Below are 40,590 nucleotides of genomic sequence, written 5' to 3' on the forward strand. Positions count from 1 at the left end.
GATCGGCTGCATGCGCGTCTTCATGACGCCTTCCTGCAGCTCGGCGGTGACGTTGGAGAGGCGCTGCAACGGCACCTTGAACTCGGTGTCCTCGTTGCGGCGGGAGATCTCCAAGAGCTGGTTGCGGGTCAGGACCAGCTCGGAGACCATGGTCATCAGGTGCTCCAGCGTATCCACGTTGACGCGGATCGACTGGTTGGCGATGCGCTCGCCCTCGCCCGCGCTCTCGTCGGCCATCGACTTCTTCGGCGCGGCCTTCTCCTTGGCGGGCTTTGCGGTTTCCTTCGCAGTTTCCTTGGCAACGGGGGCTTCAGCCGCCGGCGCGGCCTTGACCTCGGCCTTGACCTCGGCCTTGACCTCGGCCTTGGCAACGGACGCGGGCACCGGGGCTTCGATCGCGGTCTCGCGGAAGGCGCGCTCGAGCTCGTCGAGCGAGACCTCGCCTGGACGCAAGGGGCGCTCCAGGGTCTGCTCGACCAGCGTGCCCATGGTCATCGCCTTGGCGGGCGCAGCGGCCGGGGCTTCCGGTGCCAGCGGCGGCGCATCGGTCACGGGAACTGAGCTACCAGCGGCCGGCATCGGCTGCGCCGAGCCTGACATCGCCGCCATGCCCTGCTCGACCATCGCCTCCAGCTTGTCGATGAGATCGCGGTCGTTCCCCTCCGGCTCGGCTTCAGTTGCCTCCAGCCCAGCCAAAATCTCCTTGATGCGGTCGATCGAGGACAGGATCACCGTCACCGCCTCGGCGGTGACCGGCATGCCGTCGCGGAACTTGCCCATCAGGGTCTCGCCGGCATGCGCCAGCGCTTCCAGCCGCGGCAGGCCGAGGAAGCCGCAGGTGCCCTTGATGGTGTGGACCAGGCGGAAGATGTTATCCAGGATCTTGGCGTTGTTCGGCTCCTGCTCGAACTTCACCAGCTGATTGTTCACGGTGTCCAGGCTCTCGCTGGTCTCCGTCAGAAACTCCCGCAACAGATCATCCATGAGCTACGCCTTACTGACCTGGACCTAAACTCGACGCCTGAACCACTCTTGGCACGGGACGGACGCTCCTATCCTGGATTGTAGATATCCCCTTTCACAGTCCCGTTAATTTCATCCTCCGTGCTACTACGGATATTGAAGAGAAGTTTGCGGTTCTGCTGCATGCTGCGCCGCTTTTCGGCAAAACCGCCTCCGCGCCGCAACGGAGCAAGCCGCGCGGTAAACGCGCCGCTAATGGCGCAACGAGGCGTGTGAGAAAGTCCTGCTCGCGAAGACCGATAGAGCCGGCCGGCTGGCGGTTGGGACGAGCCGCCCGCAGCCGGCGGCGCTCTCGTTGCGCGTTCGCGCGCGGTGCCGCGATCCACGCTCGAGGTAAACGAAGCGTTACCCCGCGGCCGAAGCGGCTCGTGCCGCGCTAACCGAGCTGCACGGCCGTGGCAATGTCGGAGCGGGGGCGATGCTCTGCCAGGCAATCGTTGATGGCGGCGAGCAGTGCGTGCGGCGTGACGGCTTGCGGAGACAGCGCGCGGCGCCGAGCTCGAGCGCCATCCGCAGGAAAATCGGGCGAGATCTGCGAACGCATAGCCGGACATCGCGATCAGCGGAATGACTGGCGCCTGCTGGTGGAAAATCCGGATCGATTCGAACCCGCGCATGTGCGGCATGAAGATGTCGACGATCATCAAATCGAATTGCTTGTGCTCGAGCGCGCGCAGTCCGGCTTCACCGCCCTCGGCGATCGTCACCCTGCCCTCCAACGAGTATATAGACGACGCCACAACCTTCGGATTAGTATTTTCGCGCCGTGCAAATGAGTAACGAAGCTGCCGCGCCGAGCGTCCATCGAACCCGCCGGATTGACCTGCATGACCGTGAGCGGCCACCCGCCCAACCAGCTGCTGCAACTGCTTGATACGGCGGATTTCAATCTGCTGAGCCCGCACCTTGCGACGGTTGAAATGGTCAGCAAATCTGTCGTGGGCGAGGTCGGCACTGCGCCGAGACATGTCTACTTCCCGCATAGTGGATCCGTTTCGATCAGGGTGAGCCTGTTTGAAGGACAGACGATCGAAATTGCGATGCTGGGCCGCGACAGCGTCGTGAGGGCCGGTGCGGCCCTTGCCGACGTTATCTCGCCGATGGACGCGGTTGTGCTGTTCCCAGGCGTGGCTTCCGCGCTCGAAATCGGGGTTTTCCGCGCAGTTGCGACGGCAAGCGCACGCTTTCGCAAGCTGATGGTCCGCCACGAGCAGGTCATGCTCGCGCATGTGCAGCAATCGCTGCTCTGCAATACGTTGCATCCGGTCGAGGCGCGGCTCGCGCGCTGGCTGCTTCGCGCCAACGACCTGTCCGACGGACAAATCCTGCCGCTGACCCAGGAGGCGCTGGCGCAGATGATCGGCGTCCGCCGCAACGCAATCTCGCTGGTCGCGCATGCGCTGCAGCGGGCCGGCATCATTCGCTACAGCCGCGGCCAGATCGAGATCGTCGATCCCAAGGCGCTGCTGGCGACGTCCTGCGGCTGCTATTCGTCGGTGAAGGCCCATCACCTGCGCCTGATGGGAGCCGCGGCGTGACGGGAGCACGATGCGATCCCTGTATGCCGACGTGCACGCAGCGTCGACGCATCGCCAGGGCCGGACAACTTGTCTCAATTGCCAACATATCCCGTCGCGAAGATGATGGAACTTACCCGCGCACGACGTGAATACGGCCGTTGCGATTCGCAGGTGCAAGGGTACGGAGGAGGCAGCTTTGGAAAACAATGCGCGTCCGTCCAACGGTTTCTTGTCCGCATTGTCGGCAGATGATTTTGAATTGATCCGCCCGCACCTGCGAACCATGGATCTGCCCCCCGGGGCGGTGCTGGTCGAGACCGGCGAGACGCTCAGGCGCGCCTATTTTCCTCACCGCGGCGTCATCTCGCTGGTGGTTGAACTGGCCAAAGGCGAGCATGTGCAAGTCGCCATGATCGGCCGCGACAGCCTGCTCGGAACGCTTGCCATCATGGGCGATGCGCGTGCGTTGAACACCGCCATCGTGCTGGTTCCCGGCGTCGCCTCCGTAGTGGATCTGGACCGCCTGCGCATGGCCGCCGACGAGAGCAGCGCCATGCGCACGCAGCTCACGCGTCACGGGCTGGCGGTCTACGCCCAGGTGCAGCAGACCGCGGGCTGCAACGCCGCCCATCCGGTGGAGGCGCGGTTGTCGCGCTGCCTGCTGCACACTCATGACCTGTCGGGCGAGTCGCGTCTGCTGCTGACCCAGGAGACCATGGCCCAGATGATCGGGGCCCGGCGCAACAGCGTATCGCTGGTCGCCAACTCCCTGCAGCAGGCCAATTTCATCCACTACAGCCGCGGACACATCCAGATCACCAACCTCGACGGGCTGCGCCAGACGGCGTGCGAATGCTACGCCGCCGTGAAGGCCCAGTACGACCGGCTGCTCGGCCCGCCCTGAACGCCGCGGTCGCTTGGTAAACCGCGGGCTAATGCCGGCCTGCAAACACCGGCCATCCTGCTACCGGAACTGAAATTCGAAGGAGGTAGACACGCGACATGCCTCGCGCCGCGACGTGCCGCGCGACAACGAACCGGATCAAGGCAGGCAGGGCCATGTTTGACGTCAACCTCCCGCTCGCGGAGGCGCTCGATGCCGAACCCGCGCGCGAGCCGCGCGCGTACGAAGCGCTGGTGGCCGAGATCGGCGAGGACGGTGCCGGCGAAGTGCGCGGCGTGTTCTGGAGCGAGACCCGCGCGCGCCTGCAATCGTTCCGCACGCTCTCGCCTGCGCAGCACCACGCCAGGATCGCGCGCGAAGCCCATTCGTTGAAGAGCGCGGCCGGTACGTTCGGCTATCTCAGGCTCGCAGCGCTGGCCCTGCGGCTGGAGAAAACCGTGCAGAACCTCGGCGAGGCCGAATTCCGCGCGCTCCTGGACCTGATGGACGCGGCCTACGCCGCCGCGCACGCGCAGGAGCCGCAAGGCTAGCTCGCTGGTGACGCGCCCTCGTCGCGCGACTTCGCGTGAAAACGCTCCGAACTACCCGCGCGTGCATTCCCGCCGTACTTCTACGGTTTGCGATTTTCACAGATGGCTAATCATAGCTGGCGATAGTCCCGGAAAACCAGGAGGGTTTTCCATGTTCACCTACGAGACCGCAGACCAGAAGGAGGTTCGTCGCTTCCGGATCGCACAGTTCAACGGCCGGATGGCCACGGTGAAGGCCGGCGAGTCCACCGTGACCGGTTTCGTGCGCTCGGTGCTGGAGCAGGAATCGAGCATGCCTCCCCGCTGGACCATCACGATCATTCCGAGCGCGCCGAAGGAAGAGATCAAGCCGCTGCGTCCCGTCTCGCGCGCACGTCCGTTCGCCGAAGATTATTTCTGAGCGCCACGGATTTCTAAATTTTCGGGATCGGCGTCTCGCCCGACGGCGGGCAACCGCCCCGGCTCAGTCGATCGAATGCAGCAGCGCCGCACGGACGAGGTCCGCGGTGTTGCGCGCACCGAGCTTGCGCATCGCCTCGGCGCGATGGCTCTCGAAGGTGCGCGGACTGATTTGCATGCGAAGCGCACCCTGCTTGTTCGAGTAGCCTTCGCTGATCAGCCTCAGCACCTCGCGCTCGCGCTTGGTCAGCCGCTTCTGGCCCGATGGGCCGAGCAGAGCGGCGCTCGGCGGCCGCGGCGGCTGCAGCACGCGGGCGGCCTTCGATTCTGCCTCTTCGGACGGGCTCGGCAAGCCGCCCTTGGGCGGGCCGGCGAGCTGCTTGACCAGGCCGCAAACGCGCTCGGTCTGGGCCAGCGCGTTCTCCACCACCCGCTGCAAATAGGCGCGATCGCCGGTCGCGGGGACGAGCTGATCGCTGTGATGCTTGATCTCGCCCATGTAGAGCAACAGCGCAGTCAGGGGACCGTTGAGCTCGCGGGCAATGGCAGCCGCCATTTCGTCGGCCGCCTTGGCACGCAAGGCGCTCAGGCGGGCGAAATCGGGCTCTTCGGCTAAAGCAGCGCTGCTTTCGTGCCATGCCGACGGCCGCGAGTCGGTGGCCGTATCATTCTGTGACCCCATGTCACTCGTTTAGCGGAACCGGGGCGGGTCTGTGGTTAACTTTTTGCTCCGTAAGACTACGGTGATTTAGGCCCTTTTACGCTAAAATGATGACTTCGGCACAATTTGTGCTTGCGGGGTACCGCACGCGACCATGCAACGGTTGAGTTTTTTGCCGAAATCCTGGCTGGGAACGGGAAAAGCTCCTCGGCGAGCGCCTTGCTCCGACATCCGCCCCCCGGATTTTACGGATTAATTAACGGCGACTTGCTTCTCTAGGGAGGTTGAGAGCGCGCAAATGCCTCCACGCATTGGGCCCGCAAGCCCGCGGGACACGCTGCGAAAGATTGCGTGCCATGGACGAGATCGACCGGCTGTCGGAATTTCTGCAGAGGCTGACGCCGCTGTCGCGCAGCTGTCTGCTCAGCGAGCTCGAACGGCTCGAGCTGTGCGGCATCGACATGCCGGGTTCGGCCGACATCCAGGCCCGCTTGCGCGCCGAATTCCGCAAGGACGGATCGACCCAGGCGCGCGCCACCAGCCCGTCGCGCTATTTCTTCGCGCCGCTCGAGCTGCTGCTGATCGATGGCGCGCCCGAGCATGCCAATATGGGGCGGATCTCGCGCAATACTCTCACGCCCATCTGGGAATGGATCTGCCGCGACCTGCTGCCGACGATGGCGCGCGACTACATCAAGGCAATCAGCGACCAGGTCGCGGCCAACAACCCGAGGGAAGTCCAGAAGATCGCCTCGACCTTCCAGATCAAGGTCGTCAAGGTCCTCGAGAGCACCCTCGCCTCGCCCGAGAGCGCCGAATCCGCACGCGCCAAGCTCGGGCAATATACGGCCTCGCGCACTGCCTTCGATGACGTCGTGAAGATGCTGCACGTGTTGCGCGCCGGCGATGCGCTACCGAAGTTCAGCGAGAAGCTGCCCGAGAAGATCGCGAAGTTCGACGACGGCCAGGTCGCCCAGATCACCGTGCAGCTCGACGCCTTCAAGAAGGCCCATCCCCAGGCGCTGCCCTTCGCGCTGACGCTGGTGGCGCGACGCCTGAAGACGCCCTGGCAATTGGTGCGGCTTGCCACCAGGGTCGCTGAGAGCAAGGCCGCCGCAGACGTCGCCGCCACCCCCTATGCCTTGGTCGTTCCCATGGTCCTCGACCGGCTCGACGACAAGCGCCTCGCGCTTCGTGTCGCACTCCGGCACAACCGGGTCCTGATCGCCCGCGACCTGCTCGCCGAAATCTATGACACCGAATATGCGCTCAAGGTCCGCATCGACGGCATCGAGCAATGCGAATGGGGCGCTCGCCTCCAGCAATTGATGGACGCGATCGCGGCGCTTGTCTCCGCCGAGGTGAGCCGCTTCCCTGCCAATGTCGGCCACATTCTCGGCTCGCGGCGGCTGCGCAGCCACGATACGCTCGGCGGCAAGCTGACCTATCTGGCCTGGAAGGGACGCGACGCGATGCAGGACGGTGCAGCGGCGTTCCGCAAATTGATCGGGCAAACCTAGATCCGGTTCGGCCGCGAAAAGCCCCGATGCGCCGCGCGGCTAACGCGGCAGACACAGGAAGCGATCCATGAATCGCCCTGACAGCACCAACCTGAACCACCAATAGATCATTCGCCGCATCGACATAGCTGTAGCCCTCGACAGCCCTCCACCGGCTCGGGGGGACGTTTAGCGCGAGTGCGGCAACGCGCGTGTGATGTGCTTCACATTTGTGGCCGCTAACCCGGACCCGTTGTCGCAGAACCGTCACGCGCGAAAGGCCGCGATGCGCGCATCGCGGGAAGGCGCGAGATGAAAGCCGCCGCCGATTAACGCTGCGCCGGCTTCATCGCCGCCTCGGAGCAACCGCGCGCGTGCATCCTTCGACGCCGTCGAGCGGCAAGTCGCGCGCCAAGTACGCGCGGAGGCATTTCACCTGCAACAACCGGCGCTGCGCATGTGGTGCTCGGGTATGCGAATTCTTTTCGAAGATTCTGTCGACAAATTAGCTCGAATTGCAGGGCTTAACGTTACTCAGATAATTCAAGAACGATGTGAAGGTCTCCTTATTTGAACCCACGCTCCGCGTTTATGAAACCGTCACGGAACGGGAGTGGTGTAGATGAACGATGGGATGATTGAACTCGTCGGACGAAGGCCTGTGACCTTCGGACGGCGGAAGGTGACGCCGCGCGCCTGCGTGGCCGACAGCAAACGTCACTTGCGCGCGTTCCTCAGCGAGATCCTCGAGGATCTCGGCTTCGTCACCTGCGAATGTGCCAGCGCCGACGAGCTGAAGACGGTGCTCGCGAGCGAATTGCCGGACCTCATCCTGCTCGGCGTCGCCGCCGACGGTATCGAGCCGGGGCGGTTCCTCGAAATCCTGGTGCGCGAGGCATTCGCCGGCCGGGTTCTCGCCGTCGGCGCCCGCGATTCGATCATCGTCAAAGCCGTGCGGCAGGTCGGTGAGGAATATGGCCTTGCGATGCTGCCGCCGCTGACCACGCCGTTTGCCGCGGAGACGCTGCGCGAGCGCGTTGCGATGCTGCTGCCGGAGGAGCCGGCGCCGAGCCCGGCCGTGCATGTCGGCGAGGCCTTGCATGCCGGCTGGCTCGAGCTCTGGTACCAGCCCAAGATCGACGCGCGCACGCTGGTGCGCAGCGGCGCCGAGGCCTTGGTGCGGATGCGGCATCCGACCTGGGGCGTGGTGCCGCCGGCCTATTTCATCCCGGACCCACACGATCCGCATTTTCGCGAGCTGTCGGAGTTCGTGATCGATCGCGCCATCCAGGACTGGCACTATCTTCTCGAGCAACAAAGTCCGGTCGATCTGTCGATCAATCTTCCCGCCTCCTATCTGAGGGAACCGCAGGCGGTGCGCGATCTCTGCCGCCGCGTGCCGACGCACCCGGCCTTCGGAGGACTGACGGTCGAGATCGACAGCGAGGAGGCGATCCGCGAGCTCGATCTCCTGGCCGAGGTCGCGCGCGAGGTCGGCCTACACAATATCGGCCTGTCGATCGACAATCTCGGCGCCAACTGGCCCTCGCTGATGGACCTGGAGAAGATCCCCTTCGTCAAGCTGAAGGCCGACCGGCAGTTCGTCACCGGCAGTGGCGGTGACCGGCTGAAGCGCACGGTGTGCCGTCACATCGTGGAGCTGGCGCAAGGCCTTGGCGCGCGCGCCGAGGCCCAGGGAGTCGAAAGCCGCGCCGACCTCGTCGCGGCGAACGAGCTCGGCTTCGACTTCGTGCAGGGCTTTCTGTTCGGCAAGGCGATGCCGCTGAAGAAATTCGCACGGAGCGCGCTGACGCGGACGGTGATGGGGCAGGCGTGAGACGAAGCGTCAGGCAAACCGCCGCGCGAAGAAGACGCAGGCGACCACGATTCCCGTCGCGACGATCATGCTTGCTGCGACCGGCTCGTGCAGCAAGAGGCCGGCGAGCGCCAAACCGAAGAACGGCTGCAACTGCTGCAGCTGGCCGATTCGGGCAATGCCGCCGAGCGCGAGCCCGCGGTACCAGAAGATGAAGCCGACGAACATGCTGAAGACGGAGACGTAGGCGAGCCCGATCCAGGCGGGCACGCCGATGCCGCTCCAGACCGGCGGCCACGTCAGCACCGCGAGCGCCAGCATCAAGGGCAGCGCGAGCAGCAGCGCCCAGGAGATCACCTGCCAGCCGCCGAGGCGGCGCGACAGCGCGGCGCCCTCGGCATAGCCAAGCCCGCACAGCACGATCGCGGCCACCATCAGGAGATCGCCTTGAAGCGAGGCCGCGTCGTCGCCGGAAAGCGCAAAGCCGGCCACCGTGGCGCTGCCGAGACAGGCGAACAGCCAGAACAGCGGCCGCGGCCGCTCGCCGCCGCGCAGCACGCCGAAGATCGCGGTCGACAGCGGCAACAGGCCGATGAAGACGATGGAGCGCGCGGAGGTGATGTGCTGCAGCGCGAGCGCCGTCAGCAGGGGAAAGCCGACCACGACGCCGATGGCGACGATGGTGAGCGAGGCGAGATCACCCCGCTGCGGCCGCGCCTGCCGGAGCAGGCCGAGTACCGCCGCCCCGATCAGCGCCGCGATGACCGCGCGCGCCGAGGTCAGGAACAGCGCCGAGAAGCCGCCGACCGCCACCCGCGTCGCCGGCAGCGAGCCGCTGAAGATGATGACGCCGAGAAGCCCGTTGCCCCAGCCGCTGGCGGAAGAGTGCATGTTGGTCTCGCTTGGTAGGAGGCGGCGGATCGGGTGCCCGTGAGGGTTGAACGCCTCGCGTTCTGCCATGGACCAACAAAAGTGCGAAAACAACCCCATGCACAGTAGACGGGGGTTGCAAGATCAATGGGTTAGGTGGGGGGTGGAGACGGGGGACGCGGCGGGCGGCAGTTCAGGAGCCGAAAGGCCAACGGATCGTGGTTTGACTCGACTGTCCGGCGCATCCATGCGAGCCGACGAGGATTGGCGGCGAGCGTTGCCGCCCATTCCGAATGACGTCTCCCGTGATTTGCTTCGTCGGGCAAAACAGGAGCATAGTGGCATCGTCGCAAGAGGTCGGACAGGCAGGGCTTTGGCCCGGGTCTCGTGAAGGCGTCTGCCGCCGGACGGTGCGTGTTTTTGTGCACTGCCACCGCAAGATCCAGCATCCGCTCAGGAGAATTGAGAATAACGCGAAAGCTGAAAGAAGGGCTCTGCGTCGTAGGACGGATCGGTGGCGAGGCGGGCAAGCCTTTGCCCGATGGCCGGCGCGAATTTCGCACCATGGCCTGAACACGCGGAGCAGACGATCAGGCGGGACTCCGGCCAGCGATCGATGATGAATTCCTCGCCCGCATCGGGCCGGCGGTCGGCGGGCGCGGTGTTGGTGTAGAGGCAAACGTCGCGATCGATGATGGGCCCGGCCGCGCCCGGAACGAGGGCGGCCAACGCTTCGCCGACCGGGCGGAGTTCGGCATCGCTGGCCTGCGGGCCCCAGTCGTCGGGGCCGACCACGGGCCCGTGGTTGTGAGGCGCAGCTTTGACGCCGCGCTGTTCGAAATCCGGAAAGCCGTAGACGATGTCGTTCGGACCTCGGTCCAGAATGAAGATCGGAAAACGACCGAGCGCCACGCTGTCGGGGCTAGCAGGCGCGAACCAGCCGACCGCCTGTCGGGTCACGTTGAGCAGCGCGCCTAGTCGCGGGAGTGCGCGACCGAGCCATGGGCCCAGCGCCAGAATCGCGCGCTCGGCGAAGAACTCTTCGGTATCAGTGCGGATCGACACGCCGTCCGGGCGCGGCGTGAAGCTCGCGCGTTCCGGAATCACGCGGTTCCCGGCGCGTTCGCGCATCAGTTTCATGACGACCTCGGTGCGCAAGATCGCGCCACCGTCCTGTACGACGACGTCCCAGTCGCCGGGCAGGCTGAAAGCCGGAAATTCCTTGTTCGCTTGAGCCGCGGTCAACATCGGATCCGGGCGCCCTTTCGCGATCGCGGCCGCGCGCGAGGACGCCACCATGGCGGAGCCGGGCCGGCCGGCCTCCAGAACAGGGGTTTCCGTCAGAACCGTTTGACCGCTTTCGGTCTGCAGCCGGGTCCAGCCGGCATGAGCCTCGTCGCTCACGCTGGTGTAGTTGGGGTTTTCGAAATTGAAGCGACGGAAAATTCGACATGAACCATGTGACGAGCCTCGATCCGAACCTGCTGCGACAGGGTCGAAGCCGAGCGCATCGACGCCGGCATCCAGCAATGCGCCCAGCGCTGCTCCGCCCATGAGCCCCAGACCCAGCACGGCGACTTCGCATTTTCGCATGAAGGCCTCGCGAGCGATGCTACGACGCGCCGATCATCCTGATGATTTCGCGGGTTTGCAAGGTTGACGGAGGGGCGATTACGGCCGGCATCGACAACGCCATATCAGATCAATGGGGCCTCGTCAGCGCTATCAGGACGCGCTTCAGGCCGCTACGGGCTTCATCGAATGTGCGCCATGCAATGTTTGGCGATATTCGAGGGCCTCCGCAATCTCCGTGAACTCAAGCAATTCACCCGTCAGATCATTGAGGTGAGTTTTCACCTGCAGCGGCGTCGCTCTGAAGAATTCGCGCCTTTTATTGACGGTATTGACGCGTAGCGCCGCTAGCCGTTCGTGCATCGCGGATTCGATCCCTACGGCGTCATTCGAGAAGAAGAGTGCGTGAACATCAAAATTAAAGGGCACAGAGGCGTCACTAAGCTCCTTAATCCGGTCCATCGGATCAAGTCGCCGGGTCATTCCAACCTTCACCATATTCTCACCAAAAGATCCTATGTTGGAAATGACATAAACATATCCGGCTCGAATATTGGCGGCGCGCGCATCTACACTCTCAATCGCCTGGTCAACGTCTGCAAGCTGTTCGCGCAGCCTTTGTGCTCCCTCCAAGTCGCCGTTCGCCTCCAAAGTTGCAAGAGCGTTTGAGTAGTGTTGCTTTTCCTTTTCCAATTTGGCTCGCTCACGCTCCATTTCCTGCTGCGCTTTGCGTTCCTCTCGTAGGCGTTCTCGCTCTTGACGCTCTGCTTCCTTTTCCTCAGCTTGCTTCTGCAGAAAATCCGCGGTCAAGGTCAGCTCGTCAACGCGAAGCTGATAGTATGCGGGTGATATGCGAATTTGCATTGTTGCGCCAAGACGCTTGATGATGTCCTCGACCTTACGGAGTCGCTCCAGGGCGCTGTCCAGCTTGTAAGGCTTGAGACCCCGCACCAAAGTATCTGCCTCGGCGTTGAATGCCCGCAGCATCAATTTGGAGAAATCTTCCACCATCTTCCGACCCTCCTGAACTGAGCCGTTAACCGTCCAGTCAGTCGTAGCTAGAATGGCACCGCCATCACGCTTCGTTGCGGACTTGATCGATGCCTGCAATCGGTCGAGCGCCTGCTGATATGCGACCGCGTCAGACAGAGGATGCCGGTAGTCATAGATTCCCACTTCCTGCAGTATGACTGCCTCTCGCGTCTCTACTACGATCTGACGGGCCTCTTGGTGCTTGGCGTCGACCAAGCGGCTGGCTGCTTCAATTTGCTCTTTGGATGACGTGATCAGCGCATCTAACCTCGCGACTTCAGTTTGCGCCTCTTGCTTTCGCTGTTCTAGCTCCAGGATTGGCAGCCCGCCTAATGTATTAAGTTGCGCCAGCGCTTGATCACGTTCGGCCTGGATTGCCTTTGCGTCCGCAACCAAGTTGCGTGCAATTTCGGCGAGCTTTTGCGTCTTTGCTTCCTCAGCGCTCAATCGCGCTTGCAGCTCAGCCACCTCCGCCAATAGCCGTCGGGCAAGTTTTCGCGCCCCAAAAAATGGGATGGAGGGTTTGCTGGTTGTAGACATAGATCATATTTCTTTGTCGGGAAGCCGTTGGCTCCCCAGACTACTAGTGGTTGCAGCTTCGCGCAATTCGTCAAACCGCGCTCCAAGTAAACCGCGGCGTGATGGGCGGAGCGACAAGGATGCGAACCGACAGTATGGTCCGTGACCTTGTGGCGGAGAGGGAGGAGTTCGAACCTCGGATAGGCTTGCACGTATGCCGCGTTTCGCGGTGCATTCAATGCCTCTGCCACCTCTCCTGAAGGCGCCAATGATAGGCTGCGGCCTCTCCACGCATCCGGAGAGGTGAACGGGCGCCGCGGCCATCGATTTATCCTAGCCCCATCCCGTCCTAATACAGCGGCTCCTCGTACACCTTCTCGCCGTCGAGCAGCAGGCGCTTGATGGCGGCGCGGCCCGAGGGCAGCACGGCGGCGACGATGCGGAGCTTCTGCTGGTTGCGGGCCTGCTCGAGCTTGAGGCCTTCGCCTTGGGGGACGAAGTAGCTTTCCAGGCCGTATTTGATCGGCAGGTTGTCGCAGAAGCTGCGCCGGTCCGCGCCGCAGGCCCCACCGTGATTGCCGACGCGGCCGCGGATCAGCACTTCGGGGGCCGTGACCGGGACGGGCTCGGCATGCACCGAGACCGCCTGATAGACGCCGTCGGCCTTGGGCGCGAGCTTGACGAAGACATCAGGATGGCGCGCGTCGGCCGGCTTGCCTTTGAGCGCGCCGGCCGGCACTTGCGAGATGTTGTAGCGGAGCACGACATAGTCGCCGCGCAGGAGATCGCGGGGATCGACCGGCTGGGTCTGCAAGGTCACCTCGACGCCTTCGCGCAGGATCTGCATGCGGTCGGCCACCATCAGGACCAGCAATGCACATTGCAGCAGGACGGCGATGCCGAACAGCACGGCTTTCGGGATGCGCCGCCAGAACGCGGCTAGCCATGCGATCAGCCCGCTCATCGCGCGGTCCTCGGCAGCATGCGGCCCAGCGCGGTGGCGAAGGCGACGGCGGCGACGCCCGCCACTGCCAAGAAGACCGAGCGGCGCAGCAGCGAGCCCTTCACGGCCCAGGTGATGCCGGCGACCACGCCGGCGATGCCGAGCCAGCCCGCGACGATGCGCGGACGCACGTCATCGAGCATCCCGGAGACGACGAGGCACAGCATGGCCGCAAGCAGCGCGGCATAGGCGAGCCAGGATTCGCCGGCCATGGATGCCGGCCAGACCGGCGCCGCGAGCAGGACCAGGGCGATCGCAGCTGCTGCAAGGAATTCTCCCGCACGCCTCGTGATCGCAGCCGAGGCCAGCGCGAGGATCACGCCGGCAATTCCGCACGCGATCGCCCAAAGCGGCTGGCCCGCAACGGACCCTTCGCGAAAGCGGACGAGATCGTCGACCGTCGTCACCTCCAGGAACGCGGCGATGGCCAGCGAGAACGCGCCGTAAATCGACAGGACGCTGCCGAGCCGGAGCGCTCGCGGCGACGGCGCGGCGGCGATCGCGAGTCCGGCGCCGAACAGCAGGGCCGCACCGTTCGCGAGCACGAATGACGGCTGGGTGCCGTCAAGCTCGAAGCGGAGCGAGGTCGCGATCCACCACGGCAGCAGCGCCAGCGCGACGAGGTGGGCCGCGATGCGGGAATGCCAGGCGAAGGCCGTCGCAGCGGCGACGAGCCAGACCGCTACAAAGGGAAGATGCAGGATTTCGGGCGCATCATAGGTCCGCATGCAGGTCCAGATCGAGGCGGCGACGAGAGCGACGGCGAGCGCGCCGCGCGAGGCGGTCAGCAGGGCCGCGGCAAACGCGCCGACCGACCACAGCAGCATGCCGCCGGCAAAGTCCTCGCCGAGATGGTACATCTGTCCGACCAGCGCGATGCCGGCGCCGAAGATGATCGCACCGACACCGGCACAGAGATCGGCGAGAACGGTGCGCCCCCTCGCCGCGAAAAAGGCGCCGAGACCGCCAGCGGCGGCCATGCCGGCGATCAGGATCGCGAACCGCATCAGGCGCGCGATCTCGGTCCAGTGCGCCGCCACGAAGGCGAGGAACGCGGCCGCGATCAGGAGGCCGCCGACGATGGCGACGACCACGGCGATGTTGATGCCGGCCGGAAGCGGCGGCAGCGCGCTGCGGATGCTGGCCGCCGCCGCCGGCGCAATCACGCCTTCGGCCTCCCATCGCGCAAGATCGGCTTCGAGGCGCTGCCGGTAGGATTTGTCGAACATCGTCCTGAATCACCTGCCGCCAGTCGGCCGGCGGGACCTTGCTTGGTCGGATCGTGCGGGCGGCGGGTTCAAGCGCCTCCTCACGGCAGGGTATCGCATATGAATTGCACGGGCACCGTCTGCAGGCTTGCTCCGCCTCTCCCGCTTGCGGGAGAGGCCGACGCGCTCGCAGAGCGCGGCGGGTGAGGGCTCTCGCCGCACAGGGACGTCCTCAGTTGATCTCGATAATCCCAACGCGGAGACACCCTCTCCCCACCCCTCCCCCGCAAGCGGGGGAGGGAGCCCACTGCCGATGCCGCTGCATTTCGCACATCACGTGCGATGACCCTCCTCCTCGCAGCCGACCTATTGAGCTGGCAAAGGAATGCGCCGCAGGACGTCGTCATAGGGGGCGAGGTCGAGATAGGCCGTGACCTCCGCCGCCTTGCCATCCTGCATGAGCAGGATCCACGCATAAGAGTTCGCGTAGGGCTTGCCGTCACGCGCCACGCCGCTGCCTTCCCAATACGCGATGACGTGGTCGCCATCAGCGAAGATCCTCACGGCAGTCGGGCGGACCGGGGTCGACAACCGGCTGGCGAACGGGCGGACCGCGCGGTCAAGGAACACATCGCGCCCTCGGAACTCGCCGGCGCTTGGACCGGAGCCCTTGATGCGCCACACCACGTTGTCATGCAGCAGATCATTGAAGAAGGTGGTCCCTCCCGCCGCCCAGCGATCGAAGGCATCGGTGACGATCCGCTTGTTGTCGTCCTGCACCGAACTGGCCTGGCCGCAAGGCGCGGCCGTTGTCAGGCTCGACGCGGTGAAAATGACCGCATAGACGCACCACGCGAGTGCGCGATTGACCATGGCTGCCATTGTCTCTCCCTTCCTGGTGCAACATATTGTTTTGCCCCGAAGTGATGCACGCGCGGCCGCCTCGAACATCGCGGACACGTTGTTGCCCGATCTACCCGCGGCGCGCGACGGTGGCGCCGCCGAAGATGAGCTGCTCGACCATCGGACGACGCAGGAAGCGGCCTGGAAAAATGGGATCGGGCGCGGTGGCCTGGTCGAGGCGCGCCATCTGCTCGGGAGACAGCGATATCCCGACCGCGCCAAAATTGTCTTCCGCCTGCGCCAGCGTGCGGGCCCCGATCACCGGCGCGGTGACCGCGGGATTGGCCAGCGTCCAGGCGATGGCCACCTGCGAAGACGTCGCGGCGAGCTCCCAGGCGACGGATCGCACCACATCGGCTGCGTCCAGCGATCGCTCGTTGAGAAGGCCGGACGAGGCGATGATCGAGGCGCGTGTCGTTCCGACGGCGCGTTCCTGGGAATCCCTGAGATCGGCCCGGCTGTACTTGCCGGTGAGCACGCCGCCGCCGAGAGGCGACCAGGGCAGCACGCCCAGGCCGAGAGCCGCCGCGAGCGGAATGAGTTCATGCTCGACCGTTCGCTCGACCAGATTATATTCGATCTGCAGGGCAACGAAGGGCGACCAGCCGCGCAGGTCTGCGATCGTCTGCAGCTGTGAAATGCGCCAGGCCGGCGTGTTGCAAATGCCGACATACTGGACCTTCCCGGTGCGCACGAGATCGTCCAGGCCGCGCATCACCTCATCCGGCTGTGTCGTCGCATCCCAGCCGTGCAGGTAAAGCAGGTCGATGCGGTCGGTGTCGAGCTGCCGCAGGCTCTGCTCCACGGAACGAACCATGTTGAGCCGGTGGTTGCCGCCGGAATTGGGATTGCCGGGATCGCGCGCCATGGTGAATTTGGTCGCGAGCACGAGGCGATCGCGCTTGTCGCGGGCGAACTGGCCGACCAGGCGCTCGGACGCGCCGTTGGTGTAATTCACCGCGGTGTCGATGAAATTGCCGCCGCGGTCGACATACAGATCGAAGATCCGCCGTGCCTCACCGGCATCGGCGCCCCACCCCCACTCGGTCCCGAAGGTCATCGTGCCCAGGGCAAGGGGAGAGACGCGCAGGCCGGAACGGCCAAGCAGGCGGTATTGATCGAGTGACGTCATCGGAGCCTCCATCGTATGGCTCCGAGATAGCCCCCGGTGAGGGATAGGAGAAGTTGGCCAATGATGACCGGGGTGGTAAGCTCAGCTAACCAATGACCACCGACCTGAACCTTGTCGCCGTCTTCATCGCGGTCGCGGAAGCGAAGAGCTTCCGTGGTGCCGCCGAACGGTTGGGGGTGACACGATCCGCCGTGAGCCAGGCTGTCCGACGCATGGAAGACAAGTTGGGCGTGGCTCTCGTCCAGCGAACGACGCGCAGCGTCAGCCTCACCGAAGCCGGCATACGCTTGCACGAGCGCGTGGCACCAGCGCTCGCCGAAGTCGAACAGGCGATCAACGGCGCCCGCGACCGTGACGCGCAGCCGACGGGGCAGCTGCGTCTCGCCGTCTCATCCATCGCCGAGCGTTTCATTCGCGGTCCATTGCTGGCCGAATTCACGCAGGCTCATCCCGGCGTGCAGGTCGACGTCACCGTGACCGATGAGGAATTCGACATCGTGGCCGAGGGCTTTGATGCCGGCGTCCGGCTTGGCGAAGTGATCGAGCAGGACATGATCGCCGTGCCTGTTTCGGGCGACCAGCGCCAGCTGGTCGTGGCGGCTCCAGCCTATCTGGAGCGGTTCGGCGCGCCCTCGCACCCGCGCGAGCTGTCGCAGCATTGCTGCATCGGGTGGCGGCCGGCGCCGCACGTCGCGCCCTACCGCTGGGAATTTGCGGAAGGGGGGCGCGAGTTCGACGTCGCGGTGGAGCCGAGGATCACGACCAACGACATGTGGGTCATGGTGCGGACCGCCTGCGCGGGAGGCGGCCTAACGTTCGGCATGGAGGAGACGTTCAAGCCGTATATCGAACGCGGAGAATTGGTGCCCCTGCTGGAGGAGTTCTGCCCGTTCTTCCCCGGCTTCTTCCTCTACTTTCCGGATCGGCGGAATCTTCCGCCGAAGCTGCGCGCGCTGGTCGATCACGTGCGCTATCGGGGAAGCGGAAAGCGCTGAACTAGTTCGCCTTGATCCCAGCTTCGCTGATCAGCTTGCCCCATTTCGCACTCTCGCTCTCAATGAACCGGCCGAACTCCTCGGGCGAGGTCGGCGCAGGCTCCGCGCCGAGGGTGCGGATCTTCTCGGCCACGGCAGGATCCTTCAGCGCTTTGGTGAAGGCCTCGTTCAGCCGGGCGATGATTTCCGCAGACGTGCCGGCGGGCGCGACGAGCCCGAACCAGCCGACGGATTCGAAACCGGCAATGCCGCTTTCGGCCAGCGTCGGCACATCGGGCAGGGATGCAAGGCGGCGCGCGGAGGACACGCCGATCGCGTTGAGCTTGCCTTCGAGGATCAATTGTCGCGATGCCGGAATATCCAGCACCGCGAAGGGGACATGGCCCGCGAGAACATCGACCGCCGCCGGCGCCGTGCCGCGATACGGCACCAGCTCCATCGCGATCCCGCTTCTCTGCGTGAACAGCGCGGCGGTCAAATGCATCGCCGTCGAATTGCCGCCATGCCCGATCGACAGCGCACCCGGCCTCGCCTTGGCGAGCGCGATGGTCTCCGCGAGGGTGCGCGCCGGGACATTGGCGGATGCGACCAGCACGAAGGGGATTTCCGCGAGCAGGGTGATGGGCGCGAGATCCTTCAGCGCAAACGGCATCGCGGCATTGAGGTGCGGATTGACCGTGAGCGCGCCGGCCGGCGCGACGCCGAGCGTATAGCCGTCGGGCCTCGCCTGCGCGACCGCGGCCATGCCGATGTTGCCGCCGGCGCCGGCGCGGTTCTCGATCACGAGGCCCTGCTTGAGCTCGGCGCTGACCAGCGGCTCGAGCGCGCGGATGACCGTGTCGGCGCTGCCGCCGGGCGGGAAGGTGACGATGATCTTGATCAATTGCTCGGGATAGGCGGCTCGGACGGCCGCCGGCGGCAACAATGCGAAAGCCGCGACCGTGAGCGCGGCCAGGATGCGGCGCCTTGCAGCGTGAAACACGTTCTCCTCCTCCGTGCGTTCCTGTTCTTGAAACCGACTTCTTGAAATCGACGTCTTGAAGTTGACTTGGCGAGCTGCGGTGCCAAGCCGTCCGCTCGTTGTCGTCCTACGCCGCAGCGCCGGTGATACGCGCCAGCAGGGCTATCGGGTTCTCCGGCGCGGACTGCCCGCGCCAGGCGATGTGCTGGTCGGGCCGCGCCAGCACGAGCTTCTCGGCATAGGCGCCGTTCGCCTCCTCCGGAGCAATGTCGACCAGCGCGAGCGGCACGCCGCGCTCCTTTGCAGCGTCTTGCAGGTGCGTCACATCGATTGCCGGGTCGAACCGCAGCAATGTGTAGCCGGGGCCGAAGGCGTCGTAGAGCGAGCGTCCGTCGCGCAGGAACAAATGCGGCGCGCGGGCGCCCGGCACGGTGGAGGGCGTGAAGCCGCCCATCGTGTAGGGCGGCGGCGTCTCGCCGTCATAGGCGATGATCGGCGAGGCATCGTAGTAATAGCCGAAGTTGAGGCCGGCGCAGCAATATTGCTGCACGTTCAGATCGTAGGCCGCTCTCGCCAGCGCCGCGCGCGCCGCCTGGCCACGCGGCGTGTCGTCCTCGATCTCCGCAGGTACGCCGCCGCGCTGCGCCATCATCTTCATGGCGTGGTCCATGGCAAAGCGCGACACCTGCTCGGTGATGGGCTGGCGCTCGGCCTCATAGGCATCGAGGATCGCGAGCGGCGCCCAGCCGTTCAGATGCGCCGCCAGTTGCCAGCAGAGATCGACGGCATCCGCAATGCCGGCGTTCATGCCGTAGCCGGCATAGGGCATCCACAGATGCGCGGCGTCGCCGCAGATGAAGACCCTGCGGTTGCGGAAGCGGTCGGCCACGAGGCGGCGTCCGACCCAATCCTCCTTGCTGAGCACCCGGTACTCGAAGCGCTCGTCGACGCCGAGAATGGCGCGGATGGCCCAGTCGCGGTCGACCGAATCGAACTCGGGCTCATCTAGCTTCAGGTGATTGTGGATCAGCCAGCGGTCGTGGCCGTCGATCGCGACCACAGTGCCGGAGCGGCGCGGATTGAGCGAGAGCACCATCCAGGCCGGCTTGTGCGCGCCCATCAGCTCCTTCAGCTGCGGCGCTTCGATGAAGGTCGACTGCACGCGCTGGATCACCGGGGTGCCGGACAGGCTGGCACCGATCGCTTTTCTGACCAGGGATCGGCTGCCGTCGCAGCCGATCACGAAACTGGCTTCGATAGGAAACGAATTGCCGCTGTCGAGATCGCGCGCCAGCGCGACGACATGGTCGTCGTGCTGCGCGATGTCCGTGATTTCCGTGCGCGCCAGGATCTTGATGCGTGATTGCGCCGCGGCATGGCTGAACAGGATCGGCTCGAGACAGACCTGGTTGATCCGGTGCGGCGGCTCGGGCGTCGGCCACCAGGTGTCGGGGCCGCCCGTCGCGCTATAGCGGCGCGCGCGGGAGGGAATGTCGATGCGGCAGAGCTCGATTCCCGTCGCCGTGGTCCGATAGGAGCAATCGTTGGGAAAGTCCGCAGGCAGCCCCGCATCGCGCAGTTTGGCCGCGACGCCGAGCCGCCGAAAAATCTCCATCGAGCGCGCCGAGACGTGATTGCACTTGACGCTGGGCGGATCGCCGGCGTGGCGGATTTCCGCGACGACGACGTCTACCCCGCGCGAAGCGAGATCCATCGCCGCGGTCAATCCGACGGGCCCCGCCCCCACCACCAGCACTTGCGCTCTCATGCTCGCTCCAATCGTTGGCTCAGATCCTTGCCGCGGATTCTGTCCGTCCGCGCATCATGCATTTTATTGCAGGTTCGGTTATGCGATAAGTCGGAAAGAACTCCTCAATTCATGAGCTTTCCCTATGAATGTCACCTTGCGGCAGTTGCGGGTCTTCACCGCCGTGTATCGGACGCGCAGCATCACGCGGGCCGCCGGCGAGCTCGGCATCACGCAATCGGCGGCGAGCCTTTTGATCCAGCAGCTCGAGGCCCAGCTCGGCGTCAAGCTGTTCGACCGCTCGACGCGCTCGGTACAGCCGACGCTGGCCGCCGACGAGGCGTTCGCCGCCGCCGAACGTATGCTGAGCGATGCGCAAGGCCTGTCGCGCCGCATGCGTGATCTCGCGCAGGCCCGCGCCGGCCGGGTCGCGTTTCTCGCCTCGGCCGGCACCGCATCGGCGCTGCTGCCCATGGTGCTGGCGAAATTCCGCGCCAGCCATCCCGACATCGAGATCGACATGCGCGATGTCGCCGCCGACGATCTCGTGCCACGGCTCAGCGCGACCGATGCCGAGTTCGCAATCGGCAGCGTAGAGGGCGAATTCGCGGACATCACGGTCGAGACGCTGACGAGCGGCCGCCTGAGCGCGATTGGCCGGCGCACCGCGGACTTCGCCGCGCGGCGTTCCCTGACCTGGGACGAGCTGGCGCAATGGCCGACGATTGCGATGCGCAGCGAGACACGCATCCGCATGCAGATCGACCAGGCCCTGAGCGCCCAGGGCAAGCGCCTCGATCCGACTTATGAAGTGACCCTGATCAACACGGCTCTCGCCATGACAGCGCAGGGCCTCGGTCTTGCGATCCTGCCCGCGACGATGCTGCCGGCCGACCAGTTCCCGACACTGATCGCAAGACCGCTCGTGCGCCCCGCCCTCACCCGACCCGTGTCGCTGCTGCAGCGCCAGGGCCGGACGCTATCGCCGGCGGCACAGGCCTTCGTGGCGACGGCGCGGACCGTGCTGGCGGGGCGAACGACACCGCCATCAGGCTGATTTTGCGGAGCTATTTGGAAGCGTCGTGTTTGATATGGCGGAGAGGGAGGGATTCGAACCCCCGATAGGCTTGCACCTATGCCGCATTTCGAGTGCGGTGCATTCAACCACTCTGCCACCTCTCCTGAAGGCGCCATATTAGGAAGCTACCGCCCCTGTGGTCGGGGGCGTTAATAGGCGAGGATGGCGGGCCAGACAAGGCGCGAAACAGCAAAATCCGCTGCCTGTTTCGGCCCTTGTCGTCCCAACCGTCGTCCGCCTGGTCTTTCAAGGCAATGAGGAACCGCCATGGAGCACCTGACCATCACGGCCAACGGCGCCGATTTCCACCTGGTCCGCGCTGGAGAAGGCAAACCGCTGCTCTTGCTGCATGGCTGGCCGGAATTCTGGCTGACCTGGGAGCCGGTGATATCGAGGCTTTCGGACCGCTTCACCCTTGTCGCGCCTGACCTCCGCGGTTTCGGCGACAGCGACAAGCCGGATGGCCCTTACGGGCCGGACGGCCATGCCGCCGACATGCTGGCGCTGATGGACGCGCTTCGTTTCGACCGATTCGGCGTCGTCGGCCACGATGTCGGGGGCGCTGTCATGCAGCCGCTGGCCCGGCAGGCGCCCGAGCGGGTGGCGGGACTGTTCTTGTTCGACTTCGTCTATCCCGGGATCGGGCCGCGGATGGCCGCACCCGATCGGCTCAATCACATCTGGTACCAGTCCTTTCACCAGATGGAGATGGCCCCACAGCTGATCGGTGCAAGCCGGGAGAACTGCCGGCTCTATATCAGCCATTTCCTCAAAGGCTGGGCGCACCGGAAGAACGCCTTCGACGACGTGCTGGATGCCTTCACGGACAATTTCCTGAAAGACGGCAACCTCGCCGGCGGCTTTGCGCATTACCGCGCCTCGCATGCCGGGCGCGTGGCGATGATGAAAGGCGAAGCGCCCAGGCTGCCGCCGATCGCGGTGCCGACCTGCGTGCGCTGGGCCGAGCACGATCCGCTGTTTCCGTATCCTTGGACCGACCGGCTGTCCGAGACCTTCAGCGATCTCGATCTCAAGATGTTTCCCGACGTCGGCCACTTCCCGCATCGGGAAGATCCGGATCGCGCGGCAGGCGAGATCGCGGCGTTCTTTGCGCGCGTCGGGTGGAGCTGAGGAAAAAACGGGGTGGGACCGCCAGACGCGGTAAACACTGGCGGTCCCGTGCCGCTCATTGAAATACTGGCCGTGAAGGGCGGCTTCGCCGGCCGAGTGGAAGCGACGATTCGACCCTAGCGTGCGGCGGGCGGCCCGCAACGCAATCCGGTCCTTAACCTAACCGGTCAAGGTTACTCCAGAGCCATTTCCGTTCCGGCAAAGCCGGAACGGGCTCTGGATTCTATGTTTTGACGCGTTTTCTTGACGCGAACCGGGATCCACTTCGCTCGAAAACGCTGGCTAGTCCGCTTTGCCCTTTTTCTTCCCGTTCTCCGTGGAATCACGGTCCTTGCCGTTGCCGTTCTCCTTGCGGCGATTGGTGAAGCGCGCGTTGCCGAGGCCGGTGCCGATGGTGAGCACGCCCCAGCGCTGCACATCCTGCATGAACGGCACTTCCGACAGACCCTGCACCACGCCGTCATTGTGCATCAGGATCGCGGTGTCGTGCCCGCCAATCTCGGGGATCGCCTCCACGAGGCTCGCCGGCAGGTTGAACTTGCTGCTTTCCCAATTACCGGGAAGATTCTGCGCGCCCTTCTCGATCGAGCCGTCCGCATTGATCACGCCGGGACAGGCGATGCCGATGAAGGGTGCGAGCTTGAAGCCTTCGGCCTCGGCGTCCTCGACCAGGCCTTGCAGCATCTTGACCAGCCGCTTCACCGCGGCTTCGCGGCTCGGCTCGTCATCGGCATGGCGCCACAGCTCGGACTTGAAGACGACGCCCTTGGACAGATCGGGCGCCTTCTTCCAGCGGGTCTCGACGATGCCGCAGCGGATGTTGGTGCCGCCGATGTCGACGGCGAGGATGCTGTCATAGGCCTCGAAGATCCATGACGGCGCGAGGTGCAGCGCGCCGATCAGGCCGGCGTCGTCAGGATCGAAGCGGATCGGCACCAGATCGACCTTGAAGCCCTCCGATTTCAGAATGATCTCGGCCCGGGCAATGGCGATCTCGCCGAGCCGGCTGGCGCGAAAGCCGCCCCCGACCACGATGCATTCAGTCTTGGCCCAGGCCTTGGTCTTGAGAAACCGCCGCGTGACGTAGGCGAGCTCCTGCGCATAGTCCTCGATCGCGCTGTGCACGACGGCAGTCGCCTCGGTATCGTCGCCGACCAGAACGGCATCCAGGGCCTTCTTGCTGATCTTGTCGGACGGCTCGTCGCCGAACGGATCCTCGCCGCTCTTGCGCAACGGCTTGCGCCATTCCTCGAGGATCTCGCGAAAGGCGCCCTTGCTGGCGCGGTCGCCGAGGAAGCCGTCCTCGTCCTTGATCTCGATGTTGAAGCTGTCGACATCGACCGACGGCAAGCGGCTCGCCCCATGTTGGGCGATGCCCGTCGCCTTGACCAGTTCGTCTGAACCCATGATAGCCCTAGCCCGCATGTCCTGTTCCGGCCGGGACAACTGCGGGGGAACCTGTTTGTTGCATGACTCGTCGAGATTCGGCTGCGCGCTTTCAGCGCGTCCAAAGCCTTCAAATCCGGGCCTTTTTCGGCGGTTTTCCTTGACTTGGCGCGCTCGGCCGCTATAAGACCCACAGCCGGCGCGGGGCGTTTCTCGCGCCGCTTGTTTTTGCATGGGTTTTCAATGGGATAAGTCCCGCCCACGCAGACTCGCATAAACCATAGCGACTGACAAAAAGCCGGCCCGGACGCATCCCGTCCCGAGGCCGGGATTGAACACGAAGGAAAAAAACGATGTTCGCAGTCATCAAAACCGGCGGCAAGCAATACCGCGTCGTGCCGGATGATGTCCTGGAAGTTGGCAAGATCGAAGGCGAAGTCGGCTCGATCGTGCAGTTGAATGAAGTTCTGGTGGTCGGCGGCGACACGCCGGTGCTGGGCGTTCCGACGGTCGCAGGCGCGTCGGTCGCGGTCGAAGTGCTCGACCACAAGCGCGGCCCCAAGGTCATCGCCTTCAAGAAGCGCCGCCGCAAGAATTCGCGCCGCAAGCGCGGCTACCGCGACGAGATCACCGTGCTGCGCGTCAGCGAGATCCTGACCGACGGCGCCAAGCCCACCAAGGGGCCGCGTCCGAAGAAGGAGAAGGTGGCAGCGGCGCCGGCAGCGGAAGCCGCCGAGTAACGCAAAACCGATCACGCCAATTCACGAATTGATGCGTGCGACGTTTTGAAATGATTCCGTCAAGGAATTGACCTAGAACTACGCAGGATTTCGGAGACGAGCCATGGCTCACAAAAAAGCAGGCGGTTCATCGCGCAACGGTCGCGATTCCAAGGGCAAGCGCCTCGGTATCAAGGCGTTCGGCGGCGAGATCGTCACGCCCGGCAACATCATTGCGCGTCAGCGCGGCACCACTTGGCACCCCGGCCTCAATGTCGGCATGGGTACGGACCACACTCTGTTCGCCAAGATCGAGGGCCGCGTTGCGTTCCAAGCCAAAGCCAACGGCCGCACCTTCGTATCGGTGCTCCCGATTGCCGAGGCTGCTGAATAGACGGTGGATCAAATTGGAGTCCGCCGGTCCCGACTGAACCGGCGGAGTCCTAGAGATCGCAAGAGATCGAAGGCTCCAGGGGGAGGCGGGAAACCGGCCTCCCCTTTTTGTTTGCTCACTTTGATTTAGTGACTTTCACGGAGCCGGACATGTTGCAGGATTTCTCGAGCGTGACCTTGGCCGAGGCGAGACCCAGCGTCGTCGCCACCGAGCGGCTGACCTTGCGGCGGCCGACGCTGGCCGACGTCAGGACCATCGCCCGGCTCGCCAACGACCGCCGTGTCGCCGAGAACACGCGTCGCCTGCCGCATCCCTATTCGCAGGACGACGCCGCCGAATTCATCCGCGCCATCGCCGAGCTCGGCAGCGAGACCGTGTTCCTGATCGAGCACGATAGCGGGCCGGTCGGCATGGTCGGCATCGATTGCTCCAAGCCCGGCAATGCCGAGCTCGGCTACTGGCTCGGCGTCGAGCATTGGGGCCGGGGCTTTGCCACCGAGGCCGCGCGCGGCGCGATCGACTTCTTCTTCGAGGAGTTCGAGGACGAGCATCTCTACGCCAGCGCGCGCGTCACCAATCCGGCCTCGCGCAAGGTGCTGGAGAAGTGCGGCTTCCAGTGGAGCGGCGTCCAGCTGCACCGCTTCCTGGCGCTCGGCTCCTCGACGCCCGTCGACTGCTTCCGCCTGTCGCGCGGGGTGTGGGCCTCGCTGAAGAGCTGGAGCAGCGCGCGACGGGTGCGGTGACTTACCCTCCCCTGGAGGGGAGGGTCGGCTCACATTGAGCGCAGCGAAAATGTGAGACGGGGTGGGGTGACGGTCTCTCCACGTCGAACACTGCCCGTGGGGAGAGATCACCCCACCCCGCTCACGCTTCGCGCGCGCGACCCTCCCCCTCCAGGGGAGGGTAGGCATCACGCAGGCGGATTCACTTCCGCGGTCTCCCGTCCCAGATCGCGCTCGCGCAGATAGATATAGAACCCGGCGCCGATGATGACGGCGGCGCCGACGAGTGTTGCGATCGATGGGACGTCGCCGAACACGACGAAGCCGAAGATCACGGCCCAGACGATCATCGAATATTGATAGGGCACCACGACGCTGGCCGGCGCGAGCTTGAGCGAGCGGTTGACGCAGAACAGCGCCGTCACCGAAACGCATCCGGCGAGCGCGAAGATCACGAGGCTGCCGGGCGTCGGCGGCACCCAGTGGAACGCCGACAGCACCGCGCCCAGCGAAAACGTGCCGATGAATTGCGAGGACGCCATCACGATGTCGGGCGTCTTGCGCAGGCTGCGCGTGATCAGCATCAGGGTTGCGAAGGAGAGGCTGCCGCCGAGCGCGATCAGCGCCGGCAGGCTGACGGTCTGCGCCGAGGGGCGCAGCGCGATCAGGACGCCGCAGAAGCCGATCAGGATCGCGGTCCAGCGCCGCCAGCCGACCTTCTCGCCCAGAAAGATCGCCGACATCGCGGTGACGAAGATCGGACCGGCGAGATAATAGGTGATGACGTCGGCGAGCGGCAGATAGACGGTTGCGAGAAAGAACGCCGCGACTTCCAGCGTCGACAGCACGACGCGAACCAGCTGCAGGCCCGGCCGCTCCAGATGCAGGAACAGGTAGCGCTGCTTCCAGATCAGCGGCGACAGCAGCAGCAGCGCCGCGCAGGCGCGCAGGAACAAGAGCTGCCCCACCGAATAAGTCCCGACCAGGAACTTGCCCATGGCATCGCCGAACGAGAACATGAAGATCGACAGCACCATGAGTCCGATGCCGGCCAGGCGCGCGGAGCGATCGTCATAGGCGGAGAGATTCTTGAACAGGGGCATTGAAGCCGTCATTGCGAGGAGCTCTTGCGACGAAGCAATCCAGACTGCTTCCGCGGCGGCAGTCTGGATTGCTTCGCTACGCTCGCAACGACGGGGAGAGAGCGTCAGGAATCGGCTGGTAGCGGAGCCTGCGGTCGTTTTAATGACGTGAGCCGGCGGGACAAGCCCACTACCGCCGAATTGAACGGATTGTCGCACTCTTCGCATCGCGGTAGCGATACGGGCCACATCGACGAGAGAGCCAAGAAGAGAGCTAAGCCATGACCGATTTCGATCCGGCCCGGCATCGCATGATCCCGGCGCAACGCTGGTTTGAGGATTTCGTCGTCGGCGAACGCTTCGTGCTGCCGAGCCGCACCCAGACCTCTGCGGTGTTCGCCGCATTCCAGACCGCGAGCGGCGACACTCATCCCGTGCACTATGACGTGGAATATTGCCGCAGCCGCGGCATGCCGCATCTGCTCGCCCACGGCTTCCAGACGCTGATCCACACCGCGCCCGGCGCCGGCCTGTTTCCGTTCCTGGTCGAGGACTCGCTGGTCGGCTTCCTCGAGCAATCGAGCCGCTTTCTCAAGCCCGTGTTCGCCGACGACACCCTCTATCCTGCACTGGAAGTCATCGAGCTGGTGCCGGGGCGCACCACCGGCACGGTGACGCTGCGCAGCACCGTGTTCAACCAGCGCAAGGAGCTGGTGCTCGAGGGCACGCAGAAATTCCTGATCCGGCGGCGGCCGGCCGGTTAAGCAAGGGTCCAATTCGCTGAATTTCAGCCGATTTGCGGACCGATCCGGGTTGCCGCACGGGGCCGGCTGGCCTACCTATGCCCCATGAAATTCCTCGACGAAGCAAAGGTCTATATCCGCTCCGGTGACGGCGGAAACGGCTGCGTGGCGTTCCGCCGCGAGAAGTTCATCGAATTCGGCGGTCCCTCCGGCGGCAATGGCGGCCGCGGCGGCAATGTCATCATCGAGGTCGCCGACGGCCTCAACACGCTGATCGACTACCGCTACCAGCAGCACTTCAAGGCCCAGAAGGGCGAGAACGGCATGGGCTCGGACCGTCACGGCGCCAACGGCAAGAACATCGTGCTGAAGGTTCCGCTCGGCACGCAGATCTTCGACGAGGACCGCGAGACTCTGATCCACGACTTCACCAAGGTCGGCGAGAAGTTCGTGCTGGCCGAAGGCGGTAATGGCGGCTTCGGCAACGCGCATTTCAAGTCGTCGACAAACCGCGCCCCGCGCAACGCCAATCCCGGCCAGCCCGGCGAGGAGCGCTGGATCTGGCTGCGGCTGAAACTCATTGCCGACGCCGGCCTGGTCGGCCTGCCCAATGCCGGCAAATCGACCTTCCTCTCCAAGGTCAGCGCGGCGAAGCCGAAGATTGCCGACTATCCCTTCACCACGCTGCATCCGCAGCTCGGCGTCGTGAATGCCGACGGCCGCGAATTCGTGCTCGCCGACATTCCCGGCCTGATCGAGGGCGCGCATGAAGGCGCGGGCCTCGGCGACCGCTTCCTCGGCCATGTCGAGCGCTGCCGCGTGCTCTTGCATCTCGTCGACGCCACCTGCGAGCATGCCGGAAAGGCCTACAAGACCGTGCGCAAGGAGCTCGACGCCTATGGCGGCCAGCTCACGGACAAGGTCGAGATCGTCGCGCTGAATAAGATCGACGCGGTCGAGCCGGACGAGCTGAAGAAGCAGAAGGACCGGCTGAAGCGCGCCGCCAAGAAGACGCCGCTGCTGCTCTCCGGCGTCACCGGCCAGGGCGTCAAGGAAGCATTGCGCGCGCTGGCGGACGTCATCGGCGAGAGCCCGGTCTCCGCCAAGGCGAAGAGCGCGGCCGAAGCGGAGCCGTGGTCGGCTTAGCTGTCGTCCCCGCGAAGGCGGGGACCCATACCGCGCGATACCTCGATTGAGGACGGTCGTAGTACCGAACTTCTAGTCATCGCCAAACCTCTCCCTGTGGTTATGGGTCCCGCCTTCGCGGGGACGACTGCGGTGGATGTGGCCACGCGGTTCGCGCATCACAGGCGGCTTGTCTTCGTTTCTCCAATAGCGCAGCATCGAACAATCAAGAAACGGCAGGGATGACGCATGGCGCGCGCGAAGAACGTTCTCTGGATCATGTGCGACCAGCTTCGCTACGACTACCTCGGCTGCACCGGCCATCCCACGCTGAAGACACCGAACATCGACGCCATGGCCAGGCGCGGCGTGCTGTTCACGAAGGCCTATGTGCAGTCGCCGATCTGCGGCCCGTCGCGGATGTCGTTCTATACCGGCCGCTACATGCGCTCGCACGGGTCGCACTGGAACGGCTGGCCGCTGCGGGTCGGTGAGCCCACGCTCGGCGATCACCTGGGCAAGATCGGCGTGCGCAACGTGCTGGTCGGCAAGACCCACATGGCGCCTGATCTCGAAGGCATGAAGGCGCTCGGCATTCCGCCGGAATCAATCATCGGCGTGCATGTCGCCGAATGCGGCTTCGAGCCCTATGAGCGCGACGACGGCCTGCATCCCACCGGACGGCCACGCCCGAAATACGACGAGTATCTGCGCCGGCAGGGTTTTGAAGCCGCCAATCCCTGGGAGCAATGGGCCAATTCCGGCGCTGCTGACGACGGCTCGCTGCACAACGGCTGGCTGCTGGTGCACGCCGACAAGGCCGCGCGTGTGCCCGAAGAGCATTCCGAGACGCCCTATATGACCCGGCGCGCGATGGACTTCATCAGCGAGGCCGAGACCGACGGCCGGCCGTGGTGCCTGCACCTGTCCTACATCAAGCCGCACTGGCCCTATATCGCGCCGGAGCCCTATGCCAGCATGTATTCGACCGACGACATGATCCCGGTGATCCGCTCGGAGCGCGAACGGCAGAATCCACACCCGGTGTTCGGCGCCTACATGGACATGCGCTACTCCCGCAACATGGCGCGCGACGACGCCCGAGAGAAGGTGATCCCCACCTATATGGGCCTGATCACCCAGATCGACGACCAGATGGGCGTGCTGATGAAGTTTTTGGAGGCGCGCGCCTGCTGGACACCACCATGATCGTGTTCACCTCCGATCATGGCGACTATCTCGGCGATCACTGGATGGGCGAGAAGGATCTGTTCCACGAGCAATCGGCGAAGATTCCGCTCATCATCATCGATCCCTCGCGGGAAGCCGACGCCACGCGCGGCACGCGCAACGATGCGCTGGTCGAGGCGATCGATCTCGCGCCGACCTTCGTCGATTATTTCGGCGGCAAGGTGCCGGGCCACATCCTCGAAGGACGTTCGCTGCTGCCGCTGCTGCGCGGCGAGAGCCCGCCGGATTGGCGCAAGGTGACGTTCTCCGAATATGACTACGCCATGCAGGACGTGCGGCTGAAGCTGAACCAGCCGATCGAGCGCTGCCGCCTGTTCATGGTGTTCGACGGCCGCTGGAAATACATCCACGCCTCCGGCTTCCGCCCGATGCTGTACGACCTCGAAAGCGATCCGGAAGAGTACGTCGATCGTGGCGACGACCCTGATTGCGCCGGCATCATCGCGCGGCTCCAGGCCGAATTGTTCGACTGGGCGCTGCATCCGAACGATCACATCACCACGCCACGCGAGAAGATCGCCGCCTATGCGGATAACCAGCTCCAGGTGAAGGGCGGCATTCTGATCGGCATCTGGGATGAGACGGAGCTCGCCGCGATCAAGGACGGCATCGCGCAGCGCGGGAAACTTTAAGGCCCTCATGGTGAGGAGGCGCGATAGCGCCGTCTCGAACCATGAAGGCCCGGCTCTGGCACCTCGGCCTTTCATCCTTCGAGACGCGCGCAAAGGCGCGCTCCTCAGGATGAGGGGATAGAGCGCGCCGCTAGCTATCGATCGACCACGCGCCCTTCAAAATCAGGCTTACCTGGCACCAGAAACAGTCGGTACCACTCAATGTCCTTTCGCTCGGCTATTTGGGCGTGCGAGAGCTTCGCCGTCTCTCCCAGGCTCAACTGATCGACTCCAAGGTTTTGCCCGGCCACGTAGAGTGCGTAGTCGCCCCGCTCGATATCCGCAGAAATTGGAGGATCGCTATCCATCACCGACATGACGTGGATCCGCCCGCTTCCGGAACGAAAATGTACGCAGGTGATCCGCTGCCATTCTTCTGGTGAGGGCGGCCGGTCGCTCGACACCAGTTCGACCCAATGGTCGTTGAGATCAGCCTCCGTGCCAATCATCCGGAACGCCGGCGCGCCGGCAAACCCTTGCTTTGTCTTCTCCGCGTCCCAGTTTTCTCCGTCATCGAGAGGCCTGAATGGATCGTCGCACACGACGATCTGATAATTGCTCGCAAACACGCGAGCAGCACCGAGTAACCGCTGGGTCATTGTCAGGCAAACCGATTTCAATTCTCGATCTTATACCCCGTCGCCTTCACGATCGGCTGCCACAGCGCGATGTTCGCGGCGAGCTCCTTCGTCAATCCATCCGCATTGCTGCCGACCGGAATCATGCCGATCGCCGTCAGCTTCTCCTTCACCTCGGACTTGGCCAGCGCGGCGCTCGCGGCGGCGCCGAGCTTGCTCGCAAACTCCGGCGGGCTGCCGGCGGGAAGCCACATGCCGTACCAGGCGTCGGCAACGAGATCGACGCCGCTCTCCTTCAAAGTAGGGACCTCAAGCGCAAATGGCGAACGCTCCGCGCTCGACACCGCGATGATCTTCACGCCCTTGGCGCGATGCTGCGGCAGTGCGTCCGCCAGTGTGGTGATGCCGAAAGAGATGTGGCCGCCGACGAGATCGTTGAGGATCGGCGCGCTGCCGCGATAGGGCACGCGGGTCAGGGGGATGCCGAGATCCTTCTCGAGCCTGGAGCCCATGAAATGCGGAATGGTGCCGTTACTTGGTACGCCGAACGACGTCTTGTCCGGATGCGATTTCAGCCACGCCTGGAACGCTTTGAAATCGGCAGCATCGATACCCGGGCCGATCACCAGCGCGAATTCGAACCGTGCCAGCAGCGACACCGGCATGAAATCCTTGGCCGTGTCGAAGCTCGGCGTCGCCTCCACCATCGGCAGCAGGTACATGGTGGGCCCTGTCGTCACCAGCACCATGCTGCCGTCGGGGCTTGCGCCCTTCACCGCCTTGATGCCGATCAGGCCGTCGCCGCCGGTGCGGTTCTCGACCACGACGGTCCGTTGCAGCACCGGCGCCATCTCCTGCGCGATCAGCCGGCACAGCGTGTCGCCGCCGGCTCCGGCCGCGAACGGGAAGATGATTTTCGTCAGCCCCGCCTGCGCTTCCGCCCCGCCCGCCTGCGCCAGCAGCGGCAGCCCAAGATATCCCCCAAGACATCCGGCCATGAATGTGCGGCGATCCATGCTTTCCCCTCCCGACCATTTGATTGCCGGCATTAGAACCGCGCCGGCGTCCGAGACAAGGCCAAAGACGAGACCCGCACCGTTTACCATTCCGCGCCTTGCGCCGGCCCTCGTCCTGCTGCAAAAGCAGGCCTATCGGCGCCGCCTCTCGCTCCGCCGTTTCCAATGCAGAGCAGATCGCCCAAGCGCGCCAACATACATACACACATGGCCAGCCCCGAACTCAGTCAATTCCGCCGCATCGTCGTCAAGGTCGGCTCCGCGCTGCTGGTCGATTCCGACAAGGGCGAGGTTCGGGCGTCCTGGCTCGCCGCGCTCGCCGACGACATGGCCAAGCTGCACAAGGAGGGACGCGACGTCCTGGTCGTCTCCTCCGGTTCGATCGCGCTCGGCCGCAGCCGACTCAAATTGCCGCGCGGCCCGCTGAAGCTGGAAGAGAGCCAGGCCGCGGCTGCGGTCGGTCAGATCGCGCTGGCGCGGATCTGGTCGGAGGTGCTTGGCGCCCACGGCATCGGCGCCGGTCAGATCCTGGTGACGCTGCAGGACACCGAGGAGCGCCGCCGCTATCTCAACGCGCGCTCCACCATCGGCAAGCTGCTGGAATGGCGCGCCATCCCCGTGATCAACGAAAACGACACGGTGGCGACCACCGAGATCCGCTACGGCGACAATGATCGCCTCGCCGCGCGCGTCGCGACCATGGCGAGCGCCGACCTGCTGGTGCTGCTGTCCGATATCGACGGACTCTACGACGCCCCGCCAAAGAACAACCCGAACGCAAAACTCATTCCCGTCGTCGACAGCATCTCCTCGGAGATCGAGGCGGTGGCGGGTGATGCCGAGTCCGAGCTGTCGCGCGGCGGCATGCGCACCAAGGTCGAGGCGGCCAAGATCGCGACGACCGGAGGCACGCATATGCTGATCGCCTCCGGCAAGATCGAGCATCCCTTGCAGGCGATCGCCGATGGCGGCCGCTGCACCTGGTTCCTGACGCCGGCCAATCCGATCACCTCGCGAAAGCGCTGGATCGCGGGCACGCTGGAGCCGAAGGGCACGCTGACCATCGATGCCGGCGCGGTGACCGCGCTGCGCGCCGGCGCCAGCCTGCTGCCGGCCGGCGTGATCAAGGTCGAAGGCCAGTTCGCCCGCGGCGATGCCGTGATCGTGCGCGGCCCTGACGGCAGCGAGATCGGCCGCGGCCTGATCGCCTATGACGCCGACGATGCCGAGCGGATCAAGGGCCGTTCCTCCCCTGATGTGATGACCATCCTCGGCATCAGCGGCCGCGCGGAGATGATCCACCGGGACGATCTGGTGGTGGGCGGGTAGGACTTTGCCCCGTCATTCCGGGATGGTCCGAAGGACCAGACCTCAGGTGCGCAATTGCGCACCGGGGAATCTCGAGATTCCGGGTTCGATGCTCCGCATCGTCCCGGAATGACGGCGGACCGACCTGGCCGGCCCGCTATCGGGGAGACCAGCCATACCCTCCCCGCCCTTCGCAAAAGCGGGATTTCCGTGCTAGGACACTGTCTTAGCAGAAGGTTTGACTCCCATGGCCGCCCCCCTCAAAGCCGTAGACGGCAATGCCGATCTCCAGGCGCTGATGTCCGATCTCGGAACCCGTGCCCGCGCTGCCGCGCGCGTGCTGGCGCTGGCGCCGCCGGAGCAGAAGAACCGGGCGCTGGAGGCCATGGAGCGGGCGATCCGCGCAAGCGCGGCCGCAATTCTCGCCGCCAATGCCGAGGACGTCGCGGAGGCCCGCGCCTCAGGCAATGCTACCTCCGCCTTCATCGACCGCCTGACGCTGACGCCGGCGCGCATCGAGGGCATGGCTGAAGGCATCGGCATCGTGCGCGGCATCGCCGATCCCATCGGGGTCGTCACCGAGCGCTGGCAGCGGCCAAACGGCATGTCCATCGAGCGCGTGCGGGTGCCGCTCGGCGTCGTCGGCGTGATCTTCGAGAGCCGACCGAACGTCGCGGCGGACGCCGGCGTGCTGTGCCTGAAGTCGGGCAATGCCGTGATCCTGCGCGGCGGCTCGGACAGTTTCCGCTCCTGCCGCGCCATCCATGAATGCCTGGTGCAGGGCCTGCGCGAAGCTGGCCTGCCGGAAGCTGCGATCACGCTGGTGCCGACGCGCGACCGCGCCGCGGTCGGCATGATGCTGTCGGGCCTGAACGGCGCCGTCGACGTCATCGTGCCGCGCGGGGGCAAGAGCCTCGTCGCGCGCGTCGAGCAGGAGGCGCGCGTGCCTGTCTTTGCGCATCTCGAGGGCGTCAACCACGTCTATGTCGATGGCAGCGCCGACCTCGCCATGGCGAAGTCGATCGTGCTCAATGCCAAGATGCGACGCACCGGCGTCTGCGGTGCAGCCGAGACGCTGCTGGTCGATCGTGCGGCCGCTGGCAAGAGCCTGAAGCCGCTGGTCGAGATGCTGCTCGATGCCGGCTGCGAGGTGCGCGGCGACGAGGCCGTGCAGAAGGCCGATGCGCGCGTCAAGCCGGCGAGCGACGAGGATTGGGACACCGAATATCTCGACGCGATCATCGCGGCGAAGGTGGTGGACGGCGTCGATGGCGCGATCGCGCATATCCAGAACCACGGCTCGCATCACACCGATGCAATCGTGAGCGCGGATGAGGCTGCGGCCAACAAGTTCCTGAGCGAGGTCGATTCCGCGATCGTGCTCCACAACGCCTCGACGCAGTTCGCCGACGGCGGCGAGTTCGGTTTCGGCGCCGAGATCGGGATTGCCACCGGCCGCTTCCACGCCCGCGGCCCGGTCGGCGCCGAGCAATTGACGAGCTTCAAATATCGCGTCCACGGCACCGGACAGACCCGGCCGTAGACGTCGCGAGGCGCGGGCATTGAGCAACAATCTCGTCGTGCCGCGCTTCGTGGCGCAAGCGGTTCCGCCCTCGACGCCGGGCATGCGCATCGGCCTGCTCGGCGGCTCGTTCAACCCGCCGCATCAGGCCCACCGCGCGATCAGCCGCTTCGCGCTGAAGCGATTGCAACTCGATCGCGTCTGGTGGCTGGTGACGCCGGGCAATCCGCTCAAGGAGAACGGCACGCTGCAGGAACTCGGCGCGCGCATGCAGGCCGCGCGCGAGGTCGCCGATGATCCGCGCATCGAGGTGAGCTGTCTCGAATCCGTCATTCGCACCCGCTATACTATCGACACGATCAACACCTTGCGCCGCCGCTTCCCCGGCTTGCGCTTTGTCTGGATCATGGGCGCCGACAATCTCGCTCAATTCCATCGTTGGCAGGACTGGCGGCGCATCGCCGCTCAGGTGCCGATGGCAGTGATCGATCGTCCCCCGCAGAGTTTTCGCGCGCTGGGCTCGCCCGCAGCCCAGGCGTTATCGCGCTACCGTCTGCCCGAGAACAAGGCATTCCAGCTTGCCGATCGGCCGGCACCGGCCTGGGTGTTCCTGACCGGATTAAAGCTGAATCTCTCCTCCACCGGCCTACGGAACCCGGACGGGAGCTGGAAAGGTACGAAGTGAGACGAAGTGTGGGGACATGGTGTGGACTACGGGCTCTCTGGCATATTGAAACCCTTAACCCCACATGATGTAGTGTAACCAGTGGGCGCCGGATTCGGCGTTCGCGATACAGTGAAAGGAATGGTCCCTGACCGCATCTGTATTGTCCAAGCCTGTTTTACCCAAGGTTGCCAAGCCTACGCGTAAAACATCGACCAAAGCTGCGGCCTTGAAGGCGCAACCCGACGCCGACAAGACGCTGAGCCTGATCCTCTCCCGCCTCGAGGACATGAAGGCGGAAGAGACGGTCACCATCGACCTTCGCGGCAAATCGGCGTACTCCGACTACATGATCGTCACCACCGGCCGGGTGAACCGGCACGTCGGCGCGATCGCGGAAAACGTCACCAAGAGCCTCAAGGAAAACGGCATCAAGAACATCCATGTCGAGGGCTTGCCCAATTGCGACTGGGTGCTGATCGATTCCGGCGACGTGATCGTGCACGTGTTCAGACCCGAGGTCCGCGAGTTCTACAACCTCGAAAGGTTGTATACGCAGGGCCCAGGGGCTGCGAAGGCGATCTAGGCTCAACTGGCCGATTTCGAATCGGCCGACGCGCATGCTAGCGTCGTGCGCGCGCTTGTTGCGCGCGGTCTCGTCAACGCGACTCCAGAATCATGCGTGTTGCTGTTATTGCGGTGGGCCGGCTGAAGCAGGGCCCCGAACGGGAGCTTGCAGACCGCTATTTCGAGCGGTTCGAGGAGGCTGGCCGCAAGCTTGGATTCCGCGAGCTCGGCATCCACGAAATTCCCGAAAGCCGCGCACGCGATGCGCAGACACGGATGGCCGAAGAGGCCGCGGCGATCTCGGCGCATATTCCTGATAAGGCGATCCTGGTGGCGCTGGACGAGCGCGGCCAGAATCTCGATTCCACCGTATTCGCACGGCATCTGGCGCGCTGGCGCGACGAGGGCGCCGGACATACTATCTTCGTGATCGGAGGGGCGGACGGACTTTCGCCCGAATTGCGCCGTAAGGCCAAGCTCGCGATCGCGTTCGGCTCTGCGACCTGGCCGCACCAAATGGTCCGCGTCATGCTTCTGGAACAGCTGTATCGGGCCGCCACCATCCTGGCCGGCCATCCCTATCACCGCGCATGATGCGCGCCACAACGAGCACCTTTGCCGACACGATGCGAGCGCCGCTCCTCAACCTGCTGCTGATCACTGGCCTTGCCGGCGCAAGCCTCGCGCAAGCTCAGACGGCAGCGCCGCCGCAGACCGCGGCGGTCTCGCCCGACGCGATCAAGCAGCGCGAGCAGGAGCTGGAGGCCGCACGCGCGAGACAACGAAGCGCGGAAGAAGCGCAGGCCAAGCTCAAGGCCGAGATCACCGCACTTGGCCAGGACCGCACCCAGCTCAATCAGCAGCTGATCGAGACCGCGGCCAATGTGCGCGCCGTGGAGGCCAAGATCGACGAGGCCGAGGCGCGGCTGCGCACGCTGAACGGCCGCGAGCAGCAGATGCGCGCCTCGCTGGATTCGCGCCGTGCCGACATCGTCGAGGTGCTGGCGGCCTTGCAGCGTGCCGGCCGGCGCACGCCGCCGGCGCTGCTGGTGCGGCCCGAAGATGCGCTGCAATCCTTGCGCACCGCGATGCTGCTTGGCGCCGTCGTGCCGGAATTGCGCGGCCGCGCCGAGAAGCTCGCAAGCGAGCTCGGCGAGCTCGTGGCCTTGCGCAAGACCATCGCCACCGAGCGCGATCAGCTCGCCTCCGACCGTGACAAGGTCAGGAGCGACCAGACCCGGCTCACCGCCCTGATCGAGGAACGGCAGCGTCAGCAGTCCGCACGGGAAAAAGACCTCGATGCCGAAAGCGCGCGCGCGATCGCGCTGTCAAGGCAGGTCGGCGATCTCCAGGGGCTGATCGCCAAGATGGAGCAGGATCTGCAAACCGCCGCCAAGGCGGCCGAGAAGGCCGCCGAGGCCGCAAGGCAGGCCGAGGCCAGGGAGGCCAAACTGGCGGCGGCAAACGCGGCCGCCAGCGCCAAACAGGGCCCGGGCGCGTTCAAGGACAAGTCCCGCACCACCCCGGCGATCGCCTTCGCCTCGGCCAAGGGCCTCCTGTCGCTTCCGGTTAACGGTAACAAGATCAGGGATTTTGGCGGTTCCGACGGGGTCGGCGGCGTCCAGAAGGGTATTTCGCTGGCGACTAAGCCCGGCGCCCAGGTCACGACGCCGTGTGATGGCTGGGTTGTGTATGCCGGCCCATTCCGCAGCTATGGACAACTCTTGATCCTCAATGCCGGGGGCGGGTATCATGTCTTGATCGCCGGGATGGAGCGCATTTCGGTCAACATCGGGCAGTTTGTGCTCACGGGGGAGCCGGTCGCGACCATGGGGTCGACCTCTCAGGTCGCCTCCATTCTCGCCACGAACGCGAGTCAACCTGTGCTGTATGTCGAGTTCCGTAAAGACGGCACTCCAATCGATCCAGGCCCATGGTGGGCCGCAAATGAAGGCGAGAAGGTTCGCGGATGATGCGCAAGACTTCAGTAATCCTCCTCAGCGCCGCCACCGGTGCGGCGTTGACGCTGTTCGTGACCCAGCCGCGCGCGGTGTTCATGGGCTCCAGCGCGCGAGCCGCCACCGCGGACACCTATCGCCAGCTCAATTTGTTCGGCGACGTGTTCGAGCGCGTCCGCTCCGACTATGTCGAGAAGCCCGATGACACCAAGCTGATCGAATCCGCCATCAGCGGCATGCTCACCGGCCTCGATCCGCATTCGAGCTACATGGACGCCAAGAGCTTCCGCGACATGCAGGTGCAGACCCGCGGCGAGTTCGGCGGCCTCGGCATCGAGGTCACGATGGAGGACGGCCTGATCAAGGTGGTCTCGCCGATCGACGACACGCCCGCTTCGCGCGCCGGCATCATGGCCAACGACATCATCACCAATCTCGACGACGAGGCGGTGCAGGGCCTGACCCTGAACCAGGCGGTCGAGAAGATGCGCGGTCCGGTCAACACCAAGATCAAGCTCAAGATCATCCGCAAGGGCCAGGACAACCCGCTCGACGTCACGCTGGTGCGCGACAACATCCGCGTCCGCTCGGTGCGCGCGCGCGTCGAGCAGGACGACATCGGCTATATCCGCATCACCACCTTCAACGAGCAGACCACCGAAGGCCTGAAGCGTGAGATCGGTAACCTCACGAACCAGATCGGCAGCGACAAGCTCAAGGGCTTCATCATCGACCTGCGCAACAATCCCGGCGGCCTGCTCGAGGAAGCGGTCACCGTCTCCGACTCGTTCCTCGAGAAGGGCGAGATCGTCTCGACCCGCGGCCGCAATGCCGAGGAGACCCAGCGCCGCACCGCGCATGCGGGCGACCTGACCAAGGGCAGGCCGGTCATCGTGCTGGTCAATGGCGGCTCGGCCTCGGCGTCGGAAATCGTCGCCGGCGCACTGCAGGACCACAAGCGCGCGACCATCGTCGGCACGCGCTCGTTCGGCAAGGGCTCGGTGCAGACCATCATTCCGCTCGGCAGCGGCAACGGCGCGTTGCGGCTGACCACCGCGCGCTATTACACGCCGTCGGGCAAGTCGATCCAGGCCAAGGGCATCGTGCCCGATATCGAAGTGCTCCAGGACGTGCCGGACGAGCTGAAGTCGCGCACCGACACCAAGGGCGAGGCTTCGCTGCGCGGCCATCTGAAGAACGACGGCGACGAGAAGACGGGCTCGCAGTCCTACGTCCCGCCGGACGCCAAGGACGACAAGGCGCTCAAGCTCGCCGGCGACCTGCTCCACGGCATCAAGAACAGCGCCTCGGCGGCGCCCACGCCCGGCAACGACAACAAGGCGACGGCCGACAAGCCCAAAGCGGCGAATTAAGTCGGCGCCACGCGCGATCTCCAAAGGGCGGCTTCCTGAAGCCGCCCTTTTTGTTTGGAACTCCCCCGTGGTCATTCGGCCTCTCCCGGCCTGCCGCCGCTTGACCGCGGCGTGGTATCGTCGGCACGAGTGATTCGGGATCGCGCATGACTGAGACGGCCGATGATCTGAGCGCCCCGCTCGGACAGGACAAGCCGCGCCGGAAACGCCGGCTGCGGCTGCCGTTCACTGCCATGCAGCTGCTGGCCGTCCTGCTCGGCCTGTTCCTGGTTACCTTTGCCGGCTTCGCCATCTTCAACAACGATCCGCTCGGCGGCGAGCCGATGGCCAGGCTCGCGATCCGCGCTCCCACTGCCACGGACGAGAAACCGGCCGCATCCGGCCCCGGCGCCGAGAGCAAACCAGACGGCAAGCACGAGACCAGAGAGGTGCCGAAGCAGGCCGCGCCCGGCGAGCAGAAGACCATCACCATGATCGACGGCTCCACCGGCGCCCGCCACGACGTGGTGATCGGTGCGGGCGATGCTGCCGACAAGGGTGAGGCCTCCGCCCCGCCGTCTGTCATGGCCGGGATCAATCCGAAACTGCTGGAGAAATCGCGCTACGGCATGATCCCGGTGGCCGCCGACGGGCTGAAGCCGTTCAACGTCTATGCGGCGGACGCCGACCGCGCCAAGGCCGCCAAGATGCCGGTGGTCGCCATCGTGATCGGCGGCCTCGGCGTCGGCGCCGCCAAGACCCTGGACGCCATCATGAAGCTGCCGCCGGCGGTGACGCTGGCCTTCACGCCCTACGGCTCCGACCCCGGCAAGCTCGCCGAGCGGGCGCGGGCGCAGCGCCACGAGATCTTCCTCCAGATCCCGATGGAGCCCTACGACTTCCCCGACAACGATCCGGGGCCGCAAACGCTGCTGACCTCGCTCAGCTCCGACCAGAACATGGACCGCCTGTACTGGCACCTCAGCCGGATGCAGGGCTATGCCGGCCTCACCAATTTCATGGGCGCCC

Annotated in this window: 37 protein-coding genes, 2 tRNA genes and 2 pseudogenes; 23 read left to right on the forward strand and 18 right to left on the reverse strand. The window is 65.0% G+C overall.

Annotation, left to right across the window (positions count from 1 at the left end; translation table 11 throughout):
• Together HZZ16_RS35260 and HZZ16_RS35265 are read right to left on the reverse strand one after the other, a co-directional pair.
• Positions 1-984 (reverse strand): Hpt domain-containing protein (locus HZZ16_RS35260; RefSeq protein WP_197955224.1); only part of this gene is annotated, 984 nt, incomplete at its 3' end.
• Between the two features lie 415 nt (positions 985-1,399).
• Positions 1,400-1,763, reverse strand: a pseudogene (locus tag HZZ16_RS35265) (response regulator).
• Between the two features lie 300 nt (positions 1,764-2,063).
• On the opposite strand from HZZ16_RS35265, the gene HZZ16_RS35270 reads away from it, so the two are divergent.
• The 4 genes from HZZ16_RS35270 (at position 2,064) to HZZ16_RS35285 (ending at position 4,377) form a co-directional block, all read left to right on the forward strand.
• Complete coding sequence (locus HZZ16_RS35270) at positions 2,064-2,561, forward strand: Crp/Fnr family transcriptional regulator (protein WP_311974456.1); 498 nt, start codon at positions 2,064-2,066, stop codon at positions 2,559-2,561.
• Positions 2,562-2,739: 178 nt separating this feature from the next.
• The gene (locus HZZ16_RS35275) at positions 2,740-3,447 is read left to right on the forward strand and encodes a Crp/Fnr family transcriptional regulator (RefSeq protein WP_197955228.1); all 708 of its coding nucleotides are present in this window, start codon (positions 2,740-2,742) and stop codon (positions 3,445-3,447) included.
• A 155-nt stretch (positions 3,448-3,602) separates the two neighbouring features.
• Complete coding sequence (locus tag HZZ16_RS35280; protein ID WP_197955229.1) at positions 3,603-3,977, forward strand: Hpt domain-containing protein; 375 nt, start codon at positions 3,603-3,605, stop codon at positions 3,975-3,977.
• Positions 3,978-4,128: 151 nt separating this feature from the next.
• Positions 4,129-4,377, forward strand: coding sequence for a hypothetical protein (locus tag HZZ16_RS35285; RefSeq protein ID WP_197955230.1), 249 nt, complete (start codon positions 4,129-4,131; stop codon positions 4,375-4,377).
• 63 nt (positions 4,378-4,440) lie between these two features.
• Here the strand turns inward: HZZ16_RS35285 and HZZ16_RS35290 are convergent, their stop codons facing one another.
• Positions 4,441-5,058: a helix-turn-helix domain-containing protein gene (locus HZZ16_RS35290; RefSeq protein WP_197955231.1), complete on the reverse strand. Its 618-nt coding sequence runs from the start codon at positions 5,056-5,058 to the stop codon at positions 4,441-4,443.
• 335 nt (positions 5,059-5,393) lie between these two features.
• Between HZZ16_RS35290 and HZZ16_RS35295 the strand changes: the two genes are divergently transcribed.
• Together HZZ16_RS35295 and HZZ16_RS35300 are read left to right on the forward strand one after the other, a co-directional pair.
• Complete coding sequence (locus HZZ16_RS35295) at positions 5,394-6,557, forward strand: hypothetical protein (RefSeq protein ID WP_197955232.1); 1,164 nt, start codon at positions 5,394-5,396, stop codon at positions 6,555-6,557.
• A 601-nt stretch (positions 6,558-7,158) separates the two neighbouring features.
• On the forward strand, positions 7,159-8,373 hold the full coding sequence (locus tag HZZ16_RS35300; RefSeq protein WP_197955233.1) for an EAL domain-containing response regulator: 1,215 nt from the start codon (positions 7,159-7,161) through the stop codon (positions 8,371-8,373).
• Between the two features lie 9 nt (positions 8,374-8,382).
• Here HZZ16_RS35300 and HZZ16_RS35305 read toward each other — a convergent pair whose 3' ends face one another.
• The 8 genes from HZZ16_RS35305 to HZZ16_RS35340 all read right to left on the reverse strand — a co-directional run bounded on the left by HZZ16_RS35305 (position 8,383) and on the right by HZZ16_RS35340 (position 16,591).
• Positions 8,383-9,243 (reverse strand): DMT family transporter, encoded by an 861-nt coding sequence (locus HZZ16_RS35305; RefSeq protein ID WP_197955234.1) that lies wholly within the window; start codon positions 9,241-9,243, stop codon positions 8,383-8,385.
• A 432-nt stretch (positions 9,244-9,675) separates the two neighbouring features.
• Complete coding sequence (locus HZZ16_RS35310; protein WP_197955238.1) at positions 9,676-10,815, reverse strand: FAD-dependent oxidoreductase; 1,140 nt, start codon at positions 10,813-10,815, stop codon at positions 9,676-9,678.
• Between the two features lie 144 nt (positions 10,816-10,959).
• Positions 10,960-12,366, reverse strand: a complete 1,407-nt coding sequence (locus HZZ16_RS35315; RefSeq protein WP_197955240.1) for an SNIPE associated domain-containing protein — start codon at positions 12,364-12,366, stop codon at positions 10,960-10,962.
• Between the two features lie 150 nt (positions 12,367-12,516).
• A tRNA-OTHER gene (locus HZZ16_RS35320) sits at positions 12,517-12,602 on the reverse strand.
• 92 nt (positions 12,603-12,694) lie between these two features.
• Positions 12,695-13,309 carry a GDYXXLXY domain-containing protein gene (locus HZZ16_RS35325; protein WP_197955244.1) on the reverse strand — a complete coding sequence of 205 codons (615 nt, stop codon included), beginning with the start codon at positions 13,307-13,309 and terminating at the stop codon, positions 12,695-12,697.
• Entirely contained in the window at positions 13,306-14,577 is a 1,272-nt protein-coding gene (locus HZZ16_RS35330; protein ID WP_197955246.1) for a DUF2157 domain-containing protein, read from the reverse strand. Before HZZ16_RS35330 ends, HZZ16_RS35325 begins: the two co-directional genes overlap by 4 nt.
• 345 nt (positions 14,578-14,922) lie before the next feature.
• Entirely contained in the window at positions 14,923-15,438 is a 516-nt protein-coding gene (locus HZZ16_RS35335; protein ID WP_197955249.1) for a nuclear transport factor 2 family protein, read from the reverse strand.
• Positions 15,439-15,529: 91 nt separating this feature from the next.
• Positions 15,530-16,591 (reverse strand): aldo/keto reductase, encoded by a 1,062-nt coding sequence (locus tag HZZ16_RS35340; RefSeq protein ID WP_197955252.1) that lies wholly within the window; start codon positions 16,589-16,591, stop codon positions 15,530-15,532.
• Positions 16,592-16,683: 92 nt separating this feature from the next.
• Here HZZ16_RS35340 and HZZ16_RS35345 point away from each other — a divergent pair, with 92 nt between their 5' ends.
• Positions 16,684-17,586: a LysR family transcriptional regulator gene (locus tag HZZ16_RS35345; RefSeq protein ID WP_197955256.1), complete on the forward strand. Its 903-nt coding sequence runs from the start codon at positions 16,684-16,686 to the stop codon at positions 17,584-17,586.
• Position 17,587: 1 nt separating this feature from the next.
• Here HZZ16_RS35345 and HZZ16_RS35350 read toward each other — a convergent pair whose 3' ends face one another.
• Together HZZ16_RS35350 and HZZ16_RS35355 are read right to left on the reverse strand one after the other, a co-directional pair.
• Positions 17,588-18,568, reverse strand: coding sequence for a Bug family tripartite tricarboxylate transporter substrate binding protein (locus HZZ16_RS35350; RefSeq protein ID WP_197955260.1), 981 nt, complete (start codon positions 18,566-18,568; stop codon positions 17,588-17,590).
• Positions 18,569-18,674: 106 nt separating this feature from the next.
• Entirely contained in the window at positions 18,675-20,315 is a 1,641-nt protein-coding gene (locus HZZ16_RS35355; RefSeq protein WP_197955264.1) for an FAD-dependent oxidoreductase, read from the reverse strand.
• Positions 20,316-20,439: 124 nt separating this feature from the next.
• On the opposite strand from HZZ16_RS35355, the gene HZZ16_RS35360 reads away from it, so the two are divergent.
• Positions 20,440-21,351, forward strand: coding sequence for a LysR family transcriptional regulator (locus HZZ16_RS35360; protein ID WP_197955266.1), 912 nt, complete (start codon positions 20,440-20,442; stop codon positions 21,349-21,351).
• 35 nt (positions 21,352-21,386) lie between these two features.
• Here the strand turns inward: HZZ16_RS35360 and HZZ16_RS35365 are convergent.
• Positions 21,387-21,476, reverse strand: a tRNA-Ser gene (locus tag HZZ16_RS35365).
• Positions 21,477-21,639: 163 nt separating this feature from the next.
• Between HZZ16_RS35365 and HZZ16_RS35370 the strand changes: the two genes are divergently transcribed.
• Positions 21,640-22,503, forward strand: a complete 864-nt coding sequence (locus HZZ16_RS35370; protein ID WP_197955267.1) for an alpha/beta fold hydrolase — start codon at positions 21,640-21,642, stop codon at positions 22,501-22,503.
• 282 nt (positions 22,504-22,785) lie between these two features.
• Here the strand turns inward: HZZ16_RS35370 and HZZ16_RS35375 are convergent, their stop codons facing one another.
• The gene (locus HZZ16_RS35375; RefSeq protein WP_197955268.1) at positions 22,786-23,910 is read right to left on the reverse strand and encodes an ROK family protein; all 1,125 of its coding nucleotides are present in this window, start codon (positions 23,908-23,910) and stop codon (positions 22,786-22,788) included.
• A gap of 332 nt (positions 23,911-24,242) precedes the next feature.
• Between HZZ16_RS35375 and rplU the strand changes: the two genes are divergently transcribed.
• From rplU to HZZ16_RS35390, 3 genes are all read left to right on the forward strand, one after another.
• A complete protein-coding gene (gene rplU / locus HZZ16_RS35380) occupies positions 24,243-24,629 on the forward strand; it encodes a 50S ribosomal protein L21 (protein WP_197955269.1) in 387 nt (128 codons plus the stop codon).
• Positions 24,630-24,732: 103 nt separating this feature from the next.
• Positions 24,733-25,002 carry a 50S ribosomal protein L27 gene (rpmA, locus tag HZZ16_RS35385; RefSeq protein WP_008538809.1) on the forward strand — a complete coding sequence of 90 codons (270 nt, stop codon included), beginning with the start codon at positions 24,733-24,735 and terminating at the stop codon, positions 25,000-25,002.
• A gap of 149 nt (positions 25,003-25,151) precedes the next feature.
• Positions 25,152-25,745 carry a GNAT family N-acetyltransferase gene (locus HZZ16_RS35390; RefSeq protein ID WP_197955270.1) on the forward strand — a complete coding sequence of 198 codons (594 nt, stop codon included), beginning with the start codon at positions 25,152-25,154 and terminating at the stop codon, positions 25,743-25,745.
• Between the two features lie 167 nt (positions 25,746-25,912).
• On the opposite strand, the gene HZZ16_RS35395 is transcribed toward HZZ16_RS35390, so the two are convergent.
• Positions 25,913-26,827 (reverse strand): DMT family transporter, encoded by a 915-nt coding sequence (locus HZZ16_RS35395; protein WP_197955294.1) that lies wholly within the window; start codon positions 26,825-26,827, stop codon positions 25,913-25,915.
• A 260-nt stretch (positions 26,828-27,087) separates the two neighbouring features.
• Between HZZ16_RS35395 and HZZ16_RS35400 the strand changes: the two genes are divergently transcribed.
• From HZZ16_RS35400 to HZZ16_RS35410, 3 genes and pseudogenes are all read left to right on the forward strand, one after another.
• Positions 27,088-27,570, forward strand: coding sequence for a MaoC family dehydratase (locus tag HZZ16_RS35400; protein WP_197955271.1), 483 nt, complete (start codon positions 27,088-27,090; stop codon positions 27,568-27,570).
• Positions 27,571-27,654: 84 nt separating this feature from the next.
• Complete coding sequence (gene obgE, locus HZZ16_RS35405) at positions 27,655-28,695, forward strand: GTPase ObgE (protein WP_197955273.1); 1,041 nt, start codon at positions 27,655-27,657, stop codon at positions 28,693-28,695.
• Positions 28,696-28,923: 228 nt separating this feature from the next.
• A pseudogene (locus HZZ16_RS35410) lies at positions 28,924-30,557 on the forward strand (alkaline phosphatase family protein).
• Between the two features lie 134 nt (positions 30,558-30,691).
• Here HZZ16_RS35410 and comJ read toward each other — a convergent pair.
• Both comJ and HZZ16_RS35420 read right to left on the reverse strand, forming a co-directional pair.
• Entirely contained in the window at positions 30,692-31,195 is a 504-nt protein-coding gene (gene comJ, locus HZZ16_RS35415; protein WP_197955274.1) for a competence protein ComJ, read from the reverse strand.
• 17 nt (positions 31,196-31,212) lie between these two features.
• Positions 31,213-32,190 carry a Bug family tripartite tricarboxylate transporter substrate binding protein gene (locus HZZ16_RS35420; protein WP_197955275.1) on the reverse strand — a complete coding sequence of 326 codons (978 nt, stop codon included), beginning with the start codon at positions 32,188-32,190 and terminating at the stop codon, positions 31,213-31,215.
• 207 nt (positions 32,191-32,397) lie between these two features.
• On the opposite strand from HZZ16_RS35420, the gene proB reads away from it, so the two are divergent.
• The 8 genes from proB to HZZ16_RS35460 form a co-directional block, all read left to right on the forward strand.
• Positions 32,398-33,519 carry a glutamate 5-kinase gene (proB, locus tag HZZ16_RS35425; RefSeq protein WP_197955276.1) on the forward strand — a complete coding sequence of 374 codons (1,122 nt, stop codon included), beginning with the start codon at positions 32,398-32,400 and terminating at the stop codon, positions 33,517-33,519.
• A 226-nt stretch (positions 33,520-33,745) separates the two neighbouring features.
• Positions 33,746-35,041, forward strand: coding sequence for a glutamate-5-semialdehyde dehydrogenase (locus HZZ16_RS35430; RefSeq protein WP_197955280.1), 1,296 nt, complete (start codon positions 33,746-33,748; stop codon positions 35,039-35,041).
• A gap of 19 nt (positions 35,042-35,060) precedes the next feature.
• Entirely contained in the window at positions 35,061-35,705 is a 645-nt protein-coding gene (locus HZZ16_RS35435; protein WP_197955281.1) for a nicotinate-nucleotide adenylyltransferase, read from the forward strand.
• Between the two features lie 208 nt (positions 35,706-35,913).
• Positions 35,914-36,270 carry a ribosome silencing factor gene (rsfS, locus tag HZZ16_RS35440; protein WP_024338888.1) on the forward strand — a complete coding sequence of 119 codons (357 nt, stop codon included), beginning with the start codon at positions 35,914-35,916 and terminating at the stop codon, positions 36,268-36,270.
• Positions 36,271-36,362: 92 nt separating this feature from the next.
• The gene (gene rlmH / locus HZZ16_RS35445) at positions 36,363-36,845 is read left to right on the forward strand and encodes a 23S rRNA (pseudouridine(1915)-N(3))-methyltransferase RlmH (protein WP_197955282.1); all 483 of its coding nucleotides are present in this window, start codon (positions 36,363-36,365) and stop codon (positions 36,843-36,845) included.
• Between the two features lie 32 nt (positions 36,846-36,877).
• Positions 36,878-38,224, forward strand: a complete 1,347-nt coding sequence (locus HZZ16_RS35450; protein ID WP_197955295.1) for a murein hydrolase activator EnvC family protein — start codon at positions 36,878-36,880, stop codon at positions 38,222-38,224.
• On the forward strand, positions 38,221-39,582 hold the full coding sequence (locus tag HZZ16_RS35455) for a S41 family peptidase (protein ID WP_197955283.1): 1,362 nt from the start codon (positions 38,221-38,223) through the stop codon (positions 39,580-39,582). The genes HZZ16_RS35450 and HZZ16_RS35455 overlap by 4 nt, the downstream gene beginning before the upstream one ends.
• Before the next feature lie 146 nt (positions 39,583-39,728).
• Positions 39,729-40,590: divergent polysaccharide deacetylase family protein (locus tag HZZ16_RS35460; protein WP_197955291.1), on the forward strand; the 862-nt coding region annotated here is incomplete at its 3' end.

This window comes from Bradyrhizobium glycinis, assembly GCF_016031655.1.
Classification (GTDB): domain Bacteria; phylum Pseudomonadota; class Alphaproteobacteria; order Rhizobiales; family Xanthobacteraceae; genus Bradyrhizobium; species Bradyrhizobium glycinis.

Excerpts from the sequence above, each read along its gene's own strand:
- HZZ16_RS35270 (WP_311974456.1), top strand. The coding sequence starts at position 2,064 with ATGCTGGGCCGCGACAGCGTCGTGAGGGCCGGTGCGGCCCTTGCCGAC.
- HZZ16_RS35280 (WP_197955229.1), top strand. The coding sequence starts at position 3,603 with ATGTTTGACGTCAACCTCCCGCTCGCGGAGGCGCTCGATGCCGAACCC.
- HZZ16_RS35285 (WP_197955230.1), top strand. The coding sequence starts at position 4,129 with ATGTTCACCTACGAGACCGCAGACCAGAAGGAGGTTCGTCGCTTCCGG.
- HZZ16_RS35290 (WP_197955231.1), bottom strand. The coding sequence starts at position 5,058 with ATGGGGTCACAGAATGATACGGCCACCGACTCGCGGCCGTCGGCATGG.
- HZZ16_RS35295 (WP_197955232.1), top strand. The coding sequence starts at position 5,394 with ATGGACGAGATCGACCGGCTGTCGGAATTTCTGCAGAGGCTGACGCCG.
- HZZ16_RS35300 (WP_197955233.1), top strand. The coding sequence starts at position 7,159 with ATGAACGATGGGATGATTGAACTCGTCGGACGAAGGCCTGTGACCTTC.
- HZZ16_RS35305 (WP_197955234.1), bottom strand. The coding sequence starts at position 9,243 with ATGCACTCTTCCGCCAGCGGCTGGGGCAACGGGCTTCTCGGCGTCATC.
- HZZ16_RS35310 (WP_197955238.1), bottom strand. The coding sequence starts at position 10,815 with ATGCGAAAATGCGAAGTCGCCGTGCTGGGTCTGGGGCTCATGGGCGGA.
- HZZ16_RS35315 (WP_197955240.1), bottom strand. The coding sequence starts at position 12,366 with ATGTCTACAACCAGCAAACCCTCCATCCCATTTTTTGGGGCGCGAAAA.
- HZZ16_RS35325 (WP_197955244.1), bottom strand. The coding sequence starts at position 13,309 with ATGAGCGGGCTGATCGCATGGCTAGCCGCGTTCTGGCGGCGCATCCCG.
- HZZ16_RS35330 (WP_197955246.1), bottom strand. The coding sequence starts at position 14,577 with ATGTTCGACAAATCCTACCGGCAGCGCCTCGAAGCCGATCTTGCGCGA.
- HZZ16_RS35335 (WP_197955249.1), bottom strand. The coding sequence starts at position 15,438 with ATGGCAGCCATGGTCAATCGCGCACTCGCGTGGTGCGTCTATGCGGTC.
- HZZ16_RS35340 (WP_197955252.1), bottom strand. The coding sequence starts at position 16,591 with ATGACGTCACTCGATCAATACCGCCTGCTTGGCCGTTCCGGCCTGCGC.
- HZZ16_RS35345 (WP_197955256.1), top strand. The coding sequence starts at position 16,684 with ATGACCACCGACCTGAACCTTGTCGCCGTCTTCATCGCGGTCGCGGAA.
- HZZ16_RS35355 (WP_197955264.1), bottom strand. The coding sequence starts at position 20,315 with ATGAGAGCGCAAGTGCTGGTGGTGGGGGCGGGGCCCGTCGGATTGACC.
- HZZ16_RS35360 (WP_197955266.1), top strand. The coding sequence starts at position 20,440 with ATGAATGTCACCTTGCGGCAGTTGCGGGTCTTCACCGCCGTGTATCGG.
- HZZ16_RS35370 (WP_197955267.1), top strand. The coding sequence starts at position 21,640 with ATGGAGCACCTGACCATCACGGCCAACGGCGCCGATTTCCACCTGGTC.
- HZZ16_RS35375 (WP_197955268.1), bottom strand. The coding sequence starts at position 23,910 with ATGGGTTCAGACGAACTGGTCAAGGCGACGGGCATCGCCCAACATGGG.
- rplU (WP_197955269.1), top strand. The coding sequence starts at position 24,243 with ATGTTCGCAGTCATCAAAACCGGCGGCAAGCAATACCGCGTCGTGCCG.
- rpmA (WP_008538809.1), top strand. The coding sequence starts at position 24,733 with ATGGCTCACAAAAAAGCAGGCGGTTCATCGCGCAACGGTCGCGATTCC.
- HZZ16_RS35390 (WP_197955270.1), top strand. The coding sequence starts at position 25,152 with ATGTTGCAGGATTTCTCGAGCGTGACCTTGGCCGAGGCGAGACCCAGC.
- HZZ16_RS35395 (WP_197955294.1), bottom strand. The coding sequence starts at position 26,827 with ATGCCCCTGTTCAAGAATCTCTCCGCCTATGACGATCGCTCCGCGCGC.
- HZZ16_RS35400 (WP_197955271.1), top strand. The coding sequence starts at position 27,088 with ATGACCGATTTCGATCCGGCCCGGCATCGCATGATCCCGGCGCAACGC.
- obgE (WP_197955273.1), top strand. The coding sequence starts at position 27,655 with ATGAAATTCCTCGACGAAGCAAAGGTCTATATCCGCTCCGGTGACGGC.
- comJ (WP_197955274.1), bottom strand. The coding sequence starts at position 31,195 with ATGACCCAGCGGTTACTCGGTGCTGCTCGCGTGTTTGCGAGCAATTAT.
- HZZ16_RS35420 (WP_197955275.1), bottom strand. The coding sequence starts at position 32,190 with ATGGATCGCCGCACATTCATGGCCGGATGTCTTGGGGGATATCTTGGG.
- proB (WP_197955276.1), top strand. The coding sequence starts at position 32,398 with ATGGCCAGCCCCGAACTCAGTCAATTCCGCCGCATCGTCGTCAAGGTC.
- HZZ16_RS35430 (WP_197955280.1), top strand. The coding sequence starts at position 33,746 with ATGGCCGCCCCCCTCAAAGCCGTAGACGGCAATGCCGATCTCCAGGCG.
- rlmH (WP_197955282.1), top strand. The coding sequence starts at position 36,363 with ATGCGTGTTGCTGTTATTGCGGTGGGCCGGCTGAAGCAGGGCCCCGAA.
- HZZ16_RS35450 (WP_197955295.1), top strand. The coding sequence starts at position 36,878 with ATGCGAGCGCCGCTCCTCAACCTGCTGCTGATCACTGGCCTTGCCGGC.
- HZZ16_RS35455 (WP_197955283.1), top strand. The coding sequence starts at position 38,221 with ATGATGCGCAAGACTTCAGTAATCCTCCTCAGCGCCGCCACCGGTGCG.